The sequence below is a fragment of the Rhodococcus sp. MH15 genome (assembly GCF_019266045.1).
Lineage (GTDB): Bacteria > Actinomycetota > Actinomycetes > Mycobacteriales > Mycobacteriaceae > Rhodococcus_F > Rhodococcus_F qingshengii.
In genome coordinates, this window is sequence record NZ_LPNP01000080.1 from 677,147 (window position 1) to 733,737 (window position 56,591).

Here is a 56,591-nt window from a genome sequence, read left to right on the forward strand (position 1 = left end):
CTTGTTCGATCATCGCGGGCGCTGCGGCCTGGACGGTATTCCAGACGCCGAATAGGTTGACCTCCATCTGGTCGCGGAAGGCGCGAGCATCGTCGATATCCGGGGACATCATGCCGATACCGGCGTTGGCCAGGACGATGTCGACGCTGCCCAGCTCCGCAATTCCTTCGGATACCGCAGTTCGCAGTGCGGACAGATCGCGAACATCCACTTCTCGCGCGACGATACTTCGTCCCAGGTTCTCGACCGCTGCTGTTGTCTGCCGCAAATCGTCGGCGGTTCCCATCGGGTAGGCCACCGATTCGATCTGACGGCAGATGTCGAGCGCAATGATGTTCGCGCCCTCCTGCGCCAATCGCACGGCGTGGCTCCTGCCCTGACCTCGGGCGGCCCCGGTGATCAGTGCGGTTTTGCCTTCCAACTGTCCGGGCATGCGTGCTCCGTCCTTCGTGAATCATGATTACTCGGTCATGAGTACTGACCCGAGGGGACGGCGAAATTCGTCGCCGGCGACGTAGTCTGAGTTCAGTTACAGCGGGAACTCGCTTCGGAAGAGAAGAGGCTCGGGATGTCCGATTGGGTGAAGAAGGTCGAAGCTGAAGCCAAAGGGCTCCTCGCCGAGGCGGAAGAAGAGCTGACCGTCCTTGAAGGTGTCGACACCATAGATCCGCTTGCCGACGACGATCCGGCACCAGAAGACGGCACCAAGCCGACGTCAGACTGACCCTGCGACCCGTCGGCGCGCCTCGACACCGCTCGGTATCTCAGAACGGTGGCGGGTCGTCCCCGTAGTCGTTGGGTTCTCGGCGGGCTCGCGGTGATTTCCGCCGCTTGTATTGAACGTGCTCCTCTGCTCGTTTCTGTATCCGTCGGCGGTGGCGATTGCGTTCACTCTGGATACGGGCAGCTTTGTTCTCCGCCTGGGTCCGCCGATTTCGACCGCCCTGGGGCGGTGTCGGTTCGTGCGATCCAGCCATCAATCCTGCGGGTCGCGTTCGGTAACAATGCCCGGTCGGCGACGTCAGCGACATGGTCCGATCCTCGTTCGACGTGAACCGCCACCGGTCGGAATGCTTGAGGCGATGATGGTTGCGGCAGAACGCACTCATATTCGACGCGACCGTTTTACCGCCGCATTCGGGGTCGCCGTGATGGAACGGTTCATTGTGGTCCAGATCGGAATTCCAGGCCGGGACATCACAATGCAGCCATTGGCAGCTGCCCGCGATGATCCGTAACCAGGTATCGAGAACGGCGCCCGGTCGGTAGACGCGCGCCGAAGCAGGCACCGGCTCTGCGACGTCATCAGCAGGTGCTCGGACGTTTCGAATTACGGCGCCACGGGCGATATCGCGAGCATGCTCAGCGCTGATCACCCCGTACCCGTCGAGGTGGGCGGGCTCGCCGCCACCGTGCAGAGTGGAATCAGTCATCACGACGTGAACCACGGGCCGACGAACGACAACACCACCGCTACGATCCTGCGGGCAATCAGCTCGGCCACAGTTGCACGGCAAGAATTGTGATCCGTTGGTCAACTCGAAGAGCGCGTCGGCTCGTCGCTGCTCGTACGTTCGAGAGTCGTTTCGGCATACCGACACTGCCAACTCGCGTAGTCGGCCGTCGAATGCCCGAGCCTGCTCTGCCGGAACGCTTCCCAAGATCTTTGCCATCCCGTCCTCGGCAGCGCTGACCCCGACGAAGCGATCGGTGAGAGCACGGCGTCGGCGTTCTCGCATACCTTCCGGGTCCACCATCGCCACGATCCGATCGATCGCCGCTGTCAGTCGTCTTCCCGTCAAGCCCGTTCCGCCTGCTACTGGTGGGGCGAGAACCTGCTCGAGCAGTAGTCGTTCCACCTCGTCGATCAATTCGTCTTTCACGTTCGCGGTCGCGGAATCGATCAAACCAACTCGGTACAGATCCAACTCGCCACGCGCCATCGCCGCTCGAGTGCGATGCAGACGAGTCCTTAACGAGAACCCCAACCCGATCAGCTTGCCGGCAGCCGCGCGACCCATCGTCAGTGACGCACCGACTTCCGACTCCGCCAACTCGTGTGCGGTCGACGACCACGCACCACTGGCGACATGCTCCGAGCTTCGCCGCGAAAAGAACTCGGCAATCACAGCGAGCTTGCGTTCGACCAGCATCGCCTCGCATGCGTGCAGATCGGTCATGAGATCAACCAGCGCACAATCAGTTTCGGTACCGGTCAGCTGTGCTGAGATACCGAAGAGCTCTGTCGTGGGGTTGACCATGCATCGATCTTATTCGAATATGCGTTCGAATGGCGTCGAATTCTTAAATCAGTCGGAATAGTCGGTTTCCTGAATTTCAGTGCATCTCAAGGGTTAGTCGTAATGCTGTCAGCGGATCCGAGGCATCTCGACGCCCACGCGGACCAGGCCCTTCGGGGTTGACGAAGCGGCCCTCGTCCGAGCGAGTCCACTCGCGTACGGCCCATCTCTCCTTGATCGCCCAACGGCCGTCGCGCCGCTCCATGTGGTCGATGAACCGCGCACCACTGGTGAAGTTGATCATTCCGATGTCTTCGGGCCCGCCCCAGTGTGTGGACATCGAATATGCCTCGCTGATCGCGTGGTCGCCGTGCAGTTCGACCAGGTGGTTGCCGATGTGGTGCATCGTGCCGCCGATCGCGGAGAGTTTTGTTGTGGCCCAGGCGATGTACTCGTCGATGGTGCCGTCGAATCCGGTGTGATGGTCGATCGCGTCCGGGTGGTAGGCGCTGCGGACGAGATCGAAGTCGAGGCGATCGATGCCGCGGCAGTACGTCAGAACCACCTCACGAATTGCCTGCTTGTCGATGAGATCCTGCAGTGCCTGGTCCATGTCACGCCTCCTTGATGCTGGTCATCCAGTCGAGTAATTCCGGTAGTTCTTCGGCAGCGCAATCGAATACGGCAGGCCGAAGCACCACGGCAGACGCGCCGCGGTCGGACCAGTCCAGGACCTTGTCAGCGGTTGCCGAGAGGTCGACGGACCGATTGTCGCGCCGAACCGGCGCCGCAGACACTTGCACACGTGCGGTATCCGGCTCGCGGTCGTGGGCTTCGAACGTGTTGCGCAGCAATGTGACACTGTCGGTGAACGTTCCCAGGTCGGTCGGGTTCACGGTCCAACCGTCGGCGACGCGTGCTATGCGGTCGAAGTTCCGCCGGCTTGGTCCGAAACCGAAGAGCACCGGTACGCGATTTTGGATCGGCAGCGGGAGGCTGTGGTAGTTCTCGAAGGCGAAGTCGCGTCCCTTGAAGGTGGCCGGAGCATTGGTCCACAGTTCGCGACACGCTGCGACAGCCTCCTCCATGCGCCCGAATCGCGCGTCGAAAGGCATGTTGGTAGCGGTGTATTCGGCTTCTTGCCAACCGACGCCGAAACCCATGACGGCTCGACCTTCGGACAATGAGTCGAGAGTTGCAACCTGTTTGGCAAGCAGGGCGGCTGGGCGAACAGTGGCGATCAGAACCGATACTCCGAGGCGAGCGCGTTCGGTCACTGCGGCGATCGAGGAAAGAAGTGAAATCGGTTCGTACCAAGGGTGATCCAACGGGAACAAGAAGTTGTGTTCGGCTACCCGCTGAGCGTGTGCTTCGGCATTGAACCCGAGATGATCGCCGGTGCAGATCAGATCGATCCCGGCACGGTCAGCACGCGCGGCGAAGTCCAGAACCGGGCGAATCTTGCCGTCGAACAGGGCCTCGAGGCCCAAGATGTTGACGCCGATTTCCACAGTCGTCGTTCCTCTACAGTGCCCACTTGGCATGCGCGGACATCTCGCCCATGTTGTCCAGACAGAAGAGTCTCGAGCTGAACTGCCACGACCCGTCGACGCAGGTGAAGCGATCGAAGTAGCGCCCCGCCAGAATAGGTTGCAGGGCAAGATTTTCGGTACCTTGGATGACCGTGACGTACGAGAGTGCCGTCGCTGATTCACCGTCGACTGCGATTCGCGTGTTGGTCAGCAGATGTTTGGTTCGTGGAACCGGCGGATCACCGTACATTCGAATGAAGCCGCTGCAGGCTGCGAACACTGCGTCGGCGTCGGACGAAATGAGCGTGGTGGCAACCCCGTCCGGCCCGCACTGCCCGTAGTCGGACGAGGCGAACAATGCAGCGACTTCACGCAATCGGCCCTGATCGATCAGATGCGTGTACTCGCAGAGCAGGTCACGGATCGCCGACTCGGCGACGATCCGTGACAGCTCCGTGGTCATACGGTGATCTCGCGCCGAACCATCTTGCCGGTTGCATTGCGAGGCAACAGATCGCTGGTGATGCGCCACTTCGACGGCACCTTGAAGTAGGACAGTCGCTCGGCGGCGTAATCACGCAGCTCCGCCTCCGTTGTGGCGGCTCCGGGACGCAGGACAACCACGGCGGACACTTCCTGGCCGAGGTCGGGGTGCGGCATGCCGATGACAGCGCACTCGATCACGTCTGGGTGTTCGTCGAGCGTCTGCTCGATCTCGGTGGGGTAGACGTTCTCGCCGCCACGCAGGATCAGGTCGGAACGACGACCGGTGAGACGGAGACGCCCGTTCTCGATTACGCCGAAATCGCCGGTGCGAAGCCAGCGTCCGGGGGCAATTGCCGACTCGGTCGCCTCGTCGTTCTCCCAGTATCCGAGCATGACGAAGGGGCTGCGTACGCACACTTCACCTTCGATGCCGTCCGGCAGCCATTCGCCGAAGGGATCGCGAATCTCCATCGAGACGGTGATGATCGGACGCCCGAGAGTGCCTGGGAATTCTTCGAGTTCGGCGCCGACGGCGACCGCAATGGCGGTGCTGCATTCGGTGAGGCCGTAGCTGTCGACCAGAGCATTGCGTGCGAACGGCACCTGCTCCTTGAGGCGTTCTTTGAACGCGGGCGACGACGGCGCGGATGCCAGCGAGAATGCAGTCAACGAAGAGACGTCGTACTTGGCGATGTTGCCGTGCTCGAGTAGCCGCGATGCCATCGTGGGGACAGCACCCCAGTTGGTGACACGCTCGCGTTCGACCAACCCGAGCACCTTGTCGACGTCGAAGCCGCCCTCGGTCAGGATGACTGCACTGCCCGTCGCGAGACGGGGGACCACCAGATTGTGAAGGCTGGCGATGTGGAAGAGCGGGGAGGTGAGTAGATAACGCAGTGGGCTCGGCTTGGAAGCGTCGTACTCACGGCCGGTGAATGCGGCGCCGATCGCGTCGCTGTACTTGTGGTAGTCGACGACGGCCATCACGTTGCGGTGCGAATGGAGTGCGCCCTTGGGGCGGCCGCTGGTACCACTGGTGAACAGGATGACGGCGGGGTCGTCCTCGTCGATGTCGGTGTTCGGCACGTCGGAGCCTGCATATTCCGCGATGAGCGCGGGCAGATCCTCTTCCATGGTGAGGACCGTGATGTCTGCCGGCAGTTCGGGGAGGGCGGCGCCGCGCTTGGCGTCCACGACCAGAACCTTCGGACGTGAGAGCTCGATCCCGTGGGTGACCTCGCGCGGAACCCACCAACCGTTGAGACCGACTGCGATCGCGCCGAGCGCCTGCGTCGCGAAGAACGTCATGACCCATTCGGGAGTGTTGGCAGCGAGGATGCCCACACGGTCGCCCTTGCGGACTCCGTACTTGTCCCGCAGAGCTGTTGCCAGCGCGGCAACGGAATCGGCATGCTCGGTGAACGAGATTCGACGATCGCTGGTGACGAGATAGTCGCCGTCGCCCCAGGCCCGGGATGCCGAGATCAGTTCACCGATGGCGTGACCGCGGTTCTTCATCACAGGCATGACGGTGCCGAGAACCTCTTCTTCGACGATCTCGAATGGCCCACCTGGACCGGTGAGGCGTGAGACCGCCTGGTCCAGAAGCAACTGCGGATCTGCGGGGGCAGTCATGGAATGGCCTTTCGTATTGTGGCGCTTTTCACGTCACAAAATCTCACGAGAAAATCATATCTGTGGCGGCGGTTACCACTGAGCGAGACTGGGACGGTTCCGGCTCTGAGGCGTCGATACGTTCGAGTCGTATCGCAGTTGGAGTAATCGACATTCCGATATCGACTAGGACACAGGACACGATGACGAACACCGCCACCGAAGCATCTTCGAATGCAGCTCTTGCAGCTCCTCAGCGCGAGGACGTCGCGCAGATGTTGATCGACCGTCTCGGTGATCAGCACCTGGGCCTGCGGACGCGGACGCAGGACTGGAGCTGGGACGAGGTGGTGCGCGAGAGCGCAGCGCGCGGCTCGCTGGCGAAGTCGCTTCGCGCGCCCGGACCGTTTCACATCGGAGTACTTCTCGAGAACGATCCGGAGTTCCTGTTCTGGCTCGGCGGCGCGGCCCTGACCGGGGCCACGATCGTCGGCATCAATCCGACCAGGCGTGGAGCTGAACTCGAGGCTGAGGTCCGGTACGTCGACTGCCAGCTGATCGTCACCGACAAAGCAGGCTACGAGAAGCTTGCCGGCCTGGACCTCGGGCTGACCGAAGATCGTTTCGTCCTGGTCGACGACGCGTCGTACCCGGACAGGATTGCAGCACATCACGTCGAGTCGCCTCAGATCGACCTCGGTGTCGACGCATCGACGCTGTTCTTGCTTCTCTTCACCTCGGGCACTACCGGAATGTCCAAGGCAGTGCGGTGCAGCCAGGGGCGTCTGACGCGGTTGGCCTACGCGAACTGCGCCAAGTACGACATCGACCGCGACGACGTCTGCTACTGCTGCATGCCGCTCTTCCACGGCAACGCGTTGATGGCTCTGTGGGCGCCGGCCCTTTCGCAAGGAGCTACGGTCTGCCTCGTTCGTAAGTTCACGGCCTCGGGATTCATGCCGGACGTTCGGTTCTACGGCGCAACATATTTCACCTACGTCGGTAAGGCCTTGGGGTATCTCATGGCGACGCCGGAACTGCCCGACGACATCGAGAACACCCTCACCCACGGCTTCGGGACCGAGGCGTCGCCGGGGGACAAGGCAGAGTTCATCCGTCGTTTCGGTGCACAGCTTTTCGAGGGATACGGTTCGAGTGAAGGTGCCGGTTCAGTAGTGCTCGATCCGAACCAACCTACCGGAGCGCTGGGCCGTCCCGCGAGCGAGAACATCGTCATCGTCGATCCCGATACGCGCGAAGAGCGACCCCGCGCAATTCTCGACGAGCACGGTCACGTGCTGAACCCCGACGAATCCATCGGCGAGATGGTCGACAAGGCCGGATCGAAGAAGTTCGAGGGGTACTACAAGAACGAAGACGCGATCGCCGAGAAGATTCGCCACGGTTGGTACTGGACAGGCGATCTCGGCTACGTCGACGAGGCCGGCTTCATCTACTTCGCGGGACGCAAGGGCGACTGGATCCGCGTCGACGGTGAGAACACCTCGGCTTTGATGATCGAGCACATCCTGCGTCGGCACCCCAAAGTGATTGCCACGGGTGTCTTCGCGGTACCGGATCCGCGTTCGGGTGATCAGGTCATGGCTGCGATCGAGGTCGCCGATCTCGCCGATTTCGATCCGGTCGAGTTCGCCGACTACCTTGCCGCGCAGGCGGATCTGGGTACCAAGGCAGCGCCACGATTTGTTCGCGTTTCGACCGACCTGCCCGTCACGGGCTCCAACAAGGTACTCAAACGTGAACTTCAAGCCGATCGCTGGCGGACCGACGAACCAGTGTTCCACTGGGTGGGCCGAGGCACTCCCGAATACACGTTGATGACCGAAGCTGACGTGGTGAACCTGGAGAAGGAGTTCGAGACGCACGGCCGCACGCGGTTCCTGTGAGTGAAGTTGCGCTGGTGACCGGCGCTTCCCGGGGGATCGGCCGAGAGTGCGCGCTGGCATTCGCGCGCGCCGGATTCGACGTTGCAATCACTGCTCGCACCGTTCGTGAAGGAGAGGGGCGGGCAGCCCCGCGAACGAGGCAAGGCGAGCAAGTGATTCCGGTGCCCGGCAGCCTGGAGACGACGGTTGCCGAGATCGAGTCCTTCGGTGTGCGCGCATTGGCCGTTCCGATGAACCTGCTCGATCTGGCATCCGTCCGCGGCGCCGGTGAACGGGTGCTGGCCGAGTGGGGACGTGTCGACGTGCTGGTGAACAACGCCTATGCGCAGACTGTCGGAAACATGGACCGGGTGCTCGACATCGAGATCGACGACGCTCAGGCGATGGCGATCGGGAATTATCTGCACCAACTCGCTCTGGTCCAGGTGATACTCCCGTCGATGATCAAGAGCGGCAACGGCGTAGTGGTCAATCTGGCATCAGGCTCGGCGACCATGGATCCGCCTGCGCCTCCCGGCGAGGGTGGTTGGGGTCTGTCGTACGCCGCGTCGAAGGCGTCGTTCGGACGTATTGCCGGAGCGATCAACTCCGAGTACCGAGACGCCGGAATCAAAGCGTTCAACCTGAGTCCGGGATTTGTCATCACGGAATCAGGGAAAGCCCGTGGTGGCGCGGACGCAATCGTGGACGCCGGATTTGCGGCCACACCGGCATCCGTACCCGCTGCAGCGGCGGTGTGGCTTGCAACAGATCCCGATGCGGACCGGTACCTCGGTCGCGTCGTGGATGGTCCGAAATTGATGGCGACACTGGAGGAAACGGTATGAAGCTCGGCGTGGTCGTTCCGGTCGAACTGGGTCGAAGCGGAGACCCTGATTGGATTCTGCAATTCGCCCGTGCGGCCGAGTCGCTGGGTTTCGACGAGATCTCGGCAGTGGAGCACTCGGTGGTCATCGCCGACACCGAGAGCGAGTACCCCTATTCTCCGACCGGAAAATCGCATCTTCCCGATGACTGCGACATCCCGGATCCGCTCGAACTGCTTTCGTTCGTGGCGGGTGCCACAACCACTTTGGGCTTGTCCACTGGAGTTCTGGTACTGCCCAATCACAATCCGGTAGTGCTCGCCAAACGATTGGCGACGCTCGATCGCCTTTCCGGTGGGCGATTGCGCATCTGCCTCGGCCTGGGGTGGATGAAGGAAGAGATCGAGGCGTGCGGCGGTGACTTCGAGCGCCGCGGCAAGGTAGCCGATGAGGCCATCGCGGTGATGCGTTCACTCTGGGCGGGCAAGGAAGCGGTCGATTTCGACGGCGATTACTTCTCGTTCAAGGGTGCATACAGCTGGCCGAAGCCGCACCGCGAATCCGGAGTTCCGCTCTACATCGGTGGACACAGTCTCGCTGCTGCTCGGCGAGCAGGCCGATTGGGTGACGGTTTCCAGCCGCTGGGACTGGCCGGTGAAGATCTCGACAAGGCCGTAGCAGCGATGAAAGCTGCTGCGGTGAAGGCAGATCGAGATCCTGCCGACGTCTCGCTGGTACTCGGTGCGACACTGCCCAGGCTCGACGAAGCGAAACTCGAGTGGGCACGCGGGTTGGGAGCCGATCGAATCGTGCTGTCCGCCAGTCGTCGTGGCACGTCGCTGGAACTGATCATCGACGAAATGGCCGAATGCTCGAAGCGGCTGGGGCTGAGTAACTAGGAGTGCGGGCGTGACCGGCAGCCATCGGAGCGGCTGCCGGTCATTGCTGTCGGAACGTCGATCAGTTATTGCTTGGTCAGCAATTTGCTCCGGAGCTTTGTGATCGTGTCGGCGTCAAGTTTCAGCACGTCCTGCGAAAACTTCTCCCACCCACCGAACTGGTCGCGAATCTTGTCGAGTACTGGCTGAATCTGGCTGGGACGCTGCTCCATCAACGGTTTCAACAGATCGACATCGATTCCTTTCGAAGACAGAAACGTGTAGGTCTGTTCGTTCTTGGCTTTGTTGTAGGTGTTCGACAGGACGAAGTCGTCGACGATGGTCTTGTCAGGAACACCCAGAATGCCGAGAAGTAGAGCTGTCATCAGTCCAGTGCGGTCTTTGCCTGCCGTGCAGTGGTACGCGACTGCGGACTCGGAATCGGCGATGGTCCGTAGGGCTTGGGAATACCCAGCCATTCCGTCAGGCTTGGACAGTTGGTCGACGGCGCCGGTGTCGCTGATCCGGACGGCTTCACCGCCCCCGAGCACCTGCTCCACGATTGCAGGGTCACCAGATTTCAGGGCACTCGTAATCGCTGTGGCAAGAGCCTGAGTGCCGGCATCCAGGACTGCCGTGTTGACCACTTTCACGTTCGCGGGAACCTTGTCTGCTCCGTCCTTGGCGATCTCGCTGTCACCTCGGAAATCGACAACGGTCCGGATGCCTGCGTTCTCGATCGTTTGTTGATCGTCAGCAGTCAGATCGCTCAAGCGGTCGCCACGAAAAACCAGGCCCCACTTGACTGATCGGCCGTCGGCTGTCTCGTATCCGCCGACATCACGCACGTTGGCTGCGCCCTGCAGCGTCACGTGGCGGGTTGACGCGATGGTGGAAGTGCCGTCCTCGTCTATGACCTCGAAGTACCAGCGTGACAGTGGGTCGAGGCCGTCGACCTCAGTGGAGAAGCCGTCGACCGTGCCAATTTCCTTTCCTTCTGCGGCTGGGTTTTTCGGGTCGGTGGCGGCGAATACACGCACCTTTTCCGAGCCGCCGTGTTCCCAGACCAGTGAGTAGTGTCCGGCGGACGCTGATGTCACGTCGAGGTCGGTCGGCGTTTTCGCCGACTCGGCCTTGCTGCATGCGCCGAGTACGAGCATGAGTCCTGCCGCCGACAGCGCAAGAACTCGAGTTTTGCAAGTAGCCATGGGTCCTCCGAATCCAATTGGAAATCGGAGGCTACGCACCAGTGATCACTGTGTCGTGACCGTGTTGTGCAGAGCGGGAAAACTGCAGGCTGGAGTGCTTGTCGCCGATGATGATCAGGGATGGGCCAGCCCGTTCAGGAGCATCGCGCCGACAAAGATGGCACTGCTTGCGCGGGCGCTGCAGGACGGGTTGATCGCAATCGACGAACTCTGATCGAAGCGCGAGCGATCGGGTGCGTCGATCCGGGAAGTCAGTCGAGGGCGGTGGCGTCGGTTGTCGGCGTCTTGGTGCCGGGAGTCGCTTCGATGTCGAGAACGACCTGGCTGTCTGTGGCTTCTTCGGGGAAGACGTACCGACGCATGGCCCACCAGCGGAAGGCCGTCGCCAGCAGGGTCCCGATGATCGATCCGCTGATGAAGTCCGCGAAGTTTTCCATCAACACCGACACCTCGGGTTGACGCAGATGGAACACGTACCTGGAGGTCCAGAGTGGTACCTGGTTGATGGCCAAACCGATACCCGCGACGATGAAGAACAGAGCGGCCTCGTGATGGCGCTGTCGACCACCGCGCTGAGCAAACGACCATTCGCGGTTGAGGACGTAGGACAGAACCGTCGCGATCAGGACCGCAAGGATGTTGGCCGTCACCGGGTGCTGAGGCAGAACCGTCCACTTGATGCCGAAGAACAGCACCGTGGTGACGATGAAGGCGATGCCGCCGACCACCAGGAACTTGAGCATTTCTGCGTGCGGCAGGACGCGCACGAGAACCCGCTCAGGAAGCCTATTGACCATCTTTTCGACAAACGCCATTGTTCGAGGCTAACCCTGAATACGACCGAGGGCACAAATCGTCGATGCCCGTGTCGGCAAGATCATCAGAATCCGTACCCGAGAATTGCGGGCTTCTGCGCGTTGAAAGCGAAGTCGAAATTCAGGATCTCCTGCGGATCGGACGCGTGGAGTCGGTGCGCCGCCGCGAAGGTCTTGGCCTGGTGCTCGCCCAAGTACAAGCTGCTCAGGACATCAGAGGGCATCGTGATCGCAGGCACCGCGTCAGTGGCCGTACAGGTGGCCTTGCCGCCCTTGACCTGAAGTGCGAAGGTTCCGCCGGCCTTCAGGAACGGATCTTCGACCTTGATGACTGTGTCCAGGTCAGCAGCATATTCACGAGCCTCGAGAGCCGCGGGAACGTCCATGATGCGCAGCCACAGTCGATCGGAGCGCGTCGTCGTCCGGGCAAGGCGGTAGTCCGTGAGCATCAGCCGGAGTGGATCGGCAGGATGCTGGCGTGTCTCGATCCGGGTGACGAGGTCGAGGCCGCAGATCGTGCGCCACAGCGCCGCGTGCGCATCTTCGGTGATCGTCACGAACTCGTCGATCCGGGCGATGCTGTCGCGGCCCTCGCTCGTGTGCCGGTAAGCGATGTATCCGTCCGCGTGTGTCAGAAAGAACAGTCCGGAGGCGCCGTCACGATCCTCGGACGGGTCGGCGAACATATGGTCCCAGAGCGGTTGCGGACGGACCTGAGCGCCGGGTGTCTGCAGCCGCCAGCGGTCGTAGATCTCGGGAAGAAGCGTCGAGGCAGCTTTGATGTCGACGATGGACACGCCACCATTGTTGGGCACCTCGGGGCGGAATCGTGCGAAGCGGCGATCGAGGGTGATGCCTTCGCTGAAGGTGGCCGGGCCGTATCCGAAGCGGTTGTAGATGCCGGCCTCGCTGGCCGTCAGGGCGGCAAGCGGTGCTCCGGTCGACTCGATGTGGGCATGAAGCGCAGTGAACATCGAGCGTAGGACGCCACGACGACGGTGAGTCGGGGCGACGGATACCCAGGTGATTCCACGCGTGGGGAGTTGGCGTCCGCCGGGCACGGTGAATTCCATGTCGATTTCGATGGCCACGCCGACGGGTAGGTCACCGTCGACGGCAAGGATGATGTCCTCGGGCTTGTAGAGCGCCTTCGTCAGTTCGCTGACCGCGGGAGACGGGTGAAAACCGAACCCCACCGAGTCGAGTAGTTGGAGAGCCGGCCAGTCACTCTCGGTCGCGGTGCGGATGGTGATCTTGTTTTCGGGGCTCACGTGTATCGACTCTGGCATAGATTGCACGAAGACGCACATGAATATCGGGGCTGACGTTTCCGCACCGGCTCCCAGGGGTACCGCCCGACGGACCAGTCCTGCGGCACGGAGAAAACCGATACGGAGAAACACTGTGGCGATCACCGACATCAAGGAATATGCCCATCTCACCGAGGAAGACGTCGAGGCACTCGGGCGCGAGCTGGATGCCATTCGGCTCGACATCGAGGAGAAGCGCGGCGCGCACGACGCTCGATACATCCAGCGGACGATCGCGTTTCAGCGCTCTCTGATGGTGGCCGGCCGCATCGTCTTGTTCGCCAGCAAGAAGAAGCCTGCCTGGATTCTGGGGACTGCGCTCCTGGGGGTCGGCAAGATCATCGAGAACATGGAACTCGGCCACAACATCATCCACGGCCAGTGGGACTGGATGAACGATCCCGAGATTCACTCGAGCAACTGGGAGTGGGACAACACCTGCCCGTCCTCGGGATGGAAGCACTCGCACAACTTCACCCATCACAAGTTCACCAACATCGTCGGACTGGACAACGACGTGGGCTACGGAATCATGCGCGTCACGCGCGATCAAAAGTGGCACGCCGACTATCTCTTTCAACCGATCACGAATTTCGTGCTCGCGACCCTCTTCGAGTGGGGAGTGGCACTGCATCACCTCGAAACGGACAAACTCCGCAAGGGTGAGGTGAAGTGGTCCGAGAAATCGGACATGGCCAAGGACGTCGGTAAGAAGATCGCGCGTCAGGTGGCGAAGGATTACATCCTGTTCCCCGCCCTGACCGGCCCCGCGTGGAAGACCACGTTGACGGCGAACGTCGTTGCGAACCTCATCCGAAACTACTGGAGTTACGCCGTCATCTTCTGCGGGCACTTTCCCGACGGTGCCGAGAAGTTCACGCTCGAGGAATTCGAGAACGAATCGCGCGCTCAGTGGTACCTACGACAGATGCTGGGCTCTGCCAACTTTCATGCCGGTCCCGTCATGGCCTTCATGAGCGGCAACCTCTGCTACCAGATCGAGCATCACTGCTTCCCGGATCTGCCGAGCAATCGGTACTCGGAAATCGCGGTGCCGTTGCGCGACCTGTGTGACAAGTACGACCTCCCGTACACGACCGGGCCGCTGTGGAAGCAGTACGGATTGACTCTGCGCACCATCTGGAAGTTGTCGCTGCCCAACAGGTTTCTCTCGGCTTCCCAGGACGACGCTCCGGAGACGCACTCGGAGTTGAAGTTCCGCATCCGAGGCGGAATCAAGGAAGTGTTCGGCGTCGATCCGCAGACGGGTAAGCGGCGCGGACTGCGAACAGCGATCGCGATGGTCTCGAGCTGATCAGTTACCGCTTGTGCGCCATTGAACGAACCACGAGATCGCCGGTCGACTGGATTGCCTGCACCAGCACGATCAAGATCACGACTGCGACGAACAGCACCGGTGTGTTGAATCGTTGGTAGCCGTACTTGATTGCGAAGTCGCCGAGTCCACCGGCGCCGATGGCACCTGCCATGGCCGAGAAGCCGATCAGCATCACCGCCGTCAGGGTTGCTCCTGCTACCAATCCCGGAACGGATTCGGGCAGTAGCACCTTGGTGATGATGTCTTTGTCGGTGGCGCCCATGGACCGCGCTGCCTCGACGCGTCCGGAATCGACTTCACGCAAGGCGTTCTCGACGACGCGCGCAAAGAAGGGCACCGAACCGATGGTCAGCGGGACGATCGCTGCCGTGGCGCCGAGCGCTGTTCCGACGATCGCCCTCGTTGCCGGGATGAGGAGCACCAACAAGATGACGAACGGCAGCGAACGGCCGATGTTCACCACGGTGCCCAGAACCGAATTGAGGACGCGGTTGGGACGGATTCCGTCGGGCGCGCTCGCGTGCAACAGAACACCGAGAGCGATACCGATGATCACGGTGAGCACGAACGAGACACCGACCATGTAGAGCGTGTCGAGTAGGGCTTCCCATGCTTCGCCCAGGGAATCCTGCCAGGACGTCTTGTTCATGAGAACGTCACCTTCACTCCGCGCTGCGAAAGATGTTCTTCGACAGACTTTCTTGTCTCTTCGTTGCTGATGAGTCCCGTGTGCGAGGCGAACTCCACGCGAAGGCGACCGACCTGATGGGATCCGATGTCCTCGATACCGCCGGAGATCACGGTGACGTCGACGTCGAGATCTCGTGAGAGTTGGGAAATCACGGGTGAGGTGGACAGTGAATCGACAAAGGTGAGGAGCGCCGGAATTCCGGTCGTGGACGTTCGTACCGTTCCGGTCGGCAGTAGCGCCTCTCCGAGGGGTGAGTCCGGGTCTGCGACCAGTTCGGTGAGCGTTCCCTCGTCGACGATGCGGCCCTGATCGATCAGCGCAGCGCGATGGCAGATCCGTCGAACCACGTTGAGCTCGTGGGTGATCAGAACAATGGTCACACCGAGTCGTCGATTGAGATCGGCGAGCAGGTCGAGGATCGAATCGGTTGTGTCCGAGTCGAGGGCGCTCGTGGCCTCGTCGCACAGGAGGACGTCGGGTGAAGCCGCCAAGGCTCTCGCGATGCCGACGCGTTGTTTCTGGCCGCCGGACAGTTGCGAGGGGAAGGCGTCACGTCGGTCTTCCAAGCCCACCAACTCGATCAGCTCGTCGACGCGGGCACGTCGATCTGCCCGCGAGTATCCCGCCACTTCGAGAGGGAAGGCGATGTTGGCGGCGACCGAACGGGAATGCAGCAGGTTGAAATGCTGGAACACGACACCGATCCGCTTGCGTGTGTCGCGCAGTTGCGCTGGGCTCAACGCGGTCAGATCGGTGTCGCCCAACAGAATCCGGCCACTGGTCGGGCGTTCGAGCAGGTTGAGGCAGCGCAGCAAAGTCGACTTGCCGGCGCCGCTTTTGCCGATGATGCCGAAGATTTCGCCGTCTTCGATTTTCAGGGATACGGAATCGAGTGCATGCAGAACTTGTGTGCCGCTGCGGTATTCCTTGGAGACCGATTCGATCGAGAAGACCATGACGGGTCTCGATCAGGTAGCGCTGGCCGGAATGACCGAGCCCTGGTAGGTCTGCTCGATGAACGTCGCGACGTCGGCGGACGTCAATGCCTCGGCCAACTTCTGTACTCGCGCATCGTTTTCGAGCGAGGTGCGTACGGTCAGGACATTGGCGTACGGGTTGCCCTCGGCCTTCTCGAGCACCAGGGCGTCCTTGGCCGGGTTGAGGCCACCTTCGATTGCGTAGTTGCCGTTGATGATTGCGAGATCGACATTTCCGTCGTCGAGCGTGCGCGGCAGCTGCGGGGGATCGACCTGGGTGAACGTGAGTCCCTTGGGGTTGTCGATGATGTTCTTCTCGCTGATCTGCGTGATGTCGGTGCCGGGGGCGCCCAACTGCTGATCGAGCTTGATCAATCCGGCCTGCTGCAGCAGGTACAGCCCACGGGCGAAGTTCGTCACGTTGTTGGACAAAGCGACCGTTGCGCCCTGGCGCAGGTCGGCCACGTTGGTGACCTTCTTGGAATATGCACCGAGGGGCTCGACGTGGACCTTCGCCACGGCGACCAGGTCGTCGACACCCTTTTCCTTCGACCACGATTCCTGGTACGGCACGTGCTGGAAGAAGTTGGCGTCGGTGTCTCCGGCTTCGAGCACCTCGTTGGCGTCGAGATCGCCGGTGATCTCGCTGACCTCGATCTTGGTGTCACCGAGCAGGCCCTTTTCTTCGACGAACTTCAGGATCTCGGCGTGCGGAACCGAAGAAGCGACGATGCGAAGAGGTGCGTTCTCGTCGGAGGAGTTGTCGCTCGAGCACGCGGCTACGGTTCCGACTGCGACGGCGGCCACTGCGAAGGCAGCGAGGAATCTTCTGGTGCGCGAGCGTGACATGTGAATCTCCAAGACATAGCCGAACGCACGCCGAGATGGCGTGACAGTTGCTGAACGCTAGCCCGGTAAACCTCCCGTGAGGAGATACAGAATCACCGCGATTTTTTCATGTACCTATTGTCCGAGCAGGATGACCGGAACGTCCTCGGCAAAATCGACTACCAGTTCGCGACGCGAGAACAGCCAGGTGCCGTCGACCTTTTGGAAGCTGTCCTGGTAACGGATCTCGATCCGGTTGTCCCGGTGGCCCTCGCCCCGCGGATAGATGTGGTGAGCGGAGCAGTAAGCCTCACCGTGTGCGGTGGTGGGGCCGTCGAGGTCGAGGATCTGCTGCTCGACGATGTGCCGGGTCGAGTGCAGATGTGAGACGGCATCGACCACCGAACTACTGACGACGGTGTTCCCACGTATCTCCGTCGGCGCATCCGTTCCGTTCAATGCCGGCGGCAAGACGAATGCCACGTCGTCAGTGAAGAGAGCCGCAAGTGCGGTGGTGTTTCGACGGTCGACGGCCTGTGCATACCTGGCGGCCAAGTCGGTGAGAGCGACGCGATCCGAGGAGTCCATGCGCATATCTCACCCTATGTGACGCCGCTCATGTTTCGGCTTCCCGCTCATCGAGACACTCACAGCGCCCACCTGGGCATCTGGTTAGCGTCCAGGCCAAGAGTTGCCAGCCATGAATGCCATAGGAGAAACAGCGATGGATCTGAGGGAATCGCCCGAGCAGCAGGAGCTCCGCAAGGAGTTGCGCGCGTACTTCGCGGCGCTGCTGCCGGAAGAGAAGCGTCGCGCGGCCGGCGAGCAAGGTGTGGGTGGCGAGTACTTCCGCGAGATCGTGAAGTTGCTGGGCAAGGACGGTTGGCTCGGTATCGGCTGGCCCAAGGAATTCGGTGGACAGGGACGCTCCATCGAAGAGCAGTTCGTGTTCTTCGACGAGGTTCAGCGCGCAGGTCTGCCGTTTCCCTTCGTGACGGTCAATACCGTCGGACCGACGTTGATGAAGTACGGCACCGAAGAACAGAAGGAACGTTTCCTGCCCGGCATCCTGGCCGGCGACATCGTCTTCGCAATCGGGTACACCGAGCCCGAGGCCGGCACCGACCTTGCGTCACTCAAGACTCGTGCGGTTCTCGACGGTGACGAGTGGATCGTCGACGGCAACAAGATCTTCACCAGTGGCGCCAACACTGCCGACTACGTGTGGCTGGCCTGCCGCACCGACGCGGATGCCCCCAAGCACAAGGGAATCTCGATCCTGATCGTCCCCACCGAGGATGCAGGCTTCGAGTGGTCACCGATCAACACCGTCGGCGGTTTGATGGTGACGTCCACGTACTACTCCGGCATTCGAGTTCCGTCGAAGGACGTTGTGGGCGAGGTCAACGGCGGCTGGCAGCTCATCACGGCTCAGCTCAACCACGAGCGAATCGGCCTGGCGGCCATCGGTGGTCGCACGTACGGTCTGTGGAACCTGGTCCTGGACTGGGCCAAGGAAAACGGCGCCATCGACATCCCGTGGGTGCAACAGGACTTCGCTCGCACACACGCCAAGCTCGAGGCCATGCGACTGCTGAATTGGAAGATGACGGCAGCCGTCGCACAGGACACGCTCTCCGGAGCCGACGCCGGTGCCACCAAGACGTACGGGACCGAGACTCACGTCGACGTCTACCGCACCCTGCTCGGAATTCTCGGCTCCGCCGGTCGCATCCGCCCCGAGTCTCCGGGCGCTCTGCTTGCCGGTCAGATCGAGCAGATCTCGCGTCAGGGTGTCGTGAACACCTTCGGCGGCGGCGTCAACGAAGTTCTGCGGGACATGGTCGGCACCATCGGCTTGGGACTCGTTCGCGAAAAGAGGGTCAAGTGAGCGACATTTCGGCGCAACTCGACGCTTTTGTCGGCCAGACGCTTGTTCCCACCACCTGGGGACCCGACGAGGTCAACATCCCCATGATCCGGCATTGGGCCGAGACCATGGGCGATACCAACCCCGTCTACCTCGACGACGACGCCGCCCGCGCCACCGGACGCGACGGCGTCGTCGCTCCCGCTCAGATGCTCCAGGTCTGGATCATGCGGACCTTTACCGACAAGATGGCGGGCAACGACCCGTCGCAGGTGTGGACCGATCTGATCGCCACCCTCGACGCAGCCGGCTACAGCTCTGTCGTGGCCACCGATTCCGATCAGGAGTTCTTCGCCGAACTGCGCCCAGGCGATCGCGTTAACTACACCGAGGTCATCGAGTCGATTTCGCCGGAGAAGAAGACCGGCCTCGGTGTCGGACACTTCGTCACGACGCTCAAGACCTACCGCAACGGTGACGATCAGGTTGTCGGCACCCAGCGGTGGCGGACGCTGCGGTTCAAACCTCAGGAATCTGCTGCGCCCGAAGCTCCTCGTGCACTGCGTCCGCGTCCGGCTCTCAACGCGGACAACGCTTTCTGGTTCGAAGCAGCCAAGGAGCACCGTCTGGTGATCCAGCGCTGCACGTCCTGCAAGACGCTGCGTCATCCCACCGGCCCGATGTGCGGGGAGTGCCGGTCACTCGAGTGGGACACGATCAACGCGTCGGGTCGTGGCACGGTGTACAGCTTCGTGGTCAATCACCACCCCAAGATCGACGCGTTCGACTACCCGCTCATCGTTGCGGTAATCGAACTCGAAGAGGGAACCCGATTGATCGCCAACATGGTGGGTATCGCGCCCGAAGATGTCGTGGTCGACATGCCCGTGGAACTTGACTGGATCGACGCCGACCCGGATCTGACGCTTCCCGCGTTCCGGCCGGCCGTACGCGAGGAGCACTGATGGACTTCAATTTCAGCGAAGAGCAGGAAGCAATTCGCGCACTGGCCGACGAGGTCTTCACCAGCAAGGCAACGATCGAGCGCACCAAGGAGATCGAACTCTCCGCTGAGCGCGTCGACCGTGAACTGTGGCGCGAACTCGCGAGCACCGGCCTGCTCGGTATCGCCCTGCCGGAGGAGTTCGGCGGCGGTGGCCTCGGCTTGTCCGAGCTGTACGCACTGCTCGAACAGCAGGGACGTCACGTTGCGGCCGTGCCGATCTGGGAAACGACCCTTGCAGCATTGGCTGTCAACGAATTCGGCTCTGATTCCCTTCGCGCCGAACTCCTTCCGGGAGTTGCCGACGGCAGTCGATTCCTGACCGTCGGTCTCGAAGAGTTCGGTCCGTACACTGGCGGCGACCCACTGACCACGGCTGAGCAGGACGCCGACGGCAACTGGACTCTGACGGGTGAGAAGGCAGTAGTGCCGATGACTCACGTCGCGAACCTTGCTCTCGTTTCGGCAACCGCTTCCACTGGTACGGCACTGCTGCTGGTCGACCTGAGTGCCGAGGGAGTGACGCTCGAACAGACGCAGTCCACCAGTTGGGAGATCTGTGCCAACGTCACCTTTGCCGGTGCCCCCGCGCAGCTGATCGGTGCGGCTGACGGCACCACGGTTCCGTGGCTGATCGACCGCGTTCAGCTGGCATTGGCCGCAATCCAATGGGGCGTCGGCTCGGGTGCAGTCGCGCAGGCCGTCACGTACCTGAACGGCCGCAAGCAGTTCGGCCGTCCGCTGGCGACCTTCCAGGCCGTCAATCATCAACTCGCTGACTGCTACATCGATCTCGAAGCGATGCGCGTGACACTGTGGCAGGCCGCCTGGCGCATCTCCGAGGGACTGGATCTCGGCACCTCGGTACTGGTCGCCAAGTGGTGGGCTACCGACGGCGGACAGCGCGTCGTGCATCGCACCACGCATGTTCACGGCGGCATGGGCGTCGACACCGACTACCCGGTTCACCGTCACCTGTTGTGGGGCAAGCAGATTGCTGCCACCCTCGGTGGTTCCAGCTCCGATCTAGCGCGTCTGGGTGCGCAGCTCGCATCCGGTGTGGAGGTGCTCGCATGACCGTACTTGCCGGTCGCAGTTACGCAGACGTCGTTGTCGGAGAGGCATTGCCCGAGTTGGCGATCCCGCTGACCCGCACGTTGATCGTCGCCACGGCAATCGCCACTCGCGATTTTCAGGACGTGCACCACGATCCGAGCCTGGCCCAGGAGCGTGGCTCGAAGGATGTCTTCATGAACATCCTCACGAGCAACGGTCTTGTCGGTCGATACGTCACGGACTGGGCCGGATCTGCATCGACCCTGCGCCGCATCGCCATTCGTCTCGGGGCGCCCAACTACCCGGGTGACACCATGACGATGACCGGTGAGGTCGTGTCCAAGGAAGACGGAGTGGTCGTGGTCAAGGTGCAGGGTGCAAACAGCCTCGGCAACCATGCATCCGGCACCGTCGCAGTCGCTTTCAAGGAAGAGGAGAGGCCCTGATGGCGATCAGCCCACTCTCGGGAGCCGCCGCCATCGTCGGCATCGGATCCACCGAGTTCTCCAAGAACTCCGGCCGCACCGAACTGCAGTTGGCGTGTGAGGCCATCGTCGCGGCACTCGCTGACGCCGGTATCGATCCGTCCGAGGTCGACGGTCTGTCCACCTACACGTCGGAGACGAACGGCGAAGCGATCGTGGCTCGCAACTGCGGCCTCGGTGAGCTCAAGTTCTTCTCGCGCATTCACTACGGCGGCGGCGCTGCGTGTGCCACCGTGCAGCAGGCGGCCATGGCAGTTGCGACGGGTGTTGCCGACGTCGTGATTTGTTACCGCGCCTTCAACGAGCGCTCCGGTGTGCGCTACGGCCTAGGGCAGCACGATCGACCGATGGACAGCACGGCGGACCGCGCCGCGTATGCGTGGATGACTCCTCAGGGATTGTCGACTCCCGCTCAGTGGGTCGCCATGTTCGCCCGCCGCTACATGCACCAGTACGGTGCGACGAGTGAGGACTTCGGACGAGTTGCAGTGGTGGCGCGCAAGCATGCCGCCAACAACCCGGCCGCTTGGTTCTACGAGCGTCCGATCACGCTCGAGGACCATCAGAACTCGCGCTGGATCGCCGAGCCGCTGCACCTGCTCGACTGCTGCCAGGAAACCGACGGCGGCCAGGCATTGGTCATCGTCTCTGCCGAGCGCGCAAAGGATCTGGCCAACAAGCCCGTCGTCATCAAGGGCGCCGCTCAGGGCAGTAGCAAGGATCAGCACATGATGACCAGCTACTACCGGCCCGACATCTCCGGTATCCCGGAGATGGGCCTGGTTGCTCGTCAGCTGTACGGCCAGAGCGGCCTGACACCGGACGACATCAACGCCGCGATCCTGTACGACCACTTCACTCCGTTGGTGCTTCCCCAGCTCGAAGAACTGGGCTTCTGCAAGCCAGGCGAAGCCAAGGACTTCATCCGCGAAGGCAATCTCGAGATCGGTGGGCGCCTGCCGTCCAACACTCACGGTGGTCAGGTCGGCGAGGCGTACCTGCACGGTGTCAACGGAATTGCCGAAGGTGTGCGACTGGTGCGAGGCACGTCGACCAACCAGCCCGAGGGCGTCGAAAACGTATTGGTCACAGCCGGAACAGCAGTACCCACCAGCGGTCTCGTTCTCGGCGCTGTTTGAGAGAGGAAAAGACAGTGACAACTTCGGAAGCTGCGAAGACCGCCGGCGATTGGCGTGGAGCCGATCTCGGGACCCGCACCGTGTCGTACACCGAGCGCGACGCGATCCTGTACGCACTTGCCGTGGGCGCCAAGGCGACCGAGCTGGACCTCGTCTTCGAGGATCAGCTTCGGGTACTGCCGACCTTTGCTCTGACGCTGGCGCAGTGGGCTCCCGACGCTCTGGGTTCGGCGGGCGCCTTCGACACCTCGACGGCACTGCACGGCTCGCAAGAGCTGAAAGTGCTTGCTCCGCTTCCGCGTAGCGGTGACGTGACCTTGAAGGCTTCGGTCGGCGAGGTGTGGGACAAGGGCGCAGCGGCCGTGTTCGAAGTGAAGGTGGAGTGCGAATACTTCGTCGCGACCTGGTCACTTTTTGCCCCCGGTGCCGGTGGATTCGGCGGAGAACGTGGACCCTCACGTCCGGCGGAGCCGACCGGCGAGCCTTTGTTGACCGGTGTGCTGACCACAGCGGAGAACCAGACGGCGATGTACCGGCTCCTGGGCGACAAGCATCACATCCACATCGATCCCGAGGCTGCGGCGCGGATCAACCAGCCGCGTCCGATCATGCACGGCCTGTGCACGTTGGCCGCGAGCACGCTCGAGCTTGCCCGGATCGCCGGAGTGCATCCGGCGGACCTCGTGAGCCTCGAGGGTCGATTCGCTGCGGCGATCCATCCGGGTGAAGCGCCGTCCATCGTTGCGTGGGGAACTCCCGACGACCTGGCCTTCCAGGTCACCAAGGGTGATCAGGTAGCGATTTCCGTTGCACGAGTGAGCTTCTCCGCTCGCTAGTCCCTCCAGACTCAACTGCGGGGTGCTTGACCCCTCGTCGCGCCCCGCAGTTGTTCACACGAAGAAGCAGCCCCCGAGCGAATCCGCTCAGGGGCTGCTTCGTATTTGTTTCAATCCTGGTGGGTCGCCATGTAGCGAGCCGGGTACTCACCGCCGCCGTGAACGGCGATGTCGGCGCCGTTCACGTACGAGGAGAGCGGGCTCGCCAGGAACAGGCAGGAGTTGGCGATATCGGCCGGCACGGCCATGCGCTCCATCGGAATGGTCCTGGTGACCGCAGCGCCGCCGTCGGCGCCGTAGACCTCGGCGGCAGCCTCGGTACGGATCAGGCCGGTGGTGATGTGGTTGATCCGGACCTTCGGCGCCCATTCGAGGGCCAATGCCTTGGTCAGAACGAGGAGGCCTGCCTTGGCTGCGCTGTACGCCGCGGTTCCGGGCTGCGGGTCGATCGCCGAGACACTGCCGATGTTGATGATGGCACCGCCGTCGTCCTGAGTCTGCATCACTGCATTTGCGGCCTGGGCAACGTTGAAGGGTGCCAACAGGTTCAGGGCCACGATCTTCTCGACGAAGCGGGGTGACACCGTCGCAGCGTCGGCGTCGGGGGAGCCGCCGGCGTTGTTGACCAGGACGTCCAGACGGCCGAAGCGCTCGACGGCATCCTGGACGAGTGCTGCGGCGTCGGCGGGATCGCGGACGTCCGTGGCGCGAAAGGCTGCGCTACGACCGTCGGCGGTGGGTAGGATTTCGGGCTCGTTACGGCCACAGACCAGCACGTTCGCACCCGCGGCGAGGAAGGTTTCGGCGATGACGTAGCCGATGCCTTTGGTGCCGCCGGTGACGATCACCGAGCGTCCGCTGAAATCGACGGGGTTGGGCAGTGTCACGGTGGAGCCTTCCTGGTGCGATCCCGAGCTGAATTGCCGCCCAATGTGATTGACGCGACGTGGTCGAACACCTTAGGGTCAAGCAAGTGCTTGGTTGTTTTGTAGGTCGAGTGTAGACGACAAACGGCGGCAGTCACCAGAATCGACCGGTCCCTCCCGCAAAGGGACCTCTGCGTCGACAGACATTGGAGTAGTCACATGGGCAAGCTCGAAGGCAAAGTTGCACTCATCACGGGTGCGGGTCAGGGAATCGGGCAGGGGATTGCCCTGGCCTTGGCCAAAGAGGGCGCCGTGATCGCCGTTGCCGGCCGCACCGAATCCAAGTTGCACACCACGTGCGGACTACTGGCTGACATCGGTGCGCGCGGTGAGGCGGTGGTCTGCGACGTCAGCAAGAAGGACGACATCACCGACGCCGTGGACCGTACCGTCGAACTGTTCGGCGGAATCGACATCCTGGTCAACAACGCCAACGACTGCAAGCCCGGCCCACTCTTGAGCGTGCTCGACGAAGACTTCGAGCGTTCCTTCGCGACGGGGCCGCTCGCCACCCTGCGCATGATGCAGGCGTCGTACCCCCACATGAACAGTCGTGGCGGTGGCGTCATCATCAACATGGTCACCTCGGCGGCGGTGCGCTGGGATGCCAGTAACTACGGCGCTTACGGTTCCATCAAAGAAGGCATGCGCTCGTTGACCCGCGCTGCCGCCTGCGAATGGGGCAAGGACAACATTCGCGTTCTCAATGTTGCCCCGCACGCCAAGACTCCCGCGTTGCAGTGGTGGATGGACAAGAATCCCGAAGAGGCAGCGGCATTTGTCGCAGGTATTCCGCTGGGACGCGTCGGAGACCCCGAGGCCGACATCGGTCGTGCCGTCGTCTTCCTCGTCAGCGAAGACGCCGGGTACCTCACGGGTGCCACGATCCCGCTCGACGGCGGCCAGTCGCGCTGGGGCTGACCGCCATCGACCCGATCAGGTCATCACGGCGCCGCCGTCGACGGCAATCGTCTGGCCGGTGACGTTGCGAGCCTTGTCACTGAGCAAGAAGGCGACCATCTCGGCGATGTCTCCGGGCGTCTGAGCTCGACCCATCGGAACCATCTGTGCGACAAAAGAATCGAAGACGTCAGCATCGGAAACATCTGTGAGCGAGGGATCGCGTCGACGCAGTTCCTTGATGGTTCGAAGCCACATGTCGGTGAGGATCAGGCCGGGCATGACCGTATTCGAACGGAGTCCTCGAGTCGCACCGATCCGGGCGACGCTGTGACTCATCTCGATCACGGCGGCCTTCGACGGTCCGTAGTGCGCGAGCATGTCACCGCCCAAGCGGGCACCGATCGACGCGATGTTGACGATCGCTGCCGGACCCTCGGTTCTGCTCACGAATTCGCGGCACATCAGGAAGCTGCCCTTGGTGTTCACCGCAAAGGTGTTGTCCCACTGGTCTTCGGTGATCTCGAGGAACGGAGTGAAGACGCCGATTCCGGCGCCGTTGACGAGTGCAGTCGGGCTTCCGGCCGATGCAGCCACGTCGAAGGCGTTCTTGACGTCACCTTCACGTCGAACATCGCATCGTGCCGTGTGGACTGCTACGCCAAGGCTTTCCAGGCGTGCTGCGGTGTCGGCGAGTGCGGCCTCTTCGATGTCGAGGAGAAGCAGGGTGCCGAAGTCCTCCGCAAGGCGCTCGGCAATAGCGGCGCCCAACCCGGCAGCTGCGCCGATGACAATGGCTACGGGCGCGCTCACGGCAGGTGCGTTTCGAGCAGTGGGGCAAGCAGTTCGGCTGCGCGCGCCGCCGTGATGACCTCGCTCGGGTCCACCTTGGTCACGACTTTCGAAGCAGAATCTTCGTAGACATGCTCACCGATGAGTCGCCCCTGCTCGTCGTACGGCCAGACAAATGCCAAGGTCCGACGCACGAGATACCAACCGTCGGGGTCGATGTCCGACGACTGTTCGGGGGCTGCGGGGGTGGATCCACCCGATTCGTGCACCGCGCCGAACACCCCGTCTCCCAGAATCGATCCTGGTACGAATTGACTGAAGAGAGTCTCACCCGAGAATCCGCTGTCGGAGACCGCGAAGTCGGACTGTCCGGTCCACATGACAAGGGTGTCCGTCTCGGCGAGTGACTGGTAGAAGTTGGTGACGGCGTCCATGCCGTCCAGAACAATCGACTGCCCGTCTTCGAACAACCGGTAGACGGGTTCTTCGACGGTCATGTCGGGCGAGAGGATTTCCTTGTAACGACCGGAGACCTCGAGCAATGCGTGGCGCCGGTAGTTTCGGAGGATCTTCTGGTGCCGCGGATTGTCGATGGTTTCCAATTGCTTTTCGACGCCATCCATCATGTGGACGAATTCGTGCTCGTACTTGCTCATCACATCTCCTGGTTTCGCGGATTCGGCGGGCTGTCCGGATCTGCGACAACTGTGACCTGACGTGGCATTCGCTGTACATGTAGAACTTCGTTCGACAATTGCCGGTTTGCTTAACTCCGCTGTTCAGATACCGTGATGGTCATCACTTTGCTGGCGAACGGCGGCCTAAGACAACCGAATGGACGGTAATGAAAAAGGCGAGAAGAGGTGAAGATCTGAATCTGCGGTTGGTGTCCTCGTTGCTCGTCGTCGTGGCGGAAGGGCACTTCGGACGAGCGGCAGACCGGTTGTTCGTCACGGCGCCTGCTCTCAGTCAGCAGATTCGTCGACTCGAGGAGCAGGTGGGAACCGAGTTGATCGATCGCAGTTCGCACCCGGTGGTGCTCACCGCCGCGGGTGAGGTGTTCGTCGCGGATGCACGGCCCGCTCTCGAGTTCGCCGTCCGCGCGATGAACGGGCTCGACGCACTCGAGCGTCGGCGGGCCAGGCGGTTGCGGATCGGATTCATCAACGGGGCGGCCGGAAGTTTGGGACGTGCGGTGATCGATTCGTTGCATGCGGAGGTGGAGCTGGTCCAATTGGACTGGTCCCAACAGGTTTCCGCGGTGGCGAGCGCGACCGTCGATGCCGCCTTCGTGCGCCCTCCACTGCCGGTGCTCGACGGTGTGGTGCTCGAACGGATCGGCGTCGAACCGCGGGTGGTGGCCCTGCCTCGAGGACACCGACTGGCGGGCCGTACGAGTATCGAGATTTCTGAAATAGATGGGACTGTGCAGGTTTCGAGTGACGGTGCGCCACCCGAATGGGTGAAATGGTGGTCGGTGGACCCGCGCCCCAGTGGTGTACCCGTCCGGTACGGTCCCTCTGTCCGCACGATGGACGAAGCGCTCGAGGTTGTCGCCAACGGTCGGGCGGTGGTGATAACGGCAGCAACCATTGCCGAGTACTACACCCGCTCGGATATCAGTTTCGTGCGCATTTCCGATATCGAGCAGTGTTCGATCGATCTGTGTACCCGTGAGGGCGACAGCAGTCCGGCGGTGATCGAGCTACGCAAAGCTGTTTCAGCCCTCGGTGCCGACAGGTGATTGCCGTGTCCTGATGTGATGCGCATGTACTCGGATGGAATATGCATTCTTGCCGTCTTCGTTTTAGTCGGTTAGACTAAAACCATGAAAACGATCAGCACGGCACTTGAAATCGTCGAGGCAGCACGAGTTTCGGCCGATGTGTTCGGGGGAGACTCCAGCGATCTCGACACCCGTCGCGCTGCAAAGCGTCGTTTTCATCGGCTCGCCTCAGCCATTCATCCGGACCGGGCGAAGCCCGAAGATCGGGTGCGATACTCGGCCGCAACATCTCGGTTGAACGAGCTATACCGCAGTTGGACAGCGGAGTTCGAGCCGGCAGATTCTCGGCCCGTTTATGTCGGCGAGCGGGGCGAGTACACGTTGGGTGGACTGGTAGCGCGCGGCTCGGTCGCTAACCTGTACCGGTCCGATGCCGGTGTCGTACTGAAGATTCCGCGAGACCCTCTGGCGAACTCGATGATCGAGGCCGAACGGAATGTGTTGACGGACATCGAGAATTCGTGCGAAGCCGGTTGGGCAGTCTCGTACTTCCCGCGATTGATCGATCAAATCACCCATGTGGGCAGCGGCACGAGACGTCAGATCGATGTGTTGGACGATCTGACCGAAGGTTTTGTGAGTCTCGCCGACGTCCGTGAGGCGTATCCAGGTGGCCTCGATCCACGGGACTGGGCGTGGATGCACCGACGGCTACTTCGGGCTCTGGCAGCAGCGCATGCGACTGGTTGGGTGCACACCGCGATTACCGCGGAGAACGTGCTGATCGAGCCTGATCGGCACGGGGTGGTGCTGGTCGGCTGGTCCTTTGGCACCCGTACGGGCAGCCGCCCGGTGGCGACGATCGGTTCCGATCGTGATTCGTACCCACCGGAACTCGGCGAAGGAGCGTCTCCGGCCTGGGACGTCTACATGGCTCATCATTTGATGCTCCGAATGCTGGGCGAGCAAACCCACGAACGGATGAAGGTGTTTGCCGACGGCTGCATGCAGGACAACCCGAGATTGCGTCCCGACGCGGTCGACCTACTGGGTGAGTTCGACGAACTCCTCGATCTTCTCTATGGCCAGCGGACATTTCGTCCGTTCGCCGTTCCATCCACGAAAGGACAGTGATTGTCATGGGCTACGGATACTGGGACGACAACACCTATTTGGCGGGCAAGACTTTTCGTGCCGCACGCGGTGTCGACGATTTCGGTTACACCGATTCGCTTCGGTCGCGTCCGCGAAGCAGTTGGAAAGCGGACCCGACCCTCGACCCCTTCGGCGTCGACAAGCGTGAATGCCGAGACTCGGCCGGGCACCCCGATTCTCTCCCGATAGCAGTGCTTTTCGATGTCACCGGCTCGATGGGCGCTGTTCCTCGAATCATGCAGGACAAGCTCGGAAAGCTGCACGGGCTGCTGCAACGCAAGGGATACGCGGATGATCCGCAGATTCTGTTCGGTGGTATCGGCGACGCCGATTCCGATCAGGTGCCACTACAAGTCGGCCAGTTCGAGTCGGGTAACGCGATGGACGAGCAGCTTCGGACCATCTTCCTCGAGGGCAACGGTGGTGGACAGAAGTCGGAAAGCTATGAATTGGCAGCATATTTCATGGCGTGCCACACCAGTACGGATGCCTGGGAGAAGCGTGGAAGGAAAGGCTACCTCTTCATCATCGGCGACGAGCTGAACAAGCCGCGACTCTCGGCTCGTCACATCCGTTCGGTGATCGGCGACAAGGTACGTCAGGACGTATCGGTCCCGTCGATCTACCGTGAACTCGAAGAAAGATGGAATGTCTACTTCGTTCTGCCAGATCAGTCGTCGTACTTCAACGATCCGGAAATCGCGGATCACTGGAAGAAGTTGCTCGGTGAACGCTTCGTCAAACTCGACGACCCCGCTGCGGTGTGCGAACTGATCGCGCTGACGGTCGGAATCGGCGAGGACCGCATCGACCTGCGTGACGGACTGGCGGATCTCCGCGACATCGGTTCAAGAGCTGAAGCCGAGACCGTCGGCAAGGCTCTCGCTCTAATTCCAGGGCGCAGCACCGCGACGGTGGCCGGGTTGCCCCACGATCTCGGAACCGATACGGACGATGTTGATTTCGCATAGAAGGAGAGCATGATGGAGCCGTTCGAAGACCGCGATATCATCGTCGTAGACCTCGGGTTCGGAGATGCGGGGAAGGGAGCAACCGTCGATTGGCTTTGCTCCGACCAAGCCGATTTGGGTGTGGCCGCAGTGGTCCGGTTCAACGGTGGGGCACAGGCAGCGCACAACGTGACGGTCGGCGAGCGCCACCACACGTTTTCGCAGTTCGGTTCGGGAACGCTCTCCGGCGTCCCGACGTTTCTCTCGAGATTCGTGTTGTTCGAGCCCATCGCGCTCGCCCGGGAGGCGCGTGCTCTGGAAGCGCTCGGAGTTCGAAATCCGTTCGATTTGATACGGATCGACGCGCGCGCATTGTTGACGACGCCGATTCACGTGGCCGCCAACAGGGCTCGTGAGGATGCTCGCGGCGGTAACCGACACGGCTCGTGTGGCAAGGGGATCGGTGAGACCGCGGCGTATGCGCTCGAAGTTGCGAATGCGCCTACGGTGGGAGACTGCCGGCGACCTGACTCCTTGCGTCGTAAGTTGTCGGCGTTGGCCACATTCTACGGACCGTTGATCGCGGAGAGTCGCCACGGTTTTCCGCCGATCGACGACATGGTCGACATGTACGCGGAATTCGGTGCCGTCGTGGACATCGCCGACCCGGATGCGCTGGGCGCGTTGGGTGCCGGTGGTCGTCTGGTATTCGAGGGGGCACAAGGTGTCCTTCTCGACGAGTGGCGGGGGTTTCACCCACACACCACGTGGTCGACGGTCGAGCCGTCCAACGCGCGAGCAATGATCGACGAGTTGGGCCGGGACAGTTACGTACTCGGCGTCACCCGCACCTACATGACACGACACGGAGCTGGGCCCTTCCCGACGGAGGATCCGGAGTTGGCGAAGGTGTTGCCCGAGCTGCACAACGGGACGGGTGAGTATCAAGGCGGATTCCGGATGGGCCACCTCGACGAGTTGTTGTTGCACTACGCAATCGAGGTGAGCGGTGGCGTCGACGGTTTGGCGCTTACTCATCTCGATGCGATGGATCGCGCGCGGGCTGCAGGCGTCCCGATCCACGGGGTGCACGCGTACGAAGGATTGCCGTTCGTTCCCGTCGGAGAGTGGAAGGATCTCGATCACCAGCAGGCGCTGACAGATTCCTTGAAAGCCGTAGGGGTCGTGCCGAAGGAACTTCCGGCCGACCCGGAGGATTTCGCCCGGTATCTGAGCGAGGAAATGGGTGCGCCGGTAGTGCTGACCGCGAACGGTGCGGACCGGGTCGATCGTCAGGTGCGCTGCCCAGTGCCTGCATGATGGACGGTGTGGACCAGTCACTTGTCTCGATCGATGTCATCGCGCTCCGGTTCGGCAATCCGGAACCCGGGATGTTGCGATTTGCCGTCACTCCGCGGCAAGCGGAGCCGTACACCGGGCAGTTGGCGCTGCCCGGTGTACTGCTGGGCGCCGGTGAGCGGTTGCAGGACGCCGCCAGGCGAGCCGTGACCACCAAGCTCGGAATTCCCGACGAGAAGATCCTCGTCAGCGGTCAATTGACCGTGTTCGACGAACCCAATCGAGACCCCCGCGGTCCGACGCTCTCGGTGACCATGTGGGCAGTGATCTCGTCGGACGAGGTGCCGGGTTCGGCCGAATGGGTGAGCTGGGACAACCCGGGGGACCTTGCGTTCGACCACAATCGGATAGTCGCCGATACCCGCCCGATCCTTGCTGACACCCTGTTGTGGCGAGATCAGGCATTCACGCGGGCATTACTGGGTCCGTCGTTTCCGGCGTCGTACGCGCTGGCCGTGGCGGAGGAGCTTTCCGGTGTGCGTCCGGACCCGGGCAATTTGAACCGGACGCTCAAAGCGTTGCCAGGGCTGGAACGTACGGACGAACGAGTCCGGGTCAGTGCCACCGGGCGACCCGCGGTGGTCTGGGCGTGGACCGAAAACAGCTGACCTACCTCAGAAGTTGCCCCGCGCGGCCTGCTCACGCTCGATCGCTTCGAACAGGGCTTTGAAGTTTCCCAGTCCGAATCCCAGTGAGCCGTGGCGTTCGATGATCTCGAAGAACACGGTGGGACGATCTCCGATCGGCTTGGTGAAGATCTGAAGAAGATAGCCGTCCTCGTCGCGGTCGACGAGGATGCCTCGCTTCTGCAATTCCTCGATCGGAACTCGAACCTCTCCGATACGCGCGCGCAATTCGGGATCCTCGTAATACGAAGCCGGAGTAGAGAGAAATTCGATTCCTTCGTCGACCAGAGCATCGACTGCTCCGAGGATGTCGTTGGTCGCAAGTGCGAGATGCTGAGCGCCGGGACCTTGGTAGAACTCGAGGTACTCGTCGATCTGTGACCGCTTCTTCGCGATGGCAGGTTCGTTGAGTGGGAACTTGACTCGGTGATTGCCGCTCGAGACGACCTTGCTCATCAGCGCGGAGTAGTCGGTGGCTATGTCGCCGCCCACGAACTCGGCCATGTTGGTGAATCCCATGACCCGGTTGTAGAAGTCGACCCACTGGTCCATCTTGCCGAGTTCGACATTGCCGACGACGTGGTCGAGGGCCTGGAAGATTCGCTTGGGCGCGCCGTCACGCTTGCGGTACGACGACGTCCGTTCGACGTATCCGGGAAGGTAAGGGCCGGTGTAGCGGGAACGGTCGACGAGGGTGTGCCGAGTCTCGCCGTACGTCGCGATGCTGGCCAGGCGAACGGTGCCGTGCTCGTCGGTGACGTCGTGCGGTTCGCTCAACACTGTCGCGCCTTGGGTGATGGCGTGTGCGATGCACTTGTCCACGTCGGGGACGCTGAGCGCGATGTCGCGGATACCGTCGCCGTGACGGCTGTGATGTTCGATCAGCGGACTTGCCGGATCCACAGCGCCCTTGACGACAAACCGCACGGCCCCGCTTTTGAGTACAAACGCGTGGTGGTCGCGGTTTCCCGTCGACGGGCCTGAATAGGCCACCAATTCCATGCCGAATGCGGACTGGAAGAAATGTGAAGTCTGCGTGGCATTTCCGACGATCCATTCGAGGCCGTCCCAACCGCTCACGGGGAAGGGATCGTGATCGCTGTCGTACTCGACCAAGCCGACCAACTGGCGCAATTGCTCCAGATCCAGGCCGGCCAGCTGTTCGTCGTCGGTGAGAGTCTGTTCGACGGTCATGGTGAGTCCCCTCTGAGTGCGATGTACACAGCGCGGTGCTCGAGTTATGTTCGGCACTGCCAGTACAAACAGATAAGTCCTTCAGAGGTTGGGTAGTCAACGGAGGTAGTTGAAAGTAGACACAGCGCCGGAATGCGAAGATGTTGGCACTGTTTTGTAGGCAATTTGCATAGTTGAACGACGAGTGGAGCAGACGTGAATCTCGACGCAGTGGATCTGGCTCTGTTGGACGCGATGAACAAGCACCCGAGAGCCGGTGCGTTGGAGCTTTCGCGTCAGGTCAAGGTTGCGCGGGCGACAGTGCAGGCGAGATTGAAAAGGATGGAAGATGCGGGCGTCATCGCCGGATACGCGCCGCACGTCAATTTGGCTGCAGCGGGTTTCGGAGTACAGGCATTCGTGACTTTGCAGATCGCCCAGGGGGCGCTCGACACCGTCACAGCGGAACTCGAGGCAATCCCCGGTGTGCTCGAAGCCTTTGCCACCACCGGCTCCGGCGACGTGCTGTGCCGGATTGCCGCTGCGTCGCACGAGGATTTGCAAGCGACGCTGCTCGAACTGAATCGGTCGGGGATAGCCACCCGGTCGACCAGCGTCATGGTTCTCTCGGTTGTGGTGCCGCTCCGGTCGATGCCCCTCCTGCAGACTCTGCAGTCGGAGCAGACGACCAAGGCCCCGGCGTACCGACGAGGCGGTCAGTCTCGCTGACGACCCGGAGCCCAGAATCCCAGAACGATCGCGGATACCCACATGATCGCAGCGAGCGTGAGTGCTCCTTGATCCATGCCTTTGATGAAGGCTTCACGGGCGAATTCGGCCAACTGGGCACCCTGCGGCCCGGCTGCTTCGGCGACGTGGAGAGCTGCGGCCAGAGAACCGGATACCGGCTCCTTGGCCGGTTCGGGTAGCAAGTCGACCGCGGGCTGGACGTGATTTCCGTACCCGGCGGCGAGGATACTTCCCGCCAGTGCAACGCCGATGGCGGAGCCGATCTCACGGGTTGCGTCGTTGACTGCTGAGGCAACCCCCTGTTTGGAGTCCGGTGCGTTGGAGACGATGGCAGCAGTGGCGGGGGTTGTCGACAAACCCAATCCAATGGCGGCCACTACCAAGGGAACACAGACTTCGGCATAGGTCGAACTGGCATCCAAGCGCGTCAGGAGTGCAATTCCGGTTCCCAGGAAAGCGACTCCGGTTGCGGTGAGGGCGCGTAGACCGATACGCGGAATCAGCAGGGGCGCAACCACGGACAGGGCCATTACCGGCACGGCGATCGGCATAAGGGCTAGCGCCGATTGCAGGGGGGAGTAGTCGAGCACCAGTTGGAGATACTGCACGATCAGGAAGAACAAGCCGAAAGTCGCCAGGAATTGCAGGGTCAGTGACGCTGCGCCGCTGCCGAATGCACGATTGGCAAACAGTCTGACGTCCAGAAGTGGGTGGCGAGTGCGTAATTCGACCCAGCTGAAGATTGCTGTCATGGCAATTCCGCCGACCAGCAACGCGAGAACTACCGGATCGAGCCAACCACGGGCCGGCGCCTCGATCATCCCCAGGACGAACAGTCCGATCGAGCCGGCGATCAGCGCTGTACCAGGTAGATCGAGTGGAGTTGCCTCCGTGTCCTTCGACGTCACGATCGTGAACGACACCACGAGGATGAGGACCGAGACGACGGCCAGGCTGACGAAAATCGAATGCCAGGACCATTTTTCGAGGAGTAGCCCGGAGACGACGAGTCCGGCGATTGCACCGGACCCTGCGACGCCGGACCAGACTCCGACGGCGCGGGCACGCTGCGCCGGCGGGAAACCTGCAGTGAGTAGAGACAGCGTCGCCGGCATGACAAACGCGGCGCCGACGCCGGAGATCACGCGGGAGACGATGACCCACGACGGTTCGTCCGCGAAGACCGGAATCGACGAGCCGGCAGCAAAAACGAGTAGTCCGAACATGAGCAGTTCTCGTCGACCGTATCGATCGCCGAGTGCGCCCGCCGGCAACAAGAGACAAGCCAGCGTGAGCGTATACCCGTCCACGATCCACGTGAGCTGGCTCTGTGTTGCACCGGTATCGCGGGCCAAGTCGGGAAGGGCCGTGTTGAGCGCGGCCATCGCTGCGACGACCAGCGCGACGGCGCAGCACGCGACCGTCAGCATCCAGATCTGTCGGATGGTCCACGTGGACTGTTCGAGCGTCGTATCGCTACTCACGAAACCTCCCGATAGAAACAAGACCATCAGTATCGTTACAAGAACAGCAGTTCCACAACCCCCAAGTGGGTATAACTGAAGTTGTGACGGTGGGAATCGACAAGCAGGGAATCGAACAGCAGGGAAACGACGAGGACCCGCGCAAACAGCGTTCCAGGTCCAGGTTGCTCGACGCAGCGACCACGCTGCTGGCAGAAGGCGGCGTCGACGCCGTGACGATCGATGCCGTCACCAAGTTGGCCAACGTCGCGCGTGCGACGCTGTACCGCCATTTCGACAGCGGCACGGAGTTACTCGCCGCGGCATTTGCACGTCTACTGCCGCCGGTGCCGGAGATGTCCGGTGAAGGCGATCTCCGCGCGCAGTTGCTCGAGTTGTTGACCAGTCAGGCCAAGGCCATCGAAAGCGCACCGATCCAGGTGACGGCGATGTGCTGGCTCGGCTTGGGGCCGGAACTGAAGGGTTATTCGAGCGTCGATGCCCTGTCCACGGACAAGCCCGAATTGCGATCGCTGCGCCAGACGGTTTTCGAGCAGTACCGACACGCGTTCGATCGGATCCTGCGCTCGCCGGACGCGATCGACGCGTTGGGGGAGTACGACTACGACGTCGCACTTGCTCAGTTGGTCGGACCTTTGGTGCTCACCAAGCTGGCCACGCTGACGCCTCTCGGGGAGGCTGCGTGTGAGCAGATCGTGGACGACTTTCTGGCTGCACGCGGAGTGTCGAGCTGAGAGCTCACGGCTCCAGATTGCGGCGTAGCACGTACTGCTCGAGCCTGTCGATGCCGCGCACTCGTCGCGGACGAAGGTGTCGCAGTTTGAAATTGGCGTCCGAGCCGAGCTGGGTGGCCAGCTCGGAGTCGATCAGTACAGTGCCGGGACGAGCAGAGCTGGTGAGACGCGCGGCCTTGTTGACCACCGAACCGTAGAGATCTCCGAAGCGGACCAACGTCGGCCCCATGGCCAGACCCACCCGAAGCTGCGGATCGTCGTGATCGGCGAGGACCGCCTGCTGGATCTGCAAAGCGATCTCGGCGGCGTGGTGGGGACTTTCAGCGGCAAACATGACCTCGTCACCGACGGTCTTGACCACCCAGCCGTAGTTGCGACCGATGATTTCGGTGGACGCGGACTCGAACCGCTCGAGCAGATCGTTGAGTTCGGCGGAGTCGAGGCCGCGGGTCAGCGAGGTGTACCCGACGATGTCGGCGAAACCCACGACCAGAACACGACTCGCTACTTCTTCGCCCGGGTTTCCGACGTTGCGGCCCGTCGACGACGCGACGTGGCGCTTCCACACGTACGTCTGCAGAGATTCGACAGCGGGAATGATCTCGGCGCCGAGGCGCAGAACGATCTTCCGGATCGCTTCGGGCTCGTGATCTGCCGAGTCGGCGAGCTGGTCGATGATGTGTGTGCTGATCAGCGAGACCTGCCACTCAGCCAACCTCGACATCGACTGCCCCAGTGAACGGGCAGCAGCCACCTCACTGCTCTGCGAGATGACTCCTCGATTGACCATGTCGATGATCGTCTTGAGGGCGTTGGCGTCTTGCTGGGTGAACATGACGGCGTCGGGGTCCTCGTCGACGGCAAAGCCCATCGCGACCCACAAACGATCGGCACGCTCGCGTGTCACACCGGCGAATTCCGCGATCTGCGATTGCGTGAAGCAGCGCGGTCCGCCGAGGAGGGACTCCTCGATGTCGGCTTGAATCCGGCTGAGCAGATGAGCATCGACGTCGACCGGATCAGCAGTGTGAGGTTCAGCAGCGTGAGATTCAGCAGGGGCGGGTTCGGTGACCTCGTCGATCCACTCTGACTCCGAACTGCTCACCGTGCTCCTTCTTGCCGCAACGAATTTCTGTCCACCATCTTCCACGCGGTGCCCCGAGAACAGTACTGAATTGGCCGAACCGTCTACGGATCCTCGGGCTCAGGCGGGCGGTGAGAGTCAACACGTCGGTGGCTTGTGCAAGAGTTGCCCCGAGAAAAGCACTGTCGATACCGAAATGCACGAGATACTTCTGAAAGGACCTGCGCATGCCACCCCGTAGACGTTCCGGCGCTGCCGCATCAGGGCCGGATCACCTCACTGCGGACAATCTGGCAGCGCTCGCCACGGCTGTCGCCGAAGGCAAGCGCGCCACCGTCTATCTGCGCGAGGCGACTCCCAGTTTGGGGATCGAAGCCGGTACCTCGGCGAAAGTCGTGTCGGTGGACGGCAACACCGTGATGATCCGCCCCAAAGGCGTCAACGACGAATTGCCTTTCGAGGCAGAGGAATTGCGCATAAACCGCGTCTCCGCGGCACCGGCCAAACCGGCGCCACGGCCCAAACCAGTTGTGGAGTCCGAGCCCCTGATGGAGCCACTCGTAGAGCCTGTTCGACCGAAGCCGCGTGCGCAGCCTGCACCCGCTCCGGTACCGACTACCACTGCTGCCCCTGCCGCGACACCTCGTCCGGCCGTCAAGCGTGCGAAGAAACTGCCGGCCGGTATCAGCGTCACCATCCATGCCGGCGCGGACAACGACTGGAGCGTGACGGTCACACAGGGCGCCAAGCGTCCGGGCAAAGCAGTTCCGGTCGCACCCGATGCGGTCGAGCGAGCTGTCCGCGAGTTGGGTGAGCCCACCGCAATCGAGGCTGTCGAGTCCATCATCGTCGCTGCACGGGACATGGCTGCAGCGCGAGTCGACGAGTTGAGTCGTCAGCTCGAGGAGGCACGCAAGATGCTCGAGGCGCTCGGAGCTACCGACTAGAAACGCTGCGTAGGTCCGCACTTTCCGGGGTATGCGTTTTTTGCAGCGGGGAGATTACCGGCGGAGAGATTGTGATGTTGCAGCGAATTGTTTCGGCTCTGGCAGCGTTGGTCTTGGCACTCGGACTCGGGTTCATCGTCAGCAGCAACGCTGTTGCTGCACCCACGCCCATGGGTGGTGGTTCGGGCATCATCATCGACAATCAACTGGTCTGTACGTTGACCACTATCGGTCACGACAACGGCGGCAGACTCGTAGGTATCACCGCAGGTCACTGCGGTGGTCCTGGATCGTTCGTGATCCCGGAAAGCAACGAGGACGCAGGCGTGGTCGGCACGTTCGTCGAGTCGAACCCGGACCTGGACTACGGGGTCATCCAGTTCGATCCGGGCAAGGTCACACCAGTTCGAACGGTGGGCGCGGCAACCATCACCTCGATCGGCGCTCCGGCCAGCTTCCCGGCCACAGCCTGCAAGGAAGGCCGTACGACGGGCACGACCTGCGGCGTCGTCTGGGGAGACCTGAGCGCCGACGCATCCACCTGGACTCAGATCTGCGTCGACCACGGTGATTCGGGAGCCCCGGTCACGGTCGGGACGACGCTGGTCGCGATGGTCAACGCCTACCTCTGGGTGCCGTGCCTGGGGCCGGAACTCGGCACCAACATGACCTCCATCGTGGACACGATCAATGCCCACGGAGGTGTCGGCGCCGGGTACCGGCCGATCTAGCGGCGGGCTGGGATCAGCCGCACACTGCTCCACCCGAGGCTGATCCCACGAGCTTGGAGTACTTGGCCAACACACCACGTGTGTAGCGAGGCGGCAACGGCTCCCAGCCCTTCTTGCGGGCTTCCAATTCGGAGTCGTCGACCAACAATTCGAGTTGTCCGGTACCCACGTCGAGCCGGATCTGATCGCCGTCGCGAACGAACGCGATGGGACCGCCGTCGACGGCCTCGGGCGCAACGTGTCCGACACACAGGCCGGTGGTGCCGCCCGAGAATCGTCCGTCCGTCAGCAGCAGGACGTCCTTGCCGAGACCCGCGCCCTTGATCGCGCCCGTGATGGCCAGCATCTCGCGCATGCCGGGACCACCCTTCGGGCCTTCGTAGCGGATGACGACAACGTCACCGCCGGTGATGGTGCCGTCCTCGAGAGCATCCATCGCGGCGCGCTCGCGTTCGAAAACCCGTGCAGTGCCGACGAATACATCAGACTCGAATCCTGCCGACTTGACCACCGCGCCGCCGGGCGCGAGTGACCCCTTCAAGATCGTGATGCCTCCGGTCGGGTGAATGGGCTTGTTCATCGCCCGCAGGACCTTGCCGTCCGGATCGGGCGGGGTGATGTGCGCGAGATTCTCCGCCACGGTCTTACCGGTGACGGTCAGGCAATCTCCGTGCATGAGTCCCGCGTCGAGCAATGCCTTCATGATCACGGGGACGCCGCCGATACGGTCGACGTCCGTCATGACGTGCTTTCCGAAAGGCTTGACGTCGGCGAGGTGCGGGACCTTCGCGCCGACGCGAGCGAAGTCGTCGAGCGTCAGCGGGACGTACGCTTCGTGCGCGATCGCGAGGAGATGGAGCACCGCATTGGTGGATCCGCCGAATGCCATGACTACTGCAATGGCGTTCTCGAACGCTTCCTTGGTGAGGATGTCCCTCGCGGTGATACCTCGACGCAGGAGTTCGACAACGGCTTTGCCGCTCTCGCGGGCGAAGCCGTCGCGGCGACGATCCGGTGCGGGCGGTGAAGCGCTGCCGGGCAGCGACATTCCCATGGCCTCGGCGGCGCTGGCCATCGTGTTTGCCGTGTACATGCCGCCGCACGCGCCTTCGCCCGGGCAGATCGCCCGTTCGATGGTGTCGACGTCGGCGCGGCTCATCAGCCCACGCGAGCAGGCGCCAACCGCCTCGAACGCGTCGATGACGGTGACTTCCCGCTCACTGCCGTCGGAAAGTTTGGCGACGCCGGGGAGGGTGGAGCCGGCGTAGAGGAACACGCTGGCGAGGTCGAGGCGGGCCGCCGCCATCATCATGCCGGGCAACGACTTGTCGCAGCCGGCGAGAAGGACCGATCCGTCGAGACGCTCGGCCTGCATGACGGTCTCGACGCTGTCCGCGATCACTTCACGGGAGACGAGGGAGAAGTGCATGCCCTCGTGCCCCATCGAAATGCCGTCGGAGACGGAGATAGTGCCGAATTCGAGAGGGAACCCGCCGGCTTCCCGTACGCCCTCCTTGACGGCCTTGGCCAGGCGATCGAGGGACAGGTTGCATGGCGTGATTTCGTTCCAGGACGAGGCGACGCCGATCTGCGACTTGACCCAGTCGTCGTCGCCCATTCCTACTGCACGCAACATGCCGCGCGCTGCGGTCTTTTCGAGTCCGTCGGTGACGTCACGACTTCTGGGCTTGATGTCGGGTTCGGTCATTTTCCAAGCATAGGCGTCAGCGGGGTGTGTTTCCGGCAGACGAGCGACTTGCCGACAAACGCCGTCCGTCGTGGATAGACTCGTCGCATCGGGTGTGGGTGACTTTCTTTGCCGCTCTGCTGATACTGCCCATCCTGTTCGGCGCGTTGATCGCAGGCTATTCCGCGTTCTCCGAGGTCGACGGGTCCGAGGCTCTGCTTCCGCCGGCGTTCTGGATCCTGATCGCGGCCGGGGGTGCACTCGGCGGTTACATCGGAGTCAAGGTCGGTGTGGTTCGAGGCTCGGCCCTCGATTACCGGTTGTAATCGGGATCGACTCGATCAAACTTCCAGAGAAGCGCAGGCGAAGCCTGGGTGAACATCCCGAAGCTCTCTTGAACGCCCGTTCAGGTGCGGGTTCACTCCTAGCGTGCACACGAATGCCTTCGATCGAATATCCAGACGTGGCCTGCTGCAGGGATCGGCGGCCCTCGCCGGCGCAGTAGGTCTCGGTGTCGCTTCGGCGAGCCACGCCGGTGCCGAGGTTCCGGGTGGCAGCCCGGGCTTCGCGCACGGCGTGGCATCCGGTGACCCGTTGCCGGATGCGGTGATCATCTGGACCCGCATCACCCCGACGGCAGACGCGACGCCCGGTTCCGGCGTCGGGCCGGCGGTGACTCTCAACTGGCAGGTCGCGACCGATGAGGGGTTCGCGAGCGTCGTTGCGTCCGGAAATGTTGCTGCTTCGGCGGATTCCGATCACACCGCGAAGGTCGACGTCACCGGACTCGATTCGTCGACGACGTACTGGTACCGATTCACTGCGGGTTCGGCTGTTTCTCCGGTGGGCCGCACCCGTACGGCTCCGTCGAACTCGGCAGATCTCGATCGTCTCCGCTTCGGCGTGGTGTCCTGCTCCAATTGGGAGGCGGGGTATTTCGGTGCCTATCGTCACCTCGCATTCCGCGAAGACCTCGACGCGATCATCCACCTCGGTGACTACATCTACGAGTACGGGCAGGGGGAGTACGGCGCGAGAAACGGATCCGTTCGCCTTCACGAGCCGGCCCACGAGATCATTTCGCTGGCCGACTACCGAATTCGGCACGCGCAGTACAAGACAGACCCGGATCTGGCAGCTCTGCACCTGAAGCTCCCGTTCATCACCACGTGGGACGATCACGAATCGGCCGACAACGCGTACCGGGACGGCGCCGAAAACCACACTCCCGGTGTCGAAGGTGACTGGGCAGATCGAAAGGCCAACTCGGCCAAGGCATATTTCGAGTGGATGCCCGTCCGGCCGTCGGGTAGTGGTTCGAGCGTTCAGCTGTATCGTCGGTTCCGCTTCGGGAATCTGGCCGAGATCTCGATGCTCGATCTGCGTACTTACCGCGACGAGCAACCGACCATGAAGCAGGTCGACGATCCGTCGCGCACCATTACCGGACGCGCACAGATGGATTGGTTGACCAACGGAATCGTCACCTCCCCGACGCAGTGGAAGGTCGTCGGCAATCCGGTCATGATCACACCCTGCGTGTTCCCGCCGCTGGAACCGGCGACCACCGCGGCGTTGACCGAACTGGTGGGTGTGCCGCAGGCCGGTGTCCCGTACAACACGGATCAGTGGGACGGGTACACCGCCGACCGCACCAGGCTTTTCGACGCGATCACCTCGAACGGTGTGGACAACACCGTCTTCATCACCGGTGACATCCACACGTCGTGGGCCTGCGACCTACCGACCAACGCCGCCAACTATCCGGGTGGGCCGACCGTCGGCGCCGAGTTCGTCGTCCCGTCGGTGACGTCGCCCAATATCGACGACATGCTGAAAGTGCCACCGCACACGGTAACCGTTGCGGCAGAAGAAGCATTCAAGGCCGTGAACCGCCACGTGCGGTACGTCGAACTGGATTCGCACGGCTACGGCGTATTCGAAATCGCCCGCGAAGGTACTCAGATGGACTGGTACTACGTCGACGATCTCACCAATCCGCAGAGCAATGCGCACTACGCCGTGAGCTACCGTCTTCCGGCAGGCGCGGGCAGTAGAGTCTCACCCACCTCGGCCGCCCTCGATCAGGCCTCGTACCGACCAGGAGTCGACCAGTGAGTATCGAAGTTTCGCGTCGTAGCGTTCTGATCGGTGGAAGTGTTGTCGCCGGAACGGCATTGCTCGGAACGCCCGCTCGCGCGAGTGTTCCCACCAGCGCCGGAATCCCAGACCTGGACGTGCATGTCATAGTCGTAGACGGCATGCGGCCGGACGAGCTGCGATCGGAGCTCACCCCGACGCTGACCGGGCTTGCGGCCGGCGGTATCCACTACCCGGACGCCAGTGCCATCACGATCGCAGAGACGCTGCCGAACCACACGGCGATGATGACGGGAGTGCTGCCGGCGCGTTCGGGTGTACCCGCCAACTCCGTCTACGATCCGGCCATCGACAAGAAGCGTGATCTCGATCGGCCTTCCGACCTGCAGGCATCGACGGTTCTGGATCGGGTACGCACCGAACTCGGATTGACCACTGCGAGTGTGCTGTCGAAGCGCTACCTTCACGGGCTGTTCGGTGACCGCGCCTCACTGGTGTGGGATCCGCAGCCGCTCGTTCCCGGTACCGAGCATGCGCCGGACAACTTCACGATCGACGCCTTGATCCGTATCGTCGGCGGGAACTCGCCGCGGCTGTCATTCACCAACCTCGGTGACGTCGATCGGGTCGGGCACCTGGATCTGTCCGGTCCGTCCATCCGGATCGCTCGCACGGCTGCACTTCAGAACACCGACAACCAGGTTCGCCGTTTCGTCGACTTCCTTCATGACACGGGTCGCTGGAATCGGAGCATTCTGATCGTGTTGGCCGACCACTCGATGGACTGGTCGGAGCCCGCGCGGCTCATCGGCTTGGATCGACCGCTGAACGCGGACCCGTTGCTGGCAGGCAAGATTCGAATCGCCCAGAACGGTGGCGCAGACCTGATCTACTTCGTCGGACCCGATGGCGAACGGGCGGAAGCCGTCAGCCGGATTCAGCAGATCGTGGATGGTGTGGACGGCGTCGAATCCAGCCACCTCCCCGCCGAATTCGATCTCGGCACCAATGCCGGTGACGTCGTTGCGTTTTGCGCTCAGGGCTGGCGGTTCAGTGATCCGACTCCACTGTCCAACCCGATTCCCGGCAACCACGGCCACTTCGTGACACTGCCCATTCCGTTCTTCCTCAGCGGCGGACATCCCGCTCTGGACGGTGGACGGAAGATCGACACGCAGGCTTGCACGATCGACGTCGCGCCGACGGTTGCGGCTCTGCTCGGCCTCGGTGCACCTGCCGGCGGCTGGGACGGCGTCGCTCGCACGACGGGTGTGTCGCTGAACGTCTAACGAGGATCGCGACCGGTCAGGGCAATCAGCTTGTCCTGCAACGACGCATCGTCAGGAAGATCGACGGGAGCGGAGAACAGACCGCTCTCGGCGAGCATGTCGCGCTGCCCGTCGAGGTCGGACCAGACGGCCTCGACGAGGTCTGGATCGAGCCGCTCGTCTGCTCCGACCGCTCGCGCAAGGTCCCAGGTGTGGATCGTGACGTCCGAGGTCTGCTGGCGCAGATAGGGTTCCACCTTCACCGTGCCGTACGAGAGGTGAACGTGGGCACTGAGGTCCGTCGATTTCCACGCTTTGATTGCGGCATCGGAGTACTTCTGCCATTCGGTCCACAGGTCGTCCCCGACGGGAACGATGTCCGGTGTCGCCTCGCCGACCGTCAGTCCGGCCAGGAGCGGCGGTACCCACTGCTGCTCCTCGATGACGTGGCGGACGAGGTGTTCGACGTGCCAGTCGGAGTCGGGCGTGGGTGCGTTCCAGTCCTCGACCGCAGCGAGTCGTGAACCGAATTCGCGGTGGGCGGTGAGTACGAGTTCGAGCCAATCGAATGCCATCACTCGAGGGTAACCCGATCAGCGTGACGTTAATCGGTGCGTGAGGCTTCGATTCGGTGAAGACTGTCGGGGTTGTCGCTCAGTCGAATCGAGGAGTTTTCATGACCGTCCCCACCGTCACTCTGGCCGAAGGTCTCACTGTCAGCGCCCAGGGATACGGCGCGATGTCCGTCGCCCCGGTCTACGGCCCGGTGGATCCGGCCGAGGCGCTCGCCACGCTGCACCATGCGGTGGACATCGGGATCACATTCATCGACACCGCGAACGTGTACGGCGAGGGCTCGAGTGAGCGTGCGGTGGGAGAGCTTCTCAAAGACCGCCGGGACGAAGTGCAGTTGGCGACCAAGTTCGGTCTGGTCGGCAACATCGCCAACGGTCAGCGCGGGATCAACGGAGACCCGGCTTACGTGCCGCGGGCACTCGACGAGTCTCTGGGACGACTCGGCGTCGATCATGTCGACCTCTACTACTTGCACCGGGTCGACCCGAACGTGCCGATCGAAGACACCGTCGGCGCGATCGCGGAGCAGGTGAAGGCGGGCAAGGTCCGCAACATCGGACTGTCCGAGGCGACCGGTGACGAACTGCGTCGTGCGTACGGGGTACATCCGATCGCGGCGATCCAGTCGGAATGGAGCATCTGGAGCCGTGACGTCGAGAACAAGGTAGTACCCACCGCGGCGGAACTCGGAGTCGGGTTCGTGCCCTTTTCACCTGTGGGCCGAGGCTTCTTGGCGGGATCGTTCGATGCGGCGACGCTCAGTGACAACGACCTACGCCGACGCTTCCCCCGCTTCTCGGACTCCGCACTTCCCGCCAATCAGAAGGTTCTCGACGTGGTCCGCGCCGTCGGTGAGGAGCTCGGCGCGACGCCTGCACAGGTTTCCCTGGCATGGCTCGATGCCAAGGGCCGCCAGTACGGGTTGCCTTCCGTTTCGATTCCCGGCACTCGGTTCGCTGCACGAGTCACCGAAAACGCCGGAGCGTTGGACATCGTTTTGAGCGAAGACCAGATCGCTCGCCTCGACTCCCTCGCCGCGATCACCGAAGGCTTCCGTTCGGCCGATCTGAATTGGGTGTCTCAGGGCCGCGAATAATCATGTCCTGAGCCTTGCGAAAGACAGGAGTAACATACAGACCCGATGAAAAAAGTGTGGTTGGTCTGGGGTGTCGGTGTTTTTGCCTACGTGATCGCCGTGCTTCACCGCACTTCGTTCGGCGTCTCGGGTCTGTCTGCTGCTGATCGGTTCTCGATCTCGCCCAGCGTTCTGTCGAGCTTCGTCGTGCTGCAGATCGTCGTGTACGCCGGCATGCAGATTCCGGCGGGAGTCCTCCTCGACCGCTACGGTTCGCGGATCATGATCGCAGTCGGTGCGTTCATCATGATGTCCGCGCAGTTGGCTCTCGCCTTCACCGAATCGCTGCCCGTCGCGATCGGTGCACGTATTGCCGTCGGTGCCGGGGATGCACTCACCTTCATCTCGGTGTTGCGGTTGGTACCGCAGTGGTTCCCGCCCCGGCAGGTGCCGTTGGTCTCGCAGTTCACGGGCATCCTCGGTCAGCTGGGCCAGGTGATGTCTGCGCTTCCGTTCATGTTGCTGTTGTCCGGACCGGGCTGGACTTTTGCCTACGGCAGCGCTGCCGCTGTCGGACTGTTGGCGTTTGCGCTGGCGTTGAGTGTCATCCGCGACGCGCCTCCCGGTGCCGACGTGGTCGCCGTGCCGGCGGGCGCCAAGGAGATCGGGCGACAGATCAAGACGGTGTGGATGCGGCCCGGCACCCGACTCGGGTTCTTCAGCCACATGGGGACTCAGTTCTCGATCACGACGTTCGCGCTGCTGTGGGGTGTGCCGTACCTGAAATCGGCTCAAGGCCTCGACTCCACGACGGTCGGCTCGCTGCTGACGCTGTCAGTCATCTCGGCAATCGTGGCCGGCCCGATCCTCGGTATTCTCACCGGTCGCTATCCCATGCGTCGATCGTGGTTGGTTCTCACCATCATGGTGGCCAGCGCGCTCATGTGGACGATCGTGCTTTCACGAAGCGAACCGTCTCCGCTCTGGTTGTTGACGATCCTGGTGGTCGTCATCTCGGTGGGTGGGCCGGGTTCGGTGATCGGCTTCGACTACGCGCGCACATCCAATCCGAGTTCGGCGATGGGCACCGCGCAGGGCATGGTCAACATCGGGGGATTCCTCGCTTCCCTCATCGTGATTCAAGTGATGGGCGTCATCCTCGGACACATGGGCGGGTACACGTTCGACGGATTCCGTGTCGCCTGGATGGTGCAATATCCAGTTTGGATTCTCGGTATCGTCGGTGTGCTCGTCACCCGAGGCAAAGCCCGGCGAGCCCTCGCAGCAGAAGGCGTACACGTACGGCCGATTCGCGAAGTCATTCGTCGCAACAAATAACTCGATCGCATCGGGTAATTCATCCCCTGCGGGTGAGGTTCCCAAGCGTCCGAGCCACCAGGCTTGATGGATGAACGACGCAATGAACATCGGACCGGTCGAGCTCGTGGTGCTGGCATTCCCAGGTTCAACTGTGGATCCTGAAGCTGTCGCCGCGCTGCAGAACGTGGTGGAACGAGGTTTTGTCACTCTGCTCGACCTCGTGTACATCGCCAAGGACGCGGACGGACAGGTGTCGCAGATCGATGTCGACGAAGATCTCACCGACATCGGACTGGCGATTCTGTCCATCGAAGCCAAGGCATTGATCAGTGACGAGGACCTGGACGTGGTCCGTGAGTCACTCGAACCAGGAACGTCCGCCGCAGTCATCGTCTACGAGCAGACGTGGGCGCGTGAGCTCGCGTCGACGGTTCGCGGTGGCGGCGGCGACGTAGTCCTTCACGTTCAGATACCGCGCGAGGTAGTCGTCGCAGCGGTCGAAGCAGCATTTCAGTAGCGACAATTACCCAAGGAGTTCGGCATGGTTTTTCGAGGTGGACGCAGAGGGCGGCCGGGGTTGCTCGGCACGGTGGCGCGCACGGCGGTAGTGGCTGGAACCGCAAAGGCGACGTCCAACGCCATGGATCGACGGAGTCAACGAAAGGCCAGCGAGCAGCAGCAGGAATATCAGCAGGAGTACCAGCAGCAACAGCCGCCGCCGCAGCAGCAGGTCGCCCCCGTGCAGTCCGTTCCCCCTTCAGGCGCGGACGATCTGGTCTCCAAGCTGCAGGAGTTGGGACAGCTTCATCAGTCCGGCGTGTTGACCGATGCCGAGTTCGCGGCGGCAAAGGCGCAGTTGCTGAGCTAGCCCTGCTGTTCTCTTCAATTGCGGCAATGCGCATTGCCGCAATTCGGCGTGAAAGGCTGACTTATGATCGACCCACGTGCGGCATCGGCCGCAATCGAAGCCGCGAACGCCCGAGTCGCCGAGACTCTACCGTTCTCCGACGACGCTGACTTCACCGAGGCGAAGCGGGGTTTCGTCGCCGCACTCGATCCGGGGCTGGTTTCCGATTCGGACGGAAAAGTCCTGTGGAACAACGATTCCTACGCGTTCCTTGACGAGGACTGCCCGCCAACGGTCAATCCGAGCTTGTGGCGTCAGTCGAAGTTGGTCGCCAAGCAGGGACTCTTTGCGGTGACGGATTCGATCTATCAGATTCGCGGACTTGATCTGTCGAACATGACGTTGATCGAGGGAGATACCGGAATCATCGTCATCGATCCACTGATCTCCCGGGAAACCGCTGCCGCTGGTCTCGCGTTGTATCGGGAGCATCGTGGTGATCGACCGGTTGTCGCGGTGATCTACACGCATTCGCACATCGACCACTTCGGCGGGGTCAAAGGAGTGACCACCGACGACGACGTCGCCGCCGGGCGATGCGTGATCGTCGCACCCACCGGGCTCGTGGAGCACGCGGTCGAGGAAAACGTCTATGCGGGAACGGCAATGGCTCGACGCGCGGCCTACATGTATGGGGCGGCCTTACCCCGAGGTCCCCGAGGTAGCGTCGGAGCCGGGTTGGGGCAGACCACCTCAACCGGCACACCGACGCTCATTTCGCCGACGGTGTCGATCTCGAAGACAGGTCACACGGAGACGATCGACGGCGTTCGGATCGAATTCCAGATGACGCCCGGAACCGAGGCCCCGTCCGAGATGAACTTCTACTTCCCGGATTTGCGCGCACTGTGTATGGCGGAGAACGCAACTCATACTCTCCACAACCTGCTCACGCTTCGCGGTGCACTGGTACGAGATCCTCACGTCTGGTCTGCGTACCTGACGGAATCGATCAATCGTTACGCCTCACGATCCGACGTTCTGTTTGCGTCCCACCACTGGCCGACGTGGGGGACCGAACGGCTCACCGAGTTCCTGTCATTGCAGCGCGACCTCTACGGGTACCTTCACGATCAGACACTTCGTCGAATCAATCAGGGGTGGACCGGTCTCGAGATCGCCGAATCGATCGAGCTGCCAACTGCATTGGCGCAAGCGTGGCACACGCACGGGTACTACGGTTCCGTCAGTCACAACGTCAAAGCCATCTACCAGCGATACATGGGTTGGTTCGACGGTAACCCTGCGCATCTGTGGGAGCATCCACCCGTCGAATCGGCCAAGCGTCACGTGGAGTTCATGGGCGGATCAGCAGAAGTGTTACGGAAAGCTCGGGAATCGTACGAGCGCGGCGACTTTCGCTGGGTTGCGCAGGTGGTGAACTACGTGGTCTTCGCTGAACCGGACAACGTCGAGGCCAAGAATCTGCAGGCCGATACCTTCGAGCAACTCGGGTACGGCGCCGAGAACGGCACCTGGCGGAACTTCTACCTCACCGGTGCATACGAACTGCGCAACGGCTCAGTGGGGACGCCCACGGTTGCCGCGGCGCCCGACATCACCGCAGCGCTGTCGGTAAGTCAAGTCTTCGATGCAGTATCGCTGCGCGTGGATGGAGTGCGCGCAGCGGGCTCGCACATCGTCGTCGATTGGAACATCACTGACGAAAACATCGTTCACCGAACGGAACTCAGCAACGGAGTTCTGATCCATTTCGACGTGGAAGGTGAGTCTGCAGATGCTGGGTCTGTGGATGCGATGTTCAGTTTGAGTCGGCGCGACTTACTCGGTGTGCTGCTCGGTGGTGTGGACTTGGGTGCCGAGATTGCGAATGGAACCATCTCGGTTTCCGGCGACCCGGCGAAGCTCGCAGAACTTGCCGGATACCTCGACGAGCCGGATCCGAACTTTGCGATAGTCACTCCGACCTAGCGCTGTATCAGTCGTGAACGAGCCTGTACTTCAACAGGTCTCGAGTCGCGCACCTTTTTGAAGTTGTCCGTTTTGTCTCTGGTTCTCGAAAGTATGTTCGATTAAACTTTCGGCATGGATAGTCGGGGAGCGTGGCAGCTGGATGGTGAGGACCTCAAGAGTGAGGTTCTGGATCTGGTGCGTGTCCGGCACGAGTTGCAGTCGCGGTTGGTGTTGTTGATCGTGGAGATGTTTTCCCGTGAGGTTCTCGGTGGGAAGGGTTTTCGGGCGATCGCGCTGTGGTTGCATGGTTCGACGAATTTGGAGATCGGTGAGTGCAGTCTGCTGGTCGGGTTGGCGCGGTTGTTGATGCTCGAACCTGTTGTCGCGGATGCGTTTCATCGCGGCGATGTGGATGCGTTGAAGGCGCGGCAGGTGGCGTCGTTTTGTCAGCATCCGCCGAAGAACATGACCCTGGCGGATGTGGACAAGGCTCGCGGGATCCTGCTTGGCCTGGCGTCGCAGAACATCGCCGATTGTGATGCGGTGCGAGCAGCGATCCGCCGAATCGAGAAGCAGTACGGCAAGCGCGAAGACGGGTTCCGGTGGGTGAGGATTCGGAGCGTAACGAGTTCTACGCGTCGAAGGGCCTGTACGGGCGGGTGACCGTGAAGGGTGATCTGGATGCTGTGAACGGGGCCCGTCTGATCACGTTGCTGTCGAGCCTGTCTGCGCCGACACCGGAGAAGGACGGCGTCAAAGACACCCGCACTCCGGCGCTACGACGGGCGGACGGGTTCTGCGAATTGTTGCGCCGGTACGAGTGGGCGGGGTTGGGTCCGATCGAGGGCGGGGTGAAACCGCACATCACTGTGACTGCGTCGGCGAAAGACATGACAGACCTCAAGGCGCTGAAAGACCTCTTGCCGTCGACTGAAGAACTGGGTTTCGCGTGGACGGATTGGGTGGGTCCGATCAGTATCGACACGGCCCGGATGTTTGCGTGCGACTGCACGGTCACCCGGATCTTGTTGGACGAGAGTGGTGTTCCGCTCGACTGCGGTAAGGAAGCGCGAACGGCGACGGTTCCGCAGCGGCGGGCTCTTGCGGTTCGTGATGGTGGGTGTGCGTTTCCGGGGTGCGGGACTCCGTCGGGGTGGTGCGATGCCCATCATATTGTTCACTGGGGTGATGGTGGCCCAACGGATCTCGATAATCTGATTCTGTTGTGCGGTCATCATCATCGGACGCTGCATCACACCGAGTGGCGGGTCGAGATCGGACCGGATCGGAAATCGGTGTTCTATCCACCGATGTCGGTTGATCCGTATCAGCATCCGATCGGCGGGAACAGTCCGCCCACCGCGGCGTGAATCGCGACAACTGAAGACGTGAGCACCGGGGCACAACCATGCCCTGGTGCTTGCTCAATCCAGTATTTACTCAAGACAACGTGATGTCGGCAATCAGGCCGTGGTGATCGGATCCCTCGATCTCGATCCGTTCCAAGGATGTCGCCACGGCGCCTTTCGTGATGATGTGGTCGATACCGACCACCGCCGGATACCGCTTGTCGGTCGGATAGGTCGGGATCAGGCCGGAACCCAATTGGTCGGCGGCGCTGGTGTATCCGTTCGTGAGAAGATTCCGGAACTGTTTGTTCGAGTACGACGCGTTGAAGTCGCCGCTCACTATCACGTTGTCCCGCCCGGCGACTTTGTCCATGTAAGACCCGAGCCTTCGCTGCTCGTCCGCCCACACCGAAGCCGGTGAGATGTACGCCGGTGCCGGATGCACGGCGAACAATGTGACTGGCTGCGCCAAGCCGACATTCAGTTCTGCGGACAGCGTTTCGGGTGAGAATCCGTCGAGGCTACGCGGATTGGAGAGTGGAAAGCGACTGTAGATTCCTGCCCCGCCACCACCGTCGGTGTACGGGACGAGGAATTGGTGGCTCAGAACCTCGTCAAGCCCGGCGGCTTCGAGCGCGTCGGCTTCCTGGTACGTCAACTCCTGGACCGTCACCACGTCGACCTCGCGTTCGCGGACCATCGCCACAAGCGACTCCGGATCCGCTGCACCGACCATCAAGTTGGCCTGCATGATTCGAATCGATGGACCGTTCGCAGACGTCGACTCCCCAGTTCCGCCGATGTACAGCGGGCTCACAGACCATCCGAACAACCCAAGGACGAGGATCGAGGCGGCGCACACGATCCACTGACGCCCGATACCCGAGACGACGGCACCGATCAGCGGAGCAATCATCAACAAGGGCGCCACTGACGCGAGAACGATCACGATGTTGTGATCGACGTCCAACTGAGTTGCGATCAAGGCAACCAAACCAGTCACGATGCCGGCCACACCGGCCACGGCCGAAAGGCGGCGAAGAACCAGTCGACGAGGGGTCACGGCATCGGGTTGCATGACGTCCATGGAAGCAGAAGAGCGTCGTAGCTCCGGGAAACTGCAGGTGGAGTCGGTGTGCCCTACTGTTTGCGCCCTATTGTTGCGGATACGGAAGATGGCTGCTGCTGTTCTCACTGACGGAGATCGAGCGGCCGAGTTGGGGGAAGGCGCGTTGAGAGCACGCTGGCCTGTCACAGACTTTGCACCCCGCGCCGATCGGCACGATGGTCGCGGGGTCGTCCGTCTGAATTCCGTGTGAGTAGACCATGCGATCGGCGTAGCCGATGTCGCAACCGAGTCCGACGGCGAAGTTGCGCTCGGGTGCGAGGTACCCGAGTCCGCCGCTGTGGGTAGTGCGCGCCACCCAGAGGTATGTCCGGCCGTCGGGCATCTTCGCGACCTGAGTGAGGATGCGACCTGGGCTCGCGAATGCCTCGTGGATGACCCACAGCGGGCAACTGCCGCCGACTCTGGAGAAGTGAAAAGCGGTAGCAGACTGACGCTTCGAGATGTTTCCGGCGCGATCGGTTCGGACGAAGAAGAAAGGGATGCCGCGTTGGCCGTGTCGTTGGAGAGTGGACAACCGGTGGCAGACTGTCTCGAAGCCGACCTCGAACTTGAGGCTGAGCAGGTCGATGTCGTACCGCAAGGCCTCAGCGGATTGCAGGAATTGGGTGTACGGGAGTAGCAGTGCGCCGGCAAAGTAGTGTGCGAGTCCGACGCGGGCCAGCGCTGCGGACTCGGCGCTCAATGATTCATCCTCGGCGACAAGGGAATCGATCACGTCGGCCTGCGTGAAGAAGGCCAACTGCATTGCGATCTGGAACGCGCGTTGTCCTGCCGACAGACGACGGGCGAGTGTGAGGACCGACTTGTTCGGATCGTAGTAACGCTTGGGGCCGAGCTTGTCGGGTTCGTCGGTACGGATCGTCACGGTGACGCCGTGCTGATCGCGAAGTAGTCGTGCCAGTTGCAAATCCACTGCGCCCACGGACAATCCGTTGTCCAGGAACATCTGCTCGGCAGCGTCGTCCAGAACGGCGATGTGATTCTTTCGGTCGTAGAAGAAGTCCCGAACTTCCTCGTAGGGCATCGGTACGAGTGACACATCGGACGCTGGTTCGCCGGACAACTGCGTCGAGAACTGGTCCAACTGCTCTGTCGCGGCGTGAAGGCGGCGGTGCAACATCACGAGGGTGCGTCCGACCGCCGGCATGCGGGCCACCAATTCGTCCACCTCGGCCAGAGATACGTCTCCAGATTCCGAAGTTTCGGCCAAGGCGTGATGAACGTCCGCAACCAGGCGTGCGTCGGAATCGGAGGCGAAGAATTGCACGTCGAGATCGAACTCGGCGTTGAGCTTGAGAAGGACGGGCACCGTCAGCGGTCGTTGATCGTTCTCCAGTTGATTGACATAGCTGGGGGAGAGTTCGAGTGCCTTCGCCAGTGCGGACTGTGACAGGTTTCGTTCCTCCCGCAGCCGTCGCAGCCGCGCTCCCGCGTACATCTTCTTCATCGAATCTCCTCGGTGCCGATCGCGTTCACCCTACCGAGAAGCTATTCGCAACATTCGCAACATTGCAGCATCGTCATTGCATAAATAGGCAATTGCGAGGGCCTATCCCGAGGTGAATGAGCTGCGTAGCGTGCAAATAGATACCGAAGAACGTGAGAAGAGGATCGATGAAGACGCATCTCGTACGCACCCACCGCTCTGCCGAAGAGTTCCCCAAGGAAGACCACCTCGCGTGGAAGATCGCGGAAGTTGCGACGGATCCCGTCGAGGTCACCGACGCCACGTCCGACATGATCGTCAACCGGATCATCGACAACGCGGCAGTTGCCGCAGCTTCCCTGGTGCGCCGTCCCGTGGTGAATGCGCGGGCGCAAGCACAGTCGCATCCGTATACGCCGGGCTCCACCGTGTTCGGTATCCCCGGTACGTTCTCTCCTGAATGGGCCGCCTGGGCCAACGGTGTCGCGGTTCGTGAACTCGATTTCCACGACACGTTCCTCGCCGCCGAGTACTCGCACCCCGGAGACAACATCCCGCCGATCCTCGCCGTCGCTCAGCACACCGGCCGTGACGGTCGAGACCTGATTCGTGGTCTGGCGACCGGCTACGAGATCCAGATCGACCTGGTTCGGGCTATCTGCCTGCACGAGCACAAGATCGACCACGTCGCACACCTCGGCCCCTCGGCTGCGGCAGGTATCGGAACTTTGCTGGGCCTGGGCACCGAGACGGTCTACCAGGCAATCGGCCAGGCACTGCACCTCACGACAGCGACACGTCAGTCCCGCAAGGGCGAGATCTCCAGTTGGAAGGCGTACGCGCCTGCGCTGGCAGGCAAGGTTGCCGTAGAGGCGGTCGACCGTGCGATGCGCGGTGAGGGCGCACCGTCACCGATCTGGGAAGGCGAAGACGGCGTCATCGCCTGGCTACTCGGTGGCCCGGACAAGGAGTACCACGTTCCGCTGCCCGGTTCGGGTGAGGCGAAGCGCGCCATCCTCGACTCGTACACCAAAGAACACTCCGCGGAGTACCAGAGCCAGGCGCCGATCGACCTCGCTCGCCGAATGCGTTCTCGTGTCGGTGATCTCGATCAGATCGCCTCGATCGTCCTGCATACCAGCCACCACACCCACGTCGTCATCGGCACCGGTTCCGGCGATCCGCAGAAGTTCGACCCGACCGCCTCGCGTGAAACCCTCGACCACTCGGTGATGTATATCTTTGCCGTTGCGCTACAGGACGGTACGTGGCACCACGAACGTTCCTACGCGTCCGAGCGTGCACAGCGCGCGGACACGATCGAGCTGTGGAACAAGATCTCCACGCGCGAAGATCCCGAATGGACACGCCGTTACCACTCGACGGATCCGGACGAGAAGGCTTTCGGTGCTCGCGCCGAGATCACCTTGAAGAGCGGCGAAGTCATCGTCGACGAGCTTGCGGTGGCCGATGCGCACCCGCTCGGCGCACGTCCGTTCGCTCGCGATCAGTACGTCGCGAAATTCCGCACCCTCGCCGAGGGCGTCATCGAGCCGAGCGAACAGGACCGCTTCCTCGACGCGGCTCAGCGCACCGCCGAATTGAAGGCAGGCGAACTCGATCAGCTGACCTTCACCGTTTCCGAAGACGTTCTCGCTCGGGCTCCCAAGGTCGCCAAGGGACTTTTCTGATGTCGGGCCTCATCGCAGCAGCGACGTCTGCAGCCGACAAGCGGATTGCCTTCCGGGCGGGGCTGACGTCCGGAAAGATTCAGCGCTTGCCAGGTGCCATCAATCCGCTGACAGCCAAGCTCATTGAGGAAATCGGATTCGAAGGTGTCTACGTTTCAGGTGGTGCGTACTCCGCCGGATTGGCGCTTCCCGACATCGGACTGACCACCTTGACCGAGGTCGTCGGCCACAGCAAGCAGATCGCGCGCGTCACGGACCTCCCGACGCTCGTCGACGCCGACACCGGATTCGGTGAACCCATGAGCGCGGCCCGCACGGTCACGATCTTCGAGGACGACGGCATAGCCGGTCTGCATCTCGAGGACCAGATCAACCCGAAGCGCTGCGGGCACCTCGACGGCAAAGCGATTGTGCCCACCGAAGACATGGTTCGCCGTGTTCGTGCTGCAGTGTCGGCGCGCCGTGATCCGAACTTCGTCATCTGCGCGCGCACCGATGCTGCCGGAATCGACGGTATCGACGCGGCGATCGAGCGAGCAAAGGCCTACGCGGATGCCGGTGCTGATTTGATCTTCACCGAAGCTCTTGCCACCGAAGCAGACTTCGAGAAGTTCCGCGCAGCAGTCGACACTCCGCTCCTCGCCAACATGACCGAGTTCGGGAAGTCGAACCTCATTTCGGCGAAGACATTGGAAGAGATCGGTTTCAACGCCGTCATCTACCCCGTGACCACCCTTCGGCTGGCGATGTTCGCTATCGAAAAGGGTCTGCGCGAGATTTTCGCGGAGGGCACGCAAGAAGGACTGCTCGGCGAAATGCAGCATCGCAGCAGGTTGTACGAGATTCTCGAGTACGAGCGCTACAACGAATTCGACAGTGGCATTTTCAATTTCAGCTTGGAGGGGAGTAGGACATGACCGAACAGATTCCGACGATCTACAAGGGCTTGGCCGGAGTTGTCGTCGATACGACGGCTATCTCCAAGGTAGTGCCCGAGACGAATTCGTTGACGTATCGCGGTTACGCAGTGCAGGACCTTGCCGCGAACTGCAGCTTCGAAGAAGTTGCGCACCTGCTCTGGTACGGCGAACTGCCGACTCCCGAGCAGCTCGAATTACTCTGCCTGCGTGAGCGTGCGGCCCGTCGTGCCGACCGCTCACTGCTCTCACTCCTGACCAAGATGCCGGACAACTGCCACCCCATGGATGTTGTCCGCACGGCGATCAGCTACCTCGGCGCCGAGGATCCGGCGGAGGACGACAACTCGGAGAAGGCCAATCTGGCCAAGGCGCTGCGGATGACGGCTGTGCTGCCGACCATCGTCGCAGCCGATTTCCGCCGCCGGCGCGGTCAGGATCCCATCGCGCCGCAGTCGGACCTGGGTTTCGCCGAAAACTTCTTGAACATGTGCTTCGGTGCTGTTCCGGAGTCGGCGATCGTGAAGGCCTTCGAGGTCTCGCTGATCCTGTACGCGGAGCACTCCTTCAACGCCTCGACGTTCGCCGCTCGTGTTGTGACGTCCACACTTTCGGACATCTACAGCGCAGTGACCGCTGCTATCGGCACGCTCAAGGGCCCGTTGCACGGCGGTGCAAACGAAGCTGTCATGCACGACATGCTCGAGATCGACGACCCCGACCGCGCCGAAGCCTGGATGTCGGAGAAGTTGGCTGCCAAGGAGAAGGTCATGGGCTTCGGGCACCGCGTCTACAAGAACGGTGATTCGCGTGTTCCGACCATGAAGCAGGCCCTCCTCGACGTCGCGGCAGCGACCGACGGCGAGAAGTGGGTG

Annotated in this window: 56 protein-coding genes and 1 pseudogene (2 of these 57 running past the window's edge); 34 read left to right on the plus strand and 23 right to left on the minus strand. The window is 62.1% G+C overall.

All coding sequences use genetic code 11. From position 1 onward, the window contains the following. A protein-coding gene (locus ATN37_RS26090; protein ID WP_003940537.1) for a mycofactocin-coupled SDR family oxidoreductase crosses the window boundary here: on the minus strand, window positions 1-433 show its 5' portion. Its footprint begins 392 nt before the window's first position; only the first 433 of its 825 coding nucleotides appear in the window; the start codon lies at window positions 431-433; the stop codon falls past the left edge of the window. Between the two features lie 135 nt (window positions 434-568). Here ATN37_RS26090 and ATN37_RS26095 point away from each other — a divergent pair, with 135 nt between their 5' ends. Further along, the gene (locus ATN37_RS26095; RefSeq protein WP_003940615.1) at window positions 569-724 is read left to right on the plus strand and encodes a hypothetical protein; all 156 of its coding nucleotides are present in this window, start codon (window positions 569-571) and stop codon (window positions 722-724) included. Window positions 725-764: 40 nt separating this feature from the next. On the opposite strand, the gene ATN37_RS26100 is transcribed toward ATN37_RS26095, so the two are convergent. From ATN37_RS26100 to ATN37_RS26120, 5 genes are all read right to left on the minus strand, one after another. After that, window positions 765-2,261, minus strand: a complete 1,497-nt coding sequence (locus tag ATN37_RS26100; protein WP_218695781.1) for a DUF222 domain-containing protein — start codon at window positions 2,259-2,261, stop codon at window positions 765-767. A 76-nt stretch (window positions 2,262-2,337) separates the two neighbouring features. Next, window positions 2,338-2,853 carry a nuclear transport factor 2 family protein gene (locus ATN37_RS26105; RefSeq protein ID WP_007732673.1) on the minus strand — a complete coding sequence of 172 codons (516 nt, stop codon included), beginning with the start codon at window positions 2,851-2,853 and terminating at the stop codon, window positions 2,338-2,340. A gap of 1 nt (window position 2,854) precedes the next feature. Further along, the gene (locus ATN37_RS26110) at window positions 2,855-3,751 is read right to left on the minus strand and encodes a TIGR03619 family F420-dependent LLM class oxidoreductase (protein WP_042924820.1); all 897 of its coding nucleotides are present in this window, start codon (window positions 3,749-3,751) and stop codon (window positions 2,855-2,857) included. Between the two features lie 13 nt (window positions 3,752-3,764). Next, complete coding sequence (locus ATN37_RS26115) at window positions 3,765-4,235, minus strand: nuclear transport factor 2 family protein (RefSeq protein ID WP_218695783.1); 471 nt, start codon at window positions 4,233-4,235, stop codon at window positions 3,765-3,767. Beyond that, window positions 4,232-5,893, minus strand: a complete 1,662-nt coding sequence (locus tag ATN37_RS26120; protein WP_218695785.1) for a class I adenylate-forming enzyme family protein — start codon at window positions 5,891-5,893, stop codon at window positions 4,232-4,234. The genes ATN37_RS26115 and ATN37_RS26120 overlap by 4 nt, the downstream gene beginning before the upstream one ends. Window positions 5,894-6,147: 254 nt before the next feature. Here ATN37_RS26120 and ATN37_RS26125 point away from each other — a divergent pair, with 254 nt between their 5' ends. Genes ATN37_RS26125 through ATN37_RS26135 form a run of 3 tightly spaced genes read left to right on the plus strand, consistent with a single transcriptional unit; the run spans window position 6,148 to window position 9,484 of the window. After that, entirely contained in the window at window positions 6,148-7,779 is a 1,632-nt protein-coding gene (locus tag ATN37_RS26125; protein ID WP_372447549.1) for an AMP-binding protein, read from the plus strand. Next, window positions 7,776-8,606, plus strand: a complete 831-nt coding sequence (locus ATN37_RS26130) for an SDR family NAD(P)-dependent oxidoreductase (protein ID WP_030536994.1) — start codon at window positions 7,776-7,778, stop codon at window positions 8,604-8,606. The genes ATN37_RS26125 and ATN37_RS26130 overlap by 4 nt, the downstream gene beginning before the upstream one ends. Further along, window positions 8,603-9,484 (plus strand): LLM class F420-dependent oxidoreductase, encoded by an 882-nt coding sequence (locus ATN37_RS26135; RefSeq protein ID WP_030536995.1) that lies wholly within the window; start codon window positions 8,603-8,605, stop codon window positions 9,482-9,484. The genes ATN37_RS26130 and ATN37_RS26135 overlap by 4 nt, the downstream gene beginning before the upstream one ends. A 65-nt stretch (window positions 9,485-9,549) precedes the next feature. Here ATN37_RS26135 and ATN37_RS26140 read toward each other — a convergent pair whose 3' ends face one another. After that, complete coding sequence (locus ATN37_RS26140; protein ID WP_218695787.1) at window positions 9,550-10,671, minus strand: tyrosine-protein phosphatase; 1,122 nt, start codon at window positions 10,669-10,671, stop codon at window positions 9,550-9,552. Between the two features lie 55 nt (window positions 10,672-10,726). Between ATN37_RS26140 and ATN37_RS32800 the strand changes: the two genes are divergently transcribed. Continuing rightward, on the plus strand, window positions 10,727-10,885 hold the full coding sequence (locus ATN37_RS32800; RefSeq protein WP_223304510.1) for a hypothetical protein: 159 nt from the start codon (window positions 10,727-10,729) through the stop codon (window positions 10,883-10,885). A 37-nt stretch (window positions 10,886-10,922) separates the two neighbouring features. Here ATN37_RS32800 and ATN37_RS26150 read toward each other — a convergent pair whose 3' ends face one another. Beyond that, window positions 10,923-11,486, minus strand: a complete 564-nt coding sequence (locus ATN37_RS26150) for a GtrA family protein (RefSeq protein ID WP_003939753.1) — start codon at window positions 11,484-11,486, stop codon at window positions 10,923-10,925. Between the two features lie 65 nt (window positions 11,487-11,551). Beyond that, on the minus strand, window positions 11,552-12,757 hold the full coding sequence (locus ATN37_RS26155) for an enhanced intracellular survival protein Eis (RefSeq protein ID WP_374103526.1): 1,206 nt from the start codon (window positions 12,755-12,757) through the stop codon (window positions 11,552-11,554). A 133-nt stretch (window positions 12,758-12,890) separates the two neighbouring features. On the opposite strand from ATN37_RS26155, the gene ATN37_RS26160 reads away from it, so the two are divergent. Then, on the plus strand, window positions 12,891-14,111 hold the full coding sequence (locus tag ATN37_RS26160; RefSeq protein ID WP_021331991.1) for a fatty acid desaturase: 1,221 nt from the start codon (window positions 12,891-12,893) through the stop codon (window positions 14,109-14,111). Between the two features lie 4 nt (window positions 14,112-14,115). Here ATN37_RS26160 and ATN37_RS26165 read toward each other — a convergent pair whose 3' ends face one another. The 4 genes from ATN37_RS26165 to ATN37_RS26180 all read right to left on the minus strand — a co-directional run bounded on the left by ATN37_RS26165 (window position 14,116) and on the right by ATN37_RS26180 (window position 17,225). Next, on the minus strand, window positions 14,116-14,784 hold the full coding sequence (locus ATN37_RS26165) for a methionine ABC transporter permease (RefSeq protein ID WP_007732650.1): 669 nt from the start codon (window positions 14,782-14,784) through the stop codon (window positions 14,116-14,118). Next, window positions 14,781-15,782 (minus strand): methionine ABC transporter ATP-binding protein, encoded by a 1,002-nt coding sequence (locus ATN37_RS26170; protein WP_218695791.1) that lies wholly within the window; start codon window positions 15,780-15,782, stop codon window positions 14,781-14,783. The genes ATN37_RS26165 and ATN37_RS26170 overlap by 4 nt, the downstream gene beginning before the upstream one ends. 12 nt (window positions 15,783-15,794) lie before the next feature. Next, complete coding sequence (locus tag ATN37_RS26175) at window positions 15,795-16,652, minus strand: MetQ/NlpA family ABC transporter substrate-binding protein (RefSeq protein WP_003940478.1); 858 nt, start codon at window positions 16,650-16,652, stop codon at window positions 15,795-15,797. 114 nt (window positions 16,653-16,766) lie between these two features. Further along, window positions 16,767-17,225, minus strand: coding sequence for a nuclear transport factor 2 family protein (locus ATN37_RS26180; RefSeq protein ID WP_063315782.1), 459 nt, complete (start codon window positions 17,223-17,225; stop codon window positions 16,767-16,769). A 130-nt stretch (window positions 17,226-17,355) separates the two neighbouring features. On the opposite strand from ATN37_RS26180, the gene ATN37_RS26185 reads away from it, so the two are divergent. The 6 genes from ATN37_RS26185 to ATN37_RS26210 are packed head-to-tail and all read left to right on the plus strand — an operon-like array spanning window position 17,356 to window position 23,020. Then, window positions 17,356-18,522: an acyl-CoA dehydrogenase family protein gene (locus tag ATN37_RS26185; protein ID WP_003940442.1), complete on the plus strand. Its 1,167-nt coding sequence runs from the start codon at window positions 17,356-17,358 to the stop codon at window positions 18,520-18,522. Beyond that, entirely contained in the window at window positions 18,519-19,466 is a 948-nt protein-coding gene (locus ATN37_RS26190; RefSeq protein WP_054827060.1) for a bifunctional MaoC family dehydratase N-terminal/OB-fold nucleic acid binding domain-containing protein, read from the plus strand. The genes ATN37_RS26185 and ATN37_RS26190 overlap by 4 nt, the downstream gene beginning before the upstream one ends. Then, window positions 19,466-20,581: an acyl-CoA dehydrogenase family protein gene (locus ATN37_RS26195; RefSeq protein ID WP_030537002.1), complete on the plus strand. Its 1,116-nt coding sequence runs from the start codon at window positions 19,466-19,468 to the stop codon at window positions 20,579-20,581. Before ATN37_RS26190 ends, ATN37_RS26195 begins: the two co-directional genes overlap by 1 nt. Beyond that, a complete protein-coding gene (locus ATN37_RS26200; RefSeq protein WP_003940399.1) occupies window positions 20,578-21,006 on the plus strand; it encodes a MaoC family dehydratase in 429 nt (142 codons plus the stop codon). Before ATN37_RS26195 ends, ATN37_RS26200 begins: the two co-directional genes overlap by 4 nt. After that, window positions 21,006-22,184, plus strand: coding sequence for a lipid-transfer protein (locus tag ATN37_RS26205; RefSeq protein ID WP_065455833.1), 1,179 nt, complete (start codon window positions 21,006-21,008; stop codon window positions 22,182-22,184). Before ATN37_RS26200 ends, ATN37_RS26205 begins: the two co-directional genes overlap by 1 nt. Window positions 22,185-22,198: 14 nt before the next feature. Further along, window positions 22,199-23,020 (plus strand): MaoC/PaaZ C-terminal domain-containing protein, encoded by an 822-nt coding sequence (locus ATN37_RS26210; protein WP_218695793.1) that lies wholly within the window; start codon window positions 22,199-22,201, stop codon window positions 23,018-23,020. Window positions 23,021-23,130: 110 nt separating this feature from the next. Here ATN37_RS26210 and ATN37_RS26215 read toward each other — a convergent pair whose 3' ends face one another. Then, window positions 23,131-23,907, minus strand: coding sequence for an SDR family oxidoreductase (locus tag ATN37_RS26215; protein ID WP_054827063.1), 777 nt, complete (start codon window positions 23,905-23,907; stop codon window positions 23,131-23,133). A 198-nt stretch (window positions 23,908-24,105) separates the two neighbouring features. Here ATN37_RS26215 and ATN37_RS26220 point away from each other — a divergent pair, with 198 nt between their 5' ends. Continuing rightward, the gene (locus ATN37_RS26220) at window positions 24,106-24,867 is read left to right on the plus strand and encodes an SDR family NAD(P)-dependent oxidoreductase (protein WP_058037673.1); all 762 of its coding nucleotides are present in this window, start codon (window positions 24,106-24,108) and stop codon (window positions 24,865-24,867) included. Between the two features lie 15 nt (window positions 24,868-24,882). On the opposite strand, the gene ATN37_RS26225 is transcribed toward ATN37_RS26220, so the two are convergent. Both ATN37_RS26225 and ATN37_RS26230 read right to left on the minus strand, forming a co-directional pair. Then, on the minus strand, window positions 24,883-25,659 hold the full coding sequence (locus ATN37_RS26225; RefSeq protein ID WP_218695795.1) for an SDR family NAD(P)-dependent oxidoreductase: 777 nt from the start codon (window positions 25,657-25,659) through the stop codon (window positions 24,883-24,885). Beyond that, complete coding sequence (locus ATN37_RS26230; protein WP_007732640.1) at window positions 25,656-26,294, minus strand: hypothetical protein; 639 nt, start codon at window positions 26,292-26,294, stop codon at window positions 25,656-25,658. The genes ATN37_RS26225 and ATN37_RS26230 overlap by 4 nt, the downstream gene beginning before the upstream one ends. 188 nt (window positions 26,295-26,482) lie before the next feature. Here ATN37_RS26230 and ATN37_RS26235 point away from each other — a divergent pair, with 188 nt between their 5' ends. The 5 genes from ATN37_RS26235 (at window position 26,483) to ATN37_RS26255 (ending at window position 31,436) form a co-directional block, all read left to right on the plus strand. Continuing rightward, window positions 26,483-27,382 carry a LysR family transcriptional regulator gene (locus ATN37_RS26235; protein WP_064687711.1) on the plus strand — a complete coding sequence of 300 codons (900 nt, stop codon included), beginning with the start codon at window positions 26,483-26,485 and terminating at the stop codon, window positions 27,380-27,382. Window positions 27,383-27,466: 84 nt separating this feature from the next. After that, complete coding sequence (locus tag ATN37_RS26240) at window positions 27,467-28,498, plus strand: hypothetical protein (protein WP_208690242.1); 1,032 nt, start codon at window positions 27,467-27,469, stop codon at window positions 28,496-28,498. Between the two features lie 5 nt (window positions 28,499-28,503). Next, complete coding sequence (locus ATN37_RS26245) at window positions 28,504-29,490, plus strand: hypothetical protein (protein ID WP_218695797.1); 987 nt, start codon at window positions 28,504-28,506, stop codon at window positions 29,488-29,490. A 9-nt stretch (window positions 29,491-29,499) separates the two neighbouring features. Continuing rightward, window positions 29,500-30,789, plus strand: a complete 1,290-nt coding sequence (locus ATN37_RS26250; protein ID WP_371698827.1) for an adenylosuccinate synthetase — start codon at window positions 29,500-29,502, stop codon at window positions 30,787-30,789. Continuing rightward, window positions 30,786-31,436 carry an NUDIX domain-containing protein gene (locus ATN37_RS26255; RefSeq protein WP_020909123.1) on the plus strand — a complete coding sequence of 217 codons (651 nt, stop codon included), beginning with the start codon at window positions 30,786-30,788 and terminating at the stop codon, window positions 31,434-31,436. Before ATN37_RS26250 ends, ATN37_RS26255 begins: the two co-directional genes overlap by 4 nt. 6 nt (window positions 31,437-31,442) lie before the next feature. Here ATN37_RS26255 and hppD read toward each other — a convergent pair whose 3' ends face one another. Then, window positions 31,443-32,648: a 4-hydroxyphenylpyruvate dioxygenase gene (gene hppD / locus ATN37_RS26260; protein WP_007732631.1), complete on the minus strand. Its 1,206-nt coding sequence runs from the start codon at window positions 32,646-32,648 to the stop codon at window positions 31,443-31,445. 195 nt (window positions 32,649-32,843) lie between these two features. Between hppD and ATN37_RS26265 the strand changes: the two genes are divergently transcribed. Next, the gene (locus ATN37_RS26265) at window positions 32,844-33,356 is read left to right on the plus strand and encodes an Lrp/AsnC family transcriptional regulator (RefSeq protein ID WP_051649709.1); all 513 of its coding nucleotides are present in this window, start codon (window positions 32,844-32,846) and stop codon (window positions 33,354-33,356) included. Here ATN37_RS26265 and ATN37_RS26270 read toward each other — a convergent pair. Beyond that, on the minus strand, window positions 33,344-34,888 hold the full coding sequence (locus ATN37_RS26270) for an MFS transporter (protein WP_058037678.1): 1,545 nt from the start codon (window positions 34,886-34,888) through the stop codon (window positions 33,344-33,346). The genes ATN37_RS26265 and ATN37_RS26270 overlap by 13 nt on opposite strands. Window positions 34,889-34,944: 56 nt before the next feature. Between ATN37_RS26270 and ATN37_RS26275 the strand changes: the two genes are divergently transcribed. Further along, window positions 34,945-35,595, plus strand: a complete 651-nt coding sequence (locus ATN37_RS26275; protein ID WP_030537009.1) for a TetR/AcrR family transcriptional regulator — start codon at window positions 34,945-34,947, stop codon at window positions 35,593-35,595. 4 nt (window positions 35,596-35,599) lie between these two features. On the opposite strand, the gene ATN37_RS26280 is transcribed toward ATN37_RS26275, so the two are convergent. Further along, complete coding sequence (locus ATN37_RS26280; protein ID WP_082931257.1) at window positions 35,600-36,745, minus strand: adenylate/guanylate cyclase domain-containing protein; 1,146 nt, start codon at window positions 36,743-36,745, stop codon at window positions 35,600-35,602. 161 nt (window positions 36,746-36,906) lie between these two features. Between ATN37_RS26280 and ATN37_RS26285 the strand changes: the two genes are divergently transcribed. Next, window positions 36,907-37,626: a DUF6319 family protein gene (locus tag ATN37_RS26285; RefSeq protein ID WP_217017833.1), complete on the plus strand. Its 720-nt coding sequence runs from the start codon at window positions 36,907-36,909 to the stop codon at window positions 37,624-37,626. A 74-nt stretch (window positions 37,627-37,700) separates the two neighbouring features. Then, complete coding sequence (locus tag ATN37_RS26290) at window positions 37,701-38,357, plus strand: S1 family peptidase (RefSeq protein ID WP_007732621.1); 657 nt, start codon at window positions 37,701-37,703, stop codon at window positions 38,355-38,357. A gap of 13 nt (window positions 38,358-38,370) precedes the next feature. Here ATN37_RS26290 and ilvD read toward each other — a convergent pair whose 3' ends face one another. After that, the gene (gene ilvD / locus ATN37_RS26295; RefSeq protein WP_003940201.1) at window positions 38,371-40,065 is read right to left on the minus strand and encodes a dihydroxy-acid dehydratase; all 1,695 of its coding nucleotides are present in this window, start codon (window positions 40,063-40,065) and stop codon (window positions 38,371-38,373) included. A 26-nt stretch (window positions 40,066-40,091) separates the two neighbouring features. Here ilvD and ATN37_RS26300 point away from each other — a divergent pair, with 26 nt between their 5' ends. From ATN37_RS26300 to ATN37_RS26310, 3 genes are all read left to right on the plus strand, one after another. Continuing rightward, window positions 40,092-40,370, plus strand: a complete 279-nt coding sequence (locus ATN37_RS26300; RefSeq protein ID WP_256933488.1) for a hypothetical protein — start codon at window positions 40,092-40,094, stop codon at window positions 40,368-40,370. Window positions 40,371-40,473: 103 nt separating this feature from the next. Further along, complete coding sequence (locus tag ATN37_RS26305; protein WP_218695799.1) at window positions 40,474-42,162, plus strand: alkaline phosphatase; 1,689 nt, start codon at window positions 40,474-40,476, stop codon at window positions 42,160-42,162. Then, on the plus strand, window positions 42,159-43,433 hold the full coding sequence (locus ATN37_RS26310; RefSeq protein WP_218695801.1) for an alkaline phosphatase family protein: 1,275 nt from the start codon (window positions 42,159-42,161) through the stop codon (window positions 43,431-43,433). Before ATN37_RS26305 ends, ATN37_RS26310 begins: the two co-directional genes overlap by 4 nt. On the opposite strand, the gene ATN37_RS26315 is transcribed toward ATN37_RS26310, so the two are convergent. Beyond that, window positions 43,430-43,987, minus strand: coding sequence for a TIGR03086 family metal-binding protein (locus ATN37_RS26315; protein ID WP_020970773.1), 558 nt, complete (start codon window positions 43,985-43,987; stop codon window positions 43,430-43,432). The genes ATN37_RS26310 and ATN37_RS26315 overlap by 4 nt on opposite strands. A 101-nt stretch (window positions 43,988-44,088) precedes the next feature. Between ATN37_RS26315 and ATN37_RS26320 the strand changes: the two genes are divergently transcribed. The 6 genes and pseudogenes from ATN37_RS26320 (at window position 44,089) to ATN37_RS26345 (ending at window position 50,574) form a co-directional block, all read left to right on the plus strand. Continuing rightward, window positions 44,089-45,084: an aldo/keto reductase gene (locus ATN37_RS26320; RefSeq protein ID WP_042924858.1), complete on the plus strand. Its 996-nt coding sequence runs from the start codon at window positions 44,089-44,091 to the stop codon at window positions 45,082-45,084. A gap of 45 nt (window positions 45,085-45,129) precedes the next feature. After that, complete coding sequence (locus tag ATN37_RS26325; protein ID WP_007732605.1) at window positions 45,130-46,401, plus strand: nitrate/nitrite transporter; 1,272 nt, start codon at window positions 45,130-45,132, stop codon at window positions 46,399-46,401. 70 nt (window positions 46,402-46,471) lie between these two features. Continuing rightward, entirely contained in the window at window positions 46,472-46,900 is a 429-nt protein-coding gene (locus tag ATN37_RS26330; protein ID WP_007732604.1) for a DUF6325 family protein, read from the plus strand. Window positions 46,901-46,924: 24 nt separating this feature from the next. Beyond that, window positions 46,925-47,251, plus strand: coding sequence for an SHOCT domain-containing protein (locus tag ATN37_RS26335; protein ID WP_003939954.1), 327 nt, complete (start codon window positions 46,925-46,927; stop codon window positions 47,249-47,251). A gap of 63 nt (window positions 47,252-47,314) precedes the next feature. Then, complete coding sequence (locus ATN37_RS26340) at window positions 47,315-49,222, plus strand: alkyl/aryl-sulfatase (RefSeq protein WP_118606646.1); 1,908 nt, start codon at window positions 47,315-47,317, stop codon at window positions 49,220-49,222. A gap of 114 nt (window positions 49,223-49,336) precedes the next feature. Then, window positions 49,337-50,574: pseudogene (locus ATN37_RS26345) on the plus strand (DUF222 domain-containing protein). Between the two features lie 70 nt (window positions 50,575-50,644). On the opposite strand, the gene ATN37_RS26350 reads toward ATN37_RS26345, so the two are convergent. Together ATN37_RS26350 and ATN37_RS26355 are read right to left on the minus strand one after the other, a co-directional pair. Further along, window positions 50,645-51,640, minus strand: coding sequence for an endonuclease/exonuclease/phosphatase family protein (locus ATN37_RS26350; RefSeq protein ID WP_047269774.1), 996 nt, complete (start codon window positions 51,638-51,640; stop codon window positions 50,645-50,647). Between the two features lie 67 nt (window positions 51,641-51,707). Continuing rightward, the gene (locus ATN37_RS26355) at window positions 51,708-53,129 is read right to left on the minus strand and encodes a short-chain fatty acyl-CoA regulator family protein (RefSeq protein ID WP_003939891.1); all 1,422 of its coding nucleotides are present in this window, start codon (window positions 53,127-53,129) and stop codon (window positions 51,708-51,710) included. A 167-nt stretch (window positions 53,130-53,296) separates the two neighbouring features. On the opposite strand from ATN37_RS26355, the gene prpD reads away from it, so the two are divergent. The 3 genes in view from prpD to ATN37_RS26370 are tightly spaced (each overlapping or abutting the next) and all read left to right on the plus strand, a layout consistent with a single transcriptional unit that may run on beyond the window. Then, window positions 53,297-54,799 (plus strand): 2-methylcitrate dehydratase PrpD, encoded by a 1,503-nt coding sequence (gene prpD, locus ATN37_RS26360; RefSeq protein WP_075834387.1) that lies wholly within the window; start codon window positions 53,297-53,299, stop codon window positions 54,797-54,799. After that, window positions 54,799-55,716, plus strand: coding sequence for a methylisocitrate lyase (gene prpB, locus ATN37_RS26365; protein ID WP_054825247.1), 918 nt, complete (start codon window positions 54,799-54,801; stop codon window positions 55,714-55,716). The genes prpD and prpB overlap by 1 nt, the downstream gene beginning before the upstream one ends. Further along, window positions 55,713-56,591 carry the 5' portion of a bifunctional 2-methylcitrate synthase/citrate synthase gene (locus ATN37_RS26370; protein WP_047269777.1) on the plus strand. Its footprint extends 243 nt past the window's final position, so 879 of the gene's 1,122 nt are visible here — the first part of the coding sequence; its start codon is at window positions 55,713-55,715; its stop codon lies beyond the right edge, outside the window. The genes prpB and ATN37_RS26370 overlap by 4 nt, the downstream gene beginning before the upstream one ends.

Bases quoted from the DNA above. Each gene is read 5' to 3' on its own strand.
- ATN37_RS26320 (WP_042924858.1), top strand. From the start codon at position 44,089: ATGACCGTCCCCACCGTCACTCTGGCCGAAGGTCTCACTGTCAGCGCC.
- ATN37_RS26355 (WP_003939891.1), bottom strand. From the start codon at position 53,129: ATGAAGAAGATGTACGCGGGAGCGCGGCTGCGACGGCTGCGGGAGGAA.
- ATN37_RS26205 (WP_065455833.1), top strand. From the start codon at position 21,006: ATGGCGATCAGCCCACTCTCGGGAGCCGCCGCCATCGTCGGCATCGGA.
- ATN37_RS26315 (WP_020970773.1), bottom strand. From the start codon at position 43,987: ATGGCATTCGATTGGCTCGAACTCGTACTCACCGCCCACCGCGAATTC.
- ATN37_RS26125 (WP_372447549.1), top strand. From the start codon at position 6,148: ATGTTGATCGACCGTCTCGGTGATCAGCACCTGGGCCTGCGGACGCGG.
- ATN37_RS26175 (WP_003940478.1), bottom strand. From the start codon at position 16,652: ATGTCACGCTCGCGCACCAGAAGATTCCTCGCTGCCTTCGCAGTGGCC.
- ATN37_RS26325 (WP_007732605.1), top strand. From the start codon at position 45,130: ATGAAAAAAGTGTGGTTGGTCTGGGGTGTCGGTGTTTTTGCCTACGTG.
- ATN37_RS26100 (WP_218695781.1), bottom strand. From the start codon at position 2,261: ATGGTCAACCCCACGACAGAGCTCTTCGGTATCTCAGCACAGCTGACC.
- ATN37_RS26335 (WP_003939954.1), top strand. From the start codon at position 46,925: ATGGTTTTTCGAGGTGGACGCAGAGGGCGGCCGGGGTTGCTCGGCACG.
- ATN37_RS26220 (WP_058037673.1), top strand. From the start codon at position 24,106: ATGGGCAAGCTCGAAGGCAAAGTTGCACTCATCACGGGTGCGGGTCAG.
- ATN37_RS26115 (WP_218695783.1), bottom strand. From the start codon at position 4,235: ATGACCACGGAGCTGTCACGGATCGTCGCCGAGTCGGCGATCCGTGAC.
- ilvD (WP_003940201.1), bottom strand. From the start codon at position 40,065: ATGACCGAACCCGACATCAAGCCCAGAAGTCGTGACGTCACCGACGGA.
- ATN37_RS26185 (WP_003940442.1), top strand. From the start codon at position 17,356: ATGGATCTGAGGGAATCGCCCGAGCAGCAGGAGCTCCGCAAGGAGTTG.
- ATN37_RS26285 (WP_217017833.1), top strand. From the start codon at position 36,907: ATGCCACCCCGTAGACGTTCCGGCGCTGCCGCATCAGGGCCGGATCAC.
- ATN37_RS26290 (WP_007732621.1), top strand. From the start codon at position 37,701: ATGTTGCAGCGAATTGTTTCGGCTCTGGCAGCGTTGGTCTTGGCACTC.
- ATN37_RS26230 (WP_007732640.1), bottom strand. From the start codon at position 26,294: ATGAGCAAGTACGAGCACGAATTCGTCCACATGATGGATGGCGTCGAA.
- ATN37_RS26135 (WP_030536995.1), top strand. From the start codon at position 8,603: ATGAAGCTCGGCGTGGTCGTTCCGGTCGAACTGGGTCGAAGCGGAGAC.
- ATN37_RS26140 (WP_218695787.1), bottom strand. From the start codon at position 10,671: ATGGCTACTTGCAAAACTCGAGTTCTTGCGCTGTCGGCGGCAGGACTC.
- ATN37_RS26095 (WP_003940615.1), top strand. From the start codon at position 569: ATGTCCGATTGGGTGAAGAAGGTCGAAGCTGAAGCCAAAGGGCTCCTC.
- ATN37_RS26170 (WP_218695791.1), bottom strand. From the start codon at position 15,782: ATGGTCTTCTCGATCGAATCGGTCTCCAAGGAATACCGCAGCGGCACA.
- ATN37_RS26270 (WP_058037678.1), bottom strand. From the start codon at position 34,888: ATGGTCTTGTTTCTATCGGGAGGTTTCGTGAGTAGCGATACGACGCTC.
- ATN37_RS26250 (WP_371698827.1), top strand. From the start codon at position 29,500: ATGATGGAGCCGTTCGAAGACCGCGATATCATCGTCGTAGACCTCGGG.
- ATN37_RS26150 (WP_003939753.1), bottom strand. From the start codon at position 11,486: ATGGCGTTTGTCGAAAAGATGGTCAATAGGCTTCCTGAGCGGGTTCTC.
- hppD (WP_007732631.1), bottom strand. From the start codon at position 32,648: ATGACCGTCGAACAGACTCTCACCGACGACGAACAGCTGGCCGGCCTG.
- ATN37_RS26330 (WP_007732604.1), top strand. From the start codon at position 46,472: ATGAACGACGCAATGAACATCGGACCGGTCGAGCTCGTGGTGCTGGCA.
- ATN37_RS26245 (WP_218695797.1), top strand. From the start codon at position 28,504: ATGGGCTACGGATACTGGGACGACAACACCTATTTGGCGGGCAAGACT.
- prpB (WP_054825247.1), top strand. From the start codon at position 54,799: ATGTCGGGCCTCATCGCAGCAGCGACGTCTGCAGCCGACAAGCGGATT.
- ATN37_RS26120 (WP_218695785.1), bottom strand. From the start codon at position 5,893: ATGACTGCCCCCGCAGATCCGCAGTTGCTTCTGGACCAGGCGGTCTCA.
- ATN37_RS26340 (WP_118606646.1), top strand. From the start codon at position 47,315: ATGATCGACCCACGTGCGGCATCGGCCGCAATCGAAGCCGCGAACGCC.
- ATN37_RS26105 (WP_007732673.1), bottom strand. From the start codon at position 2,853: ATGGACCAGGCACTGCAGGATCTCATCGACAAGCAGGCAATTCGTGAG.
- ATN37_RS26350 (WP_047269774.1), bottom strand. From the start codon at position 51,640: ATGGACGTCATGCAACCCGATGCCGTGACCCCTCGTCGACTGGTTCTT.
- ATN37_RS26235 (WP_064687711.1), top strand. From the start codon at position 26,483: ATGAAAAAGGCGAGAAGAGGTGAAGATCTGAATCTGCGGTTGGTGTCC.
- ATN37_RS26195 (WP_030537002.1), top strand. From the start codon at position 19,466: ATGGACTTCAATTTCAGCGAAGAGCAGGAAGCAATTCGCGCACTGGCC.
- ATN37_RS26165 (WP_007732650.1), bottom strand. From the start codon at position 14,784: ATGAACAAGACGTCCTGGCAGGATTCCCTGGGCGAAGCATGGGAAGCC.
- ATN37_RS26180 (WP_063315782.1), bottom strand. From the start codon at position 17,225: ATGCGCATGGACTCCTCGGATCGCGTCGCTCTCACCGACTTGGCCGCC.
- ATN37_RS26200 (WP_003940399.1), top strand. From the start codon at position 20,578: ATGACCGTACTTGCCGGTCGCAGTTACGCAGACGTCGTTGTCGGAGAG.
- ATN37_RS26240 (WP_208690242.1), top strand. From the start codon at position 27,467: ATGAAAACGATCAGCACGGCACTTGAAATCGTCGAGGCAGCACGAGTT.
- ATN37_RS26255 (WP_020909123.1), top strand. From the start codon at position 30,786: ATGATGGACGGTGTGGACCAGTCACTTGTCTCGATCGATGTCATCGCG.
- prpD (WP_075834387.1), top strand. From the start codon at position 53,297: ATGAAGACGCATCTCGTACGCACCCACCGCTCTGCCGAAGAGTTCCCC.